We start from the raw sequence: 57671 nt of genomic DNA on the forward strand, positions 1-57671 counted from the left end.
GATTGGACTCATGAGCTTACTGGCACCTGGGGGGCGGTGCGGCTTGCTGCCGGTAAGCGGTTTTGTGAGGTTCGCCTTGGCGGCGAGATGGGGGCTTATATTTTTGCTGACCTGCTTGGGGCTGAGGTGCAACGCCATGATGGTCTATGGCAGGTCGCTTTGACGGTCAAGGACGCTAAGCATCAGGTTTGGGTTTTGCCCATGCTGGGCGAGCGGCAGGCTAAGCAGTGGCGGAGGATTTTTTTGCTTGCTGTTGGGCAGAGGCTTTAAGGGTCGTTTTTTGCCTTTTGCGGCGGCATTTTCCTTGTTCTGGCTTTGGTGCCTCTCCTTGCATTGTTAGTGGTCTATTAGCGTTCCCCCTGTGCGGGGGGGCACCTACTTTTCTTTGCCGGCTGCAAAGAAAAGTAGGCAAAAGAAAGCAGCTCAAACCGCTAATGCTAAGTGGGCACCGTGGTCTGCTGCGGGTAGTGGTGCGACTGGAATCTGTGTTCGTGCACCGGCATATGCTTGTGACAAGGGCGTCATACTTCCGGCGGCGCTGCGCGCGCCGATGAGCCGTTCATAAAACCACTCGCTACGTTTTGACGTTCACGCCTCGCGAGAGGGTCGTGGCTCGTCTTTGCTCCGCCACCGCCACCGCCACCGCCACAGCCACAGCCACAGCCACAGCCACAGCCACCGCAGCCACCGCAGCCACCGCAGCCGAGCCACCACAGCCGAGACCGAGACCGAGACCGAGACCGAGACCGAGACCGAGACCGAGACCGAGACCGAGACCGAGACCGAGACCGAGACCGAGACCGAGACCGTGCTTGCGGGGCACCGACAAATCAATTGAGGTGGGGGTTCCCGGGTGAATGCCGGAGCGCGTCGCCGGGGCGAAGCCGACGGCTCCCACAGACCTGAACCGAAGCCCGTGGTTTCCCATGCAGACCCGTCCGCGACGCACGCAGTGCGGAGTGGGAGCTGATGAATCCTTTGTCACTAGCGCCGAATGTGCGAGAGCACGAATTCCAGTCGCACCACTACCCGCAGCAGACCACGGTGCCCACTTAGCATTAGCGGTTTGAGCCGCTTTCTTTTGCCTACTTTTCTTTGCGGCAAGCAAAGAAAAGTAGGTGCCCCCCCCGCACAGGGGGAACGCTAATAGACCACTAACAATGCAAGGAAAGGCACGAAAGCCAGAACAAGGAAAGGCCCCAGGAACACGGCCAAATGCCGCCGCAAAAGGCAAAAAGCAAAAAGCAACCACATCAAGAAGCGGCCACCCCAGCCCGCCGCCCCTTCCGCCCCTCCCACCGCACCCGAATCCGATCCATATAAAGATAAACCACGGGAGTGGTATACAGAGTCAGCATCTGACTAACAATCAACCCACCCACAATAGCAATCCCCAGCGGAGCCCGAAGCTCCGCCCCTTCACCACTTCCAAAGGCCAGCGGCAAGGCCCCAAGAAGAGCAGCGCAAGTAGTCATCATGATCGGCCGAAACCGCAACATACAAGCCTGAAAAATCGCATCCTGCGACGACAACCCCTGCCGGGAGGCCTCAATAGCAAAGTCCACCATCATGATCGCGTTCTTCTTCACGATGCCGATCAGCAAGATCACCCCGATCAACGCAATGATGCTGAACTCCGTCTTGAACAGCAGCAAAGCCAGCAACGCCCCCACGCCCGCGGAGGGCAGGGTCGACAAAATCGTCAGCGGGTGGATATAGCTCTCGTACAACATCCCCAGCACGATATACACCGCCGCCAACGCGGCCAGAATCAGGATCGGCTGGTCGGACATCGATTGCTGGAACGCCTGGGCTGTCCCCTGGAAGCTGCCGTGGATCGTTCCCGGCATGCCGATCTGCGCCATCGTGTCGTAGATCGCCTGCGTCGCGGTCGATAAGGACACGCCCGGCGGCAGATTGAACGAAATCGTCGAGGCCACGAACTGGCTCTGGTGATTCACCGACAACGGTGTATTCCCCGGCCCGAAGCTCGCGATTGCCGACAACGGCACCATCGTTTCCTTCGACGTCGACACGGCCGACCCCGACGAAGCACTCGACTTGCCGCTCGCCGCAATCGAATTGATCGCCTGGTTGCGCGCGGAGTCGGCAGCGATGCTCGCCACGCTCGACGCCGTCGTGCCTGCCGTGCCGCCAGTCGTCGCGCTCGTGCTCGCCGTAGTCGTTGCCTGCGCGGTCACCGTGCCGGCCGGCGCGTTGGTGGTCTGCGCGCCGCTCGCGCTGCCGCCCGAGGTGCTGACGTAAATCTGTTTCAGCATGTCCGGGCTCTGCCAGTACTTCGGCGCGACTTCCATCACGACGTGATACTGGTTCAGCGGGTTGTAAATCGTCGAGACCTGGCGCTGGCCGAATGCGTCGTACAAGGTGTTGTCGATCTGCGCCGGCTTGATGCCGAGGCGCGCGGCAGTCGCGCGGTCGATCGTCACCATCGCCTCGAGGCCGCCTTGCTGCTGGTCGGAATTCACGTCGGCGAGTTCGGGGCGCGCCTGCAGCGCTTCGGTGAGCTTCGGTCCCCACAGATACAGGTCAGGCGTCGAATCGGCCAGCAGCGTGAACTGATACTGCGCGTTCGATTGCCGGCCGCCTACGCGAATGTCCTGCACTGCTTGCAGGAAAGTCCGAGCGCCGGCCACGTCGCCGAGCGGGGCGCGCAGTTGCTGGATCACCTGGTCGGCGGAGAGCTTGCGCTCGCTTTTCGGCTTCAGCGAAACGAACATGAACCCGGAGTTCGTTTGACGGCCGCCGGTGAAACCCGCCACGCTGTCCACGGCGGGATTCTTGCCGACGATCGCCATCATCTCCGCGAACTTGCCCTTCATCGCCTGGAACGACGTGCTCTGGTCGGCCTGAATGCCGCCGATCAGACGGCCCGTGTCCTGCTGCGGAAAGAAGCCCTTCGGCACGATGATGTACAGCCAGATGTTCAGTCCGATGGTCGCGAGCAGAATCATCACGATCAGGCGCGGATGCCGCAGCGCCCAACCAAGCGTGCGCTCATAACCGCGATGCATCGACATGAAGCCGCGTTCGAGCCAGAGGCCGAAACGTCCTTCTTCCTCTTTCTCGTGTGGCTCGCGCAGGAGGCGCGAACACATCATCGGCGTCAAGGTGAGCGAGACGATCAGCGACACGCCGATCGCAAGCGACAGCGTCAGCGCGAACTCGCGGAACAGCCGCCCGACAATGCCGCCCATCAGCAGAATCGGCAGGAACACGGCGACGAGCGAGATACTGATCGACAGCACCGTAAAGCCGACTTCGCGCGCGCCGAGGAAGGCAGCCTTCATGCGTGGCACGCCATTCTCGATATGCCGTGAGATGTTCTCGAGCACCACGATCGCATCGTCGACCACGAAGCCGGTCGCGATCGTCAACGCCATGAGCGAGAGGTTGTCGATCGAAAAGCCCAGCATATACATCGCGCCGAACGTGCCGATGATCGAGATCGGCACGGCCACGCTCGGAATCAGCGTGGCGCGCCAGTTGCGCAGGAACAGGAACACCACCATCACCACCAGCGCCACCGCGATCATCAGCGTGCGCTCGGTGTCTTTGAGCGACGCGCGGATCGTCGTGGAGCGGTCGGCGGCCGGCGCGATGTCGACGTCGGCGGGCAGCGACGCGTGCAACTGCGGCAGCATGCCCATCACTCGGTCGATGGTGTCGATGATGTTCGCGCCAGGCTGGCGGTACAGGATCACCAGCACCGAGCGCTTGCCGTTGAAGAGGCCCAGGTTGCGCAGGTCTTCGACCGAGTCGACCACTTCCGCGACGTCGGACAGTTTCACCGCCGCGCCATTACGGTACGCGATGACCAGATCCTTATACTGCGACGCCTTGCTCGCCTGGTCGTTGGTATAGATCTGCACGCGGTTCGGGCCGAATTCGATCGAGCCTTTCGGGCTGTTCGCGTTGGCCGCGGCGAGCGCCGCGCGCACGTCTTCGAGACCGATGCCGTAGTGGGAGAGGGCATTCGGTTCCAGTTCGACACGCACAGCCGGATTGGCCGAGCCGCTCACATCCACTTCGCCGACGCCATCCACCTGGGAGAGCGACTGTTGCAACACGGTGGCCGCCGAGTCGTACAACTGGCCGGCGGTCAGCGTTTTCGACGTGAGCGCGAGAATCAGGATCGGCGCGTCGGCCGGATTCACCTTGTGGTACGTCGGGTTGCTGCGCAAGCTCGCCGGCAGATCGGCGCGCGCGGCATTGATGGCCGCTTGCACGTCGCGCGCGGCGCCGTCGATGTCGCGGTTCAGGCCGAACTGCAGCGTAATGCGTGTCGAGCCGACCGAGCTCTGCGAGGTCATTTCGGTGACGTCGGCGATCGAGCCGAGATGCCGCTCGAGCGGACTCGCCACGCTGGTCGCAACCGTGTCCGGGCTCGCGCCCGGCAGCGTCGCCTGCACCGAAATGGTCGGGAAATCGACCTGTGGCAGCGGCGCGACCGGCAGCTTGGTGAACGCGAAAATACCGGACAGCGCGATGCCGATCGCCAGCAGCGTGGTGGCGACCGGGCGGGAGATAAACGGACGCGACAGGTTCATCGCTTAAGTCCCTGCATCGGTGGCGGGCGGTACAGGCTTGCCGCGATTGAAGCGCTCACGCGCACGGCGGGCGAGTGAGTCGAAGCCGAGATAGATCACTGGCGTGGTGAACAGCGTGAGCAACTGGCTGACGATCAAACCGCCGGCAATCGCGATACCGAGCGGGCGGCGCAATTCCGAACCGGCGCCGGTGCCGAGCATCAGCGGCAGGGCGCCGAGGAGGGCGGCGAGCGTCGTCATCAGGATCGGGCGGAAGCGCAGCAGACACGCCTGATAGATGGCCTCGCGCGGCGGCTTGCCTTCCTCGCGCTCGGCGTAGAGCGCGAAGTCGATCATCATGATGGCGTTCTTCTTCACGATACCGATCAGCAGCACGATACCGATGATGCCGATGATGTCGAGATCGTGCCCGGTGATCAGCAGGGCGAGCAGCGCGCCGACGCCGGCCGACGGCAGCGTCGACAGAATCGTGATCGGGTGGATGAAGCTCTCGTACAACACGCCGAGCACGATATACATCGTGACGATTGCCGCCAGAATCAGGAACAGTTCGTTCGACAGCGACGCCTGGAACGCCAGCGCCGCGCCCTGGAAGCGCGTCTGGAACGACGCCGGCAGCCCGATATCCTTCTCCGCCTGATCGATCGCTTTGACTGCCGCGCCGAGCGACGAGCCGGGCGCGAGGTTGAACGAAACGGTGGTGGCCGGGAACTGGCTCAAGTGCGTGACGAGCAGCGGCGCGGGTTTCTCGATGAACTTCGCGATCGACGACAGCGGCACCTGGCCGCCCGACGAGGTGGAAGAGGGCAGGTAGATCGATTTCAGCGACTCGGTGTAGTGCTGCATCTGCGGCTGCGCTTCCAGAATCACGCGGTACTGGTTCGATTGCGTGAAGATGGTCGAGATGATGCGCTGGCCGAACGCGTCATACAGCGCGCTATCTACAGTAGCCGGCGTGATGCCGTAACGCGACGCCGTGGCGCGGTCGATTTCGATGTAGACCGACTGGCCGTTGTCCTGCAGGTCGGTGGCTACGTCCGCGAGTTCCGGCGATTGCTTGAGCCGCTCCACCAGCTTCGGCACCCATGTGGTGAATTCGCTGATGTTCGGGTCGGTCAGCATGAACTGATACTGCGTCGGGCTGACGGTGGAATCGATCGTCAGATCCTGCACTGGCTGCATGTACAGCGAGGCGCCCGGAATATGCGCAACGTCCTGCTGCAACTGGCGGATCACGTCGCTCGCGGTGTGGCTGCGGTCGTCGCGCGGTTTCAGGTTGATCAGCATGCGGCCGCTGTTCAACGTGATGTTGCTGCCGTCCACGCCGATGAACGAGGTGAGGCTTTCCACGTCCGGGTTCTTCAGGATCTGCGCGGCGAGTTCCTGCTGACGCTCAGCCATCGACGCATACGACACCGACTGCGGCGCCTGCGTGATCGCCTGGATCACGCCGGTGTCCTGCACGGGGAAGAAGCCTTTCGGAATGAACACGTATAGCACGCCGGTCAGCACCAGCGTGAGCACCGCGACGAACAGCGTGGCGCGTTGCCGGTTCAACACCCAGGTAAGCGCGACCGCATAGCGGGCGATCACCCAGTCGATGAACTGGTGGGCCTTCGCTTCGAAACGATGGCTTTCATGCGGCGGCGTGTGGCGCAGGAGTTTGGCGCACATCATCGGCACGAGCGTGAGCGAGACGACCGCCGAAATCACGATCGTCACGGCCAGCGTGATCGCGAATTCGTGGAACAGGCGTCCCACCACATCGCCCATGAAGAGCAGCGGAATCAGCACGGCGATCAGCGAAACCGTCAGCGAAATAATCGTGAAGCCGATCTGTTTCGAGCCTTTTAGCGCGGCTTCCAGCGGCGACTCGCCTTCTTCGACATAGCGCGCGATGTTCTCGATCATCACGATTGCATCGTCCACCACGAAGCCGGTCGCGATGGTCAACGCCATCAGCGACAGGTTATCCAGCGAGAATCCGCACAGATACATCACCGCGAGCGTGCCGATCAGCGAAAGCGGCACCGACAGGCTCGGAATGATGGTTGCGTAGACGTTGGCGAGGAACAGGTACATCACCAGCACCACCAGCACGACCGACATCAGCAATTCGAACTGCACGTCGCGCACGGAAGCACGGATCGTGGTGGTGCGGTCGGTGACGATCTCCACGTCGAGCGCGGCGGGCAGCGACTGTTGCAACTGCGGCAGCAGAGCCTTGATGCTGTCGACCACCTGGATCACGTTCGCGCCCGGCTGGCGCTGCACGTTCAGGATGATCGCCGGCGTGTTGTTGACCCATGCGCCGAGCTTGGTGTTCTCCGCGCCCTGCACGATGTTGGCGACGTCCGTCAGCATGACCGGACGGCCGCCTTTGTATGCGACCACGGCGCTCTTGTACGCGTCGGCGTCGGTCAGCTGATCGTTCGCGTTGATCGTGTAGTTGCGCGTCGGGCCGTCGAAGTTACCCTTCGGCGTGTTGACGTTCAGGTTCGAAATCGTGGTGCGCAAGTCGTCCAGATTCAGACCGTATGCGGCGAGCGCGCGCGGGTTCGCCTGAATCCGCACGGCCGGGCGTTGGCCGCCGGACAGGCTCACCAGACCCACACCCGCAACCTGCGAGATCTTCTGCGCGAGACGCGTGTCGGCCAGATCCTGCACCTGCGTGAGCGGCATCGTCTTCGAGGTGATCGCGAGCGTGATGATCGGCGCGTCGGCGGGGTTGACCTTCGCGTAGATCGGCGGCGCGGGCAGGTCGGACGGCAGCAGGTTGCCCGCGGCGTTGATCGCCGCCTGGACTTCCTGCTCGGCGATGTCGAGCGGCAGATCGAGGCTGAACTGCAGCGTGATGATCGAGGAGCCGGCCGAGCTTTGCGACGACATCTGATTCAACGACGGCATCTGCCCGAACTGGCGTTCGAGCGGCGCGGTGACCGACGAGGTCATCACGTCCGGGCTCGCGCCCGGATAGAAGGTCTGCACCTGGATCGTCGGATAGTCGACCTCGGGCAGCGCGGAGAGCGGCAGAAAGCGCAGCGCGACGAGGCCGACCAGCATGATCGCCGCCATCAGCAGCGCGGTGCCGACGGGGCGCAGAATAAAGGCGCGGGATGGATTCATGCGATAGTTGCCGTGCCTTTATTGCGAAGCTTGCGCCGCGTGTTTGCCGTGATGTGCGTGTGCACCCGATGCGCCGGAGGCAGCCGCCGCGCCGCTCGCGCCTCGTGCGCCCGAGGCTCCGCGCGGCCTGTCGGCCGGAATCGTGATTTTGGCGCCTTCCTTCAGCCGGTCCGAACCGTCGATCACGACGCGCTCGCCGACCTGCAGGCCGGATTTGATGCTGGTGCGTTCGCCGTCCACTGGACCGATCTTGACCGGACGCACCGTCACCGTGTTGTCCGGCTTCACGACATACACGAACTGACCCATCGAGCCGTTCAGCACGGCCGGCGTGGGCACAATCACGGCATCCTTGATCGTGTCCACGAGCAGGCGCGTATTCACGAACTGATTCGGGAACAGCACGTTCTTCTCGTTCTGGAAGACCGCGCGCAGTTTGACCGTGCCGGTCGTGGTGTCGATCTGGTTATCCAGGGTTTCGAGCGAGCCGCCTTCGAGCGAGGTGGTGTTGCTGCGGTCGTACGCGGTGACCGAGAGCTTCGCGCCCGTTTGGGTCTGCTGGAGGATCTGCTGCAGGTTGTCTTCAGAGGTCGTGAAGATCACGCTGATCGGCTGCAACTGCGTAATCACGACGATGCCGTTGGTCAGGCTCGGCGTCACGTAGTTGCCCGGGTCGACCTGGCGCAAACCGACGCGCCCTGACACCGGTGCCGTGATGCGCGCATAGACGAGGTCGAGCTTGAAGGTATCGATGTTCGCCTGATCGGACTTCACCGTGCCTTCATACTGCCGCACGAGCGAAGCCTGCGTATCGACCTGCTGGCTGGCGATCGAGTCTTGCGAGAGCAGTGTCTGATAACGCTTCAGGTCGAGGCGGGCGGTTTGCAGCAACGCCTGGTCGCGCGCGAGTGTGCCTTGCGCGTTCTCCAGCGAGATCTGATAGGGGCGTGGGTCGATCTGGGCGAGCACGTCGCCCTTCTTGACCATTTGACCTTCCTTGAAATACACGTCCTGCAGCACGCCGCTCAATTGCGGCAGCACGGTGACGTTGGCGAGCGGCGTGACCGTGCCGAGCGCGGTCAGCACGACCGGCATCTCACCTTGTGTGGCGCTCGCCACGTGAACAGGCTGCGGCATGTTGGCGAGGCCACCCGCGCCGCCACGGCCCGCGCGGCCACCGCTCGCGCCGCTTGCACCGGCAGCTCCGCTCGCGCCGCCGCCGGGCCCGCCCCACGGATGCCAGCGCCACAACACGATCCCGAGGACGACCAGCGCCGCAACGATCAGCGCGATGTTGCGTCCGCGATGGCTTTTTGCTGAGACCGGTAAGTTGCCCGGACCGCCGATGGGCTTCCCGGTGCTGGACGGTTGCGAACCGGGTTGAGAAGCCGGGGCGGCAGGGCGTGAAGTTTCCGAATGCTTTTGTTGTTCGTCCATCGGTTCGGTCTGGTGGCTGGCTTTGGTGTGAGCCGCTCGTGCGCTTGTACCGCTTCAGGAGTTCAGCGGACCGGCACGCAGGCGGCATGACAGGCGGTTTCGACAGCGGACGCGCCGCAAATGTTCAGCGCGATGCTACCCGAGGCGCGGGACAAAGATGTTAACGCATTGCGCCATCATGACAGGTCGGCGGGACGTTATCGAAGGGCAATAGCGGCAAGCCGGGCAAGCGCCCGCGACGGGAATGCGTGATCCTACGTCGCGGGCTCTGTAACAGTCCACCCGCGTATTTTTCTTTTGATTACGAAGGTTACAGTACGAGCGGAGGGCGGCAACACAATGTAATGGCCGGCGAGCGCCCGCGCGTTTCAGTTGTCGAGGCGGCGCCCGGGTGTGCCGCCGATCTCGAGAACGATCTTGCTGATGCATTCGAGCAAGGCCGGCGCCGCGCGCGAGATCAGCCAATCGCGCGGACATTGATCCGCGGAGCCGCCGCAATTGACTGCATAGCGCTCGCCCGAGGGGCCGATAAATCCCGATGCGATGGCGTTCAGACCGTCGTACCATTCGCCCGTGGCGATCGCGAAGCCTTGCTCCGCGGTTTCCCGTAGCGCGCTTGTCAGGCGGTTGCTGACGTGGCCCCAGTCGTCACCTTCGGCGGCCTGCAGGCCGATCAGCAATTTTTCCCGCTCCGGTTCGGCAAGCGCCGACAGATAGGCGCGGCCGACTGCCGTGCGACTGAGGTTCATGCGCGAGCCGATTTCGAGGCGAGATACGAGCACCGCCGAGCGCGGCCGGATCGCGTCGATCACTACCATGTCGAGGCGGTCGCGTACGGCCAGATGCACGGATAATGCGGTGCGTTCGGCGAGTTCGATGAGGAAGGGACGCGCCCGGGCCCGGATGTCGAAGTTGCGCAAAAAGCCGTTGCTCAACTCCAGCACCGACGAAGTCAGCACGAATCGCTCGCTGTCGGGCAAGCGGAACAGGAAGCCCGTGCCGACGAGCGTAGCGGTAATGCGCGAGACGGTGGGCTTCGGGATGCCGGTCAGCTCGGTCAACTCGCGGTTGCTGAGCGGCGCATCGGCGGCGGCGATCGAGCGCAGCACGGTCAAACCGCGCGCCAGCGCGGTGACTTCATCGCCCGAGCCGTCTTTCTCTTTGGCTGAGCCTGCGGCAGTTCGGGAGGACGTGGGTCGAGTCATATCGTTTTTCTGGAACTATATTTCAATATTCTGTTCGTTTGCCTTTTAGCAACCGTTCCGCAAAGATGCGGCAGAAGCCCCAAAATGGGGCATGAATTCCATTTTTCCTCAGAAGATTCATTGTATCGGAATATTTTGCCGAGACGAATGAGGCCTCTTTAGATTTTGCTTGACTTAGTCAGCATAACCATAAAAAATGGAATCTCATTTCGAAAGACGGTTTCAGGTTCTGCATTTTGAAATTCTGAACCAACCGTGGTCCGCGGAGTGTCTGGTTCGAGTACCTCTAACAGTCTCCCGTAGCTGTCCACGCAGTGTCTGTCTCGAGTCCGGCGTTCAATATCGCGCGTCCGTCCAACTTTCGAATACCGTCTCTCAGGTTCTAGCACGGCCCTCGGAATGGCTAGAACTTTTTAAGGCGTCACGGAAACGTGACGCCTTTTTTTTTCGTCTTATGGGCGCGCAACAAAGTATGGGGCATTCATAAAATGCCCCTGCGGGTGCAACAGAGTCTGCAGCTTTCGGATTTTTGCCGCTGTGTCGCAGCAATCATGGGTCTATTGCCGTCACCCTGCCGCGTCTACTCGAAGCGAATGCGAGAAATCGGGTTGCGCGGCTGCCGGCTTCCGCTTGTTGGCAGCTTGCGGGAACACGTACCAACTGCCGTCATCATGTTTGAAGAAGAACAGCGTGCGCGTTCCCGATTGCGACGCGCTTTCGACGCACACGTATCGTCGGCCAGTCAATCTGGTGCGACTGAAAGCGGTCACACGAACTGGCGTCGCGACCGTCGGCGCGAGCCATTTTTCGACCTGACAACGCAGGGATTGCCCACTCGTGTTCTTCATGTCGCCCTCCAGCAAGTCTGAAGGCCACCAAAGTCAGATAGAACGCAGACCACCCACGCCAGCGCCGGCCCGACATAGGGCCCGTCGCCGGCGTTAGCGATAGGCGTTATTGTCCGATTTGCCGGCTCACGTGGTTTTCCTGCTGGTTCAACGCGTAGTCTTCGCGCCGGGTAATGTGGCTGCCGTTCTGGCTCGCCATGTCGCGCTCTTCCTGGCGAATCTGATGGTCATCGCGATGCAGTCTCGCCGCCTCGGCGTGCGACATCTCACCCTCCCGTACTTCCTGGTGAATGCGACGGTCCTGATTCGCGAGGCGATGGTTGACCTCGGCGCGGCGCGGGTGCGTGGCATCCCAGTTTGTTTGCGCCGATGCGGTGCCCACGAATGACAGGGCGAGTGCCGCGGCAGCAGCGATTTTGTAGGCAGCGTTGTGCATGATCGTCTCCGATTCAGTTGAAGGGACGGTTTCTGGCCGTTCAACTGCTTAACGTTCCGGACGACCACGATGCTGACCGCGCAGTTGTGAGTTCTGAAACCGAATATTTCGTGACGTCCGGGCTGCGGAAAATCGTGCGAACGCAGGGAGATGTTTCAATCTACACGTCTCGTTACACACAAAAACACCGGTAATTTGCCGGCTCAATATAGTTCGCTCACAACTGACAAGTGAGGCGTGTATGAAAAGAGTTTTTGTGCTGATGCTGATGGCCGTATGTCTTGGTAGCGCGTTGGGCGGCTGCATTGTTGTGCCTGCAGGCGGCTACTATCACCGCTATTAAATCGCAGGCAAAGCGGGCGGCGCAGGAACATAAGGCAGATGCGCCGCCAGCAATCCTGAACGGTCTTATTGAACAGTCTTTGTTGGCATGCTGCTGTCTTCGGGGTGCATAGCGGACATGTCCATGCCGCTCGTGGTGGCCGCAGTCTTGCTCATGTCTCCGGGAACCCGGTTCCACGGGCTCGATACGGGCTCGCCGTGATACGTCATCCCTGCCGTCGCGGCACCGTGAGCGCCGCCGCTGCCGTTTCCGCCGTTGCCATTCCCGCCGGCTTGCGCAAACGTTGCGGCGCACGCGCAAAGCGACGCAACAGCTATGCGCGCGAACAGCGCGTTCATCGTCAACTTTTCCATGGTATTTCTCCTGTGATGTCGGCACGCGTTTGCAGCGCCGAAGTCTCATAGGCCGCTCAAGGCTGACTGATTGCGTAGCGGCGACGCGCAAGCAGCTACCCGCATCTGAACAGAGCAGCTATTTGCTGCGCTCCGATGTGAGGCATGTGGTTCAGTCGTGGTTCGACGCCGAAAATGACAGCGCTGCACCAGGTTCAAGCTCCTGACAGTGCACGCAGCCCCGGCTACTTTGGCATCAGCACCTTATCTACAACCATGATGACGCCGTTGCTCTGAATGACGTCGTAGGTCGATATGTCAGCAGTGTGGCCATTGACATCCGCTACTACGATATTGTGCGGACCGTTCTCTGTGAGCGTCAGCGTCTCTCCGTTGACTGTTTTCAGTTCCGCCTTGCCGCCACCGGCCTTGATGGCCTGGTCTAGCTTGCGGAAGTCATATCGGCCTGGGACGACGTGGTACGTCAGGATGCTGGTCAGCATCGCCTTGTTCTCAGGTTTGACGAGCGTGTCGACCGTGCCCGCGGGAAGCGCTGCGAATGCTTCGTTCGTCGGCGCAAACACGGTGAACGGGCCGGGGCTTTTTAACGTATCGACGAGACCCGCGGCTTTGACCGCGGCAACGAGCGTGGTGTGATCGGCCGAGTTGACCGCGTTATCCACAATGTCTTTGTTCGGGTACATGGCCTGGCCGCCGACCATGACCGTGTCGCTAGCGGCAAAGGCGCCTGAGACAACTGCCGACAGTGCGGCAGCGACAAACATAGTCTTGTACTTCATGGTGTACTCCCCCTGAGTCGCCATGCGTAATTGCGTGGCCTTGACTGCATATACGGGGAATACTTGCGCCTGGATTCAAAAATGAGCTGCGTCGCGACGGTGTGGCCTGATGTGACCCTGTTGGACGACGGGCTGCGGGATTGTGGTCTCCGACAATTGCAATGCACCGCATGTCAGTTTCGGGCGCAGAAGTGCTACGGCATCGAGCGTTGAGCATGTCGTGCTTTCGCCTGACACTGCCAGCAGCCCATCTTTCGGATTACCGAAGATTCCAGATTCCCCAGATTGCAATCAGCAGTGCCGCGCTAAAGCCACAACCTAACAGGATGTAGGTATCCATTTTCAACCCTCGAAATTTGGTAGGCGTACGAGTCAGCGCGCTAGCGCGCTGACATTGGCGATGTACCTGGTTGCTCGACTATGTAAGGTCATTGATGGGAATGGCATGTCTGCCGACGGTACAAGTCACGCTACAAGCAATCGCCGAATACTACCTTCGCTTCCTTTCAGAAAGCATGACTGATCGAAGGTCCTGGCTTTCGTTCTTACGTCGGGTACGCTCTTTGCGCGCTGCGAATGGAAACGTCATTTCAGGGAGTGTCTTATGATGAAATTCATTGGCTGTGTCCTCTTCGCTTTGAGCATCGCCGCCGTTGGCAACGCAGAGGCCGCCGGCTGCGCGAAGGGTGCCGTGGTTGGCGGTGTTGCGGGGCACGTTGCAGGCAAGCACGGCGTGGCGGGGGCGACCGCTGGATGTGCCATTGGGCACCATGAGGCGGGCAAAAAGGCAAAGGCTGCAAGTCAGGCTGCTGCTGCGAGCTCAGCCTCTGCAAAGTAACGCTTGCAATTGGAATGTTCCGGCTCGGGTCTGGAGAGACGTCACCAGTTAGCGTGGTTCTTCGCCGTCGCGCCTGGCGGCAGACCGCATCTTTATCGCTGAATCAAACGAGGCGCGAGCAGACCTGGAACCGTTCCGGGTCTGCCTCTGTATGAACAACAGCATGCCAGCAAGTGACGAGCTACTGAACTGCGGTAGAAAGACAGGACGCGCTAAAACTTCTCCACCCAAGGTCGCAGTTCAACCTCCCATGTCCACGCACTACGATGCTGGCGATGGATATGGAGGTATTCCCTCGCGATGGCGTCAGGGTCCAACCATTTGTCCTCATGGCCGGCGTCGTCCGCTTGAGAACGGCTGCTCGCAATGCCGCCGTCGATCACGAAATGCGCGACATGGATATTTTTCGGCGCGAGTTCTCGCGCCATGGATTGGGCCATCCCACGCAACGCGAATTTGCCCATCGCAAATGGCGTTGAACCTGGTAGCCCTTTCACACTCGCCGTAGCGCCAGTCAGAAGGATGGTGCCGCTGCCACGCGCCTGCATTCGAATGGCAGCGGCCTGGGCTACGAGAAAGCCACCGATGGCGGTCACTTTCAGCGCATCTTCAAGCTTCTCCGGGTCGATGTCTTCGACTGCCGCGCGGTAGCGGCCACTCGCGTTGTACACAACGAGATCGGGCGTACCGAATGCGTCCTCTACGCGGTTAAAAAGTGCGGAGACGTCGTCCGATTGACTGGCGTCGCAACGTACGGGCAGAGCGCCCGTCTCGTCGACGAGCTCCGTCAGCTTGCTGGTATCGCGAGCCGCAAGTGCAACCTGCATGCCCTCTGCCGCGAACAGTCGCGCGAGCGAAGCACTCAATCCTTTTCCTGCGCCCACAATCAAAGCGGTCTCAGTTCGACTCACAATTCCTCCAGATTCAGCAGGGACTGGAACTGCTACGTAGGAGCTAAGTTAGCAATTCCAGCGTGTGTGTGACTGCATTCGTATTCGTACACCCTGACCTTTTAGCGGGCTGGGTTGCGGGATCCACGCTTCGTCATATTGTCTGCCGGCAACATGCCCGGCAACGCCTCAACAAAGAAATCCGCTTGCAATGCTGCGCCGGTCTGCACGTCGTACTGTGCGAAGTCGCGCACACCGGCGGCCAGCAGAACTTCGTCGTCGAGGAAGAAGTTTCCTGTGCACGCTTTGGACGGTCGCGTCAGGATGTAGTGGGCCGCATCGGCGACGATCTCAGGCGTGCGACACGCTGCAATCATGTCCTTGCCGCCAATTTCATTTTGCACGGCAGCGGTCGCGATGGCTGTTCGAGGCCATAGCGAATTGACGGCGACACCCCGGTCTCTGAACTCTCCGGCAAGCGCGAGTGTGAACAGGCTCATCGTGTATTTGGCAATGGTGTATGCCGGAAAATCGCTAAACCATTTCGCGTCCTGGACCAACGGAGGTGACAGCGTGAGGATGTGCGGGTTCGGCGCATTGAGGAGGTGCGGCAGGCACGCTTGCGCACATACGAACGTGCCTCTGCCGTTGACCCCGTGCATCAGGTCGTATCGTTTGACGGGTGTATCCAGCGTGCCAGTCAGTCGAATCGCGCTGGCATTGTTCACGAGGATGTCGATGCCGCCGAACAGAGCAACGGCCTCGGCGACGGCCGCTTTCACGCGCTCTTCGTCGCGAATATCCACAACGAGCGGGAGTGCCTTGCCGCCGGCAGCTTCAACAGCTGCAGCCGCCGTATGAATCGTGCCCTCGAGACGCGGGTCTGGCTCCGCAGTTTTGGCGCAAATCACGATATTCGCGCCGTCGCGTGCGGCTCTGAGTGCGATCGCGAGTCCGATGCCGCGACTGCCACCGGACATGAATAGTGTCTTGCCAGCAAGGCTCATGGTTGTCTCCTGATGATTTACAGCAGCATACGCTTCCGCCGTTTTTGGCGCGTAGGGAGGCGCTGCACCTTACGCGCCGCAAACCTCCTTCGGCATAGGGATTCCCGCGAACCCGCGAAGGGCGGGAGCGAGCCATTGTCTGGCATTTTGCAATTGTGATTTCACGCTATCGGTCTAGAAAAAAGATAGGTCAGATCTAAACTGCTATCGAGACTGTAGTGAGGTGAAGAAATGATGAAGCTTATGGAAGGTGCGGTGTTTCTGGGTGCGCTGATGCTGTACCTGGTGCCCGCAATGATTGCAGACGCTAGAGACCGCGAAGACGCCTTTGCGGTGACCATGGTGAACATCCTGCTCGGATGGACCGTTATCGGCTGGTTCGCGGCGCTAATATGGGCGCGGCATCCGGTCAGCGATCGCCGTCTGAAGCATTTCGCGAAGCGCGCACAACGCGCGGTTGCACGAGTCACTATCGATGCAATAGTTGCTCGCGCTGAAGGCCGCGCTGGGTCAATTCCGTTGTTCAACCCGCGGTTGGTGCCGGTAGTGGCGCGCATCGCAGCAAGCAGCCGTTACCAGCACAGAAGTTAGTCGGTGCCGTGGGCCGAGCGCGAATGGACGGTCCTGACACTCGGGAGACGGACGCTTTATTGCGCCTTGCTTTCAGACTTGCTTGTTGATCGACCGGGGCGTCAACGCTCTAGCCAATTGAAGTAATTTTTCTGGAGATTGAAATGGATATGCCTGTTACCGAAGAGCAAGTTGGTGCGCTTGCGTTCTATCTGTGGGAGAAAGAGGGGAGTCCCGAGGGACGTTCCCAGGAATATTGGGCAAAGGCACGCCAACAGCTAGGCGCAGATCGCGCACTCGCAGAATCGGATTGAGACGTTAGTTTGGTGTGACTTGGCAATTGCGTTCCTCGACGCAGGATTTTTCGTTGTGTGCAAAAATCGGCGCGCGCGACTTAAGGTCCATGCGGTTTTACGGCCAACAACAAGGACAGTTGGCCGTATCTAGCATCTATAAAGGTGACGAGGAGTAGACAATTGATTCAGCGTATCTCCGCTTTTTTCACTCAGGTGGTGCATCGGGTGTTGCCCGATCCCCTGATTTTCGCGATTTTGCTGACCGGCGTCACCTTCGCACTCGCGCTTGGTTTGACGCCGAAGGCGCCTGCCGACCTCGTGATGCTGTGGGGCTCCGGATTCTGGAACCTGCTCGCATTCTCGATGCAGATGGCGATGATTCTTGTAACGGGTCATGCGCTGGCTAGCTCGGCACCCGTCAAGCGAGTGCTTGTCGCGCTAGCGAGCTCTGCCCGCACGCCAGGTCAAGGTGTGATGCTGGTGGCGTTTGTGGGCGCCGTTGCCTGCGCCATCAATTGGGGATTCGGTCTCGTTCTGGGCGCGATGCTTGCACGCGAGGTTGCACGACGCGTCAAGGGAACCGACTATCGGCTGCTCGTGGCGAGTGCTTACATGGGTTTTCTGACCTGGCATGGTGGCTTGTCTGGCTCTGTGCCGCTCGTCGCCGCCACCAAGGGCAATCCGATGGAGAAGACCGTCGGTCTGATTCCGGTTTCGCACACCATCTTTACGGGCTACAACGCGTTTATCACCATCGGCCTCATTATTCTTTTGCCCATTCTGGCAAGGCTCATGATGCCGAAACCCCAAGACGTGGTCACGGTAGACCCGGCTCTATTGCAAGACCCGCCGAGTGTAGAGCGCAAGCTTGCTCCCGACGCGACGTTAGCTGAGCGAATGGAAGAAAGCCGTGTATTGGCGATCCTCGTCGCAGCACTCTGCGCCGTGTTCCTCGTCATCCGGTTCATCAACAAAGGGTTCGTGCTGGATATCGACACCGTCAACCTGGTGTTCCTCGCAGCGGGCATCGTTCTTCACAAGACCCCTATGGCGTATGCGCGTGCGGTAGCGGCGGCAGCGAAGGGCGCGTCCGGCATCATGATTCAGTTTCCGTTTTATGCCGGTATCCAGGCGTTGATGGACCACTCGGGCCTGGCGGGTGTCATTACGAAGTGGTTTGTCGATATCGCCAACGTCCACACGTTCCCGCTGCTCGCGTTCCTCAGCTCGGCACTGATCAACTTTGCCGTGCCATCCGGTGGCGGTCATTGGGTTGTGCAGGGCCCGTTTGTTATGCCGGCCGCGCAAGCGCTCGGCGCGGATCTCGGCAAATCTGCGATGGCGATTGCTTACGGTGAGGCCTGGACAAATATGGCGCAACCGTTCTGGGCGCTTCCGGCGCTTGCTATTGCAGGGTTGGGCGTGCGCGACATCATGGGCTACTGCGTCACGGCGCTTCTGTTCTCGGGCGTCATTTTTGTGGCCGGCATGTACCTGTTCTAACTTCCAGGAAACGGCGGTCCGTCCCGACGTGAGGGCGACCGCCACGCCCTACGTCTAACCGTGGCTATCGACCCACGCTCGGGCCCAGTCAAGTCCAGCGTGCTGGGCTTGCTCTTCGGTATCGAAATAGCCAAGGACGCCGGATGCTTCAACGAGCTTGTTGTTTCGCGTGATCGTGCCGCTTGCTGCGTACCGCTCCGGCTGGAGAACACCTTCCTGCTGCAGGATGGCGTGCCCCCACACGCTATAGCCGTTGTAGCTCGCCAATTCCATCAGCGGGTGACCTCAGCCGACATGCCACGAGAATCGACCCGAAGCACGTTTCCCTCGGGCGTGAACTGGCGCGGAATCGCCGACATATCGGGCTCGTCTGTCGGCGCGATCTTCTGCGCGTGGCTTTGCTTCGCGAGGAGCCTGGGTGCTGATGTCGGCGTGCGCCGCGCATGCACATTCACCGCGTGAGCAACTACAGGCCGATGAACCGCGAGCTTGTGTGCAGCGCCGACCCTGTGGGGAGCGGTTGCACGGGCCTCCGGCGGATTCCAGACTTCAGTGTAGCCAGCCGCGTACACGGCTGGCGTGAGCGTCGCCAACAGTACGGCTAATCCAATACGTTTCACGCTTTCTCCTTGCCTGCTTTCCGATGCAGCCATTCTTTGCAACCCACCCCTTGCCCGACGCAGCCGCCATCGCAGCCGGGACAATAATGCCGGTTCCGTATGTCAGCGTCGACGCGCCAGACATTGTCGTTCACTGGACTTGCTGTGCCCACTGCATTGCCGTTTTCGCAGGCATAGAAGGCCGGCTCCCCAGATTGTCCGCGGCTGACTGCATCGTCAATCGCCTTGTCGCCAAAGGCTGAGCGCAATTCAGCGATGAAGACGGCCATCTCAGGCATGGGATGGCTGGACCTGCGTACGTGTGCATCCATGGGCTATCCCGATTAAAAGTGCCAGTTCGTTGCTGTGAAACTGCGCCTGCAATACTGTATAAATATACAGGTTTTTCGTGCGGCGTGTCCATCGTTACTGCTCTGTGGCACCTGCGCAAATTGGGTTACCTTCCCATGTGCTGCCGGAGCGGGCTGAAAGGCCGGGATTGGCTCGCGAGTTTGAGGTCAAGCAACCGAACTGAGCAATGTGTTCAGTCATCTCACGAACGACGATGAATAAACAAAGCAATCACCGTATTAGCCATCACTTGCGCCTCGCGCTGCTGGTTGCTATCGCTGTCGGCTCGCTACCCGCTTCAGCGGCGAGCTTCGACTGCAATCGCGCGCGTCTGCCGGACGAAAAGGCGATATGCGCATCCCGGCAATTGAGCGAACTGGACGTCGAGATGTCGGTGCGCTACCAGATGCTGACGGGTCTTGTTGCCATGGGTACGCGCGGCGACATGGGGGACGAGCAACAGTCGTGGTTGAGCGCGAGGAAGAAATGCGGCGCGAACCAGGTTTGCCTGCTTGGCGCATATCGGCAGCGAATCCAGACGCTAAAGGACGAGTACGCCCGCCTGGCTAGCCGTGGGCCATTCTAGAAGCAGCGTGCTGCGTTATACTCACCTGATGGAAACGAATCCGACCTCGCTGAATCTGTATTGTTGGTGGCACGCCTGACCCAGGCGGCCCGTTTTCACACGTACATCTACAACGTGATGCCGCCAGTCCTGGCGGCATTTTTGTTTTTGCGCGCATGACTGGTGGTGTCCCCAAACACTGAGCTCACCATGCCGCAGGCGAAACAACCCGTTATCCTCACCGGCGACCGCACAACCGGTCCCTTGCACCTCGGTCACTACATCGGCTCGCTGCGCACCCGCGTGCAGCTCCAAAACGAAGCGCAGCAGTTTTTGCTTCTCGCCGATGCGCAGGCGATGACAGACAATGTCGGCCGCCACCAGAAGGTGACCGATAACGTCATCGAAGTCGCGCTGGACTATCTGGCTGTCGGTATCGACCCAGCCAAATCAACTATCGTCATCCAGTCGCAGGTGCCGGAGCTCGCGGAACTGACGCAGTATCTGCTCAATCTCGTGACCGTTGCGCGCCTCGAACGCAACCCGACCATCAAGGCGGAAATCGTGCTCCGCGGGTTCGAGCGGGATATCCCCGCCGGCTTCCTGACGTATCCGGTCAGTCAGGCCGCCGACATCACTGCGTTCAAGGCGACGCGCGTGCCTGTTGGTGACGATCAGTTGCCGATGATCGAACAAACCAACGAACTGGTGCGCCGTTTCAACAGCACGGTCGACAGGCAGGTGCTGGTCGAATGCGAAGCGGTGCTCTCGCACGTTGCGCGGCTGCCGGGCATCGATGGAAAGACCAAAATGAGCAAGTCGCTAGGCAACGCTATTACGCTTGGCGCGAGCCCGGACGAAATCACCAAGGCCGTGAACAACATGTACACCGACCCTAACCACCTGCGCGTCAGCGACCCGGGCCAGGTTGAAGGCAACGTCGTGTTCGCGTTTCTGGATGCGTTCGAACCGGACGTGCCGATGGTCGACGAACTCAAAGCACATTACCGCCGTGGCGGTCTGGGCGACAGCGTGGTCAAACGCGCGCTCAACGATCGGCTGCAGGCGATGCTCGCACCCATCCGGGAACGCCGCCAGGCGTTGGCGACCGACCGCGCGGAAGTGCTGAACGTTCTGCGTCGCGGGACCCTGCGCGCTCGGGAAGTGGCGGGTGCGACGGTGTCGGAGGTGAAGGGTGCGCTTGGTTTGAATTACTTCCAGAACTCACAGTAAAAGATCGGCAAGCCGCGCGGCTGCAAACCCGGCGCAGGCCGGGCGTCGCGCGGTCGCGCCAGCCCAGTCGCAGCTTTGGCGGGCAACGTGATGTATTGTCACAATCAGTTGATATACAGGACGGGCAATCCTCGAAGGAGATTGATTTGACCGTTCGAAAATCAACGTTGTACGTCGAGAATGCAACAAAGCATCCGTTTGAGAGCTGCTTCGTCGACCTTGGTGGGCACTCCGCAGAGCGGGCCCTCACTGTGCTCACTGCCGCAGTGCACGCGGCTCAACGTGAAATGAATGCTTTTGACTGGATTGCGGACGCGCTTCCCGGCGCGACGCTCAAACCGGCGCTGGCATTCGGCACCGTTGGCGAACTGTATCGGTCATACACGAGACCTGCCGAGCTGGGACGCCTGAAAGGGATATTGCGGTCCTGAGCAGGGCATTCCAATATGTCCCGCATTCCAACATAGGCGTCTATAGTGGAGTCATCGTCCCGCCAGGGGCGAGCTTACTTTTCTGGACCGACGCATTTGATGGGGGACGGCAATATGCCTGCTGATTCTGGTTTGGCTTACGAGCCGCAGGGACAAACACCCGGGTCATTGCTGACACTGGCTGGATATCTCGAACTCTCGCTCGACGAGGGAAAATGCCTTGTCATGATGCGCCACGGTACAGACGTCTGTGCTGTCTACATCGGCAACCCGGGGGACGAGGACAACCCGTTGACGGGTCACGGAACGATCGCAGCGGGTGTGGCTGACGAGATTCTCGAACTGACTCACGCCGGCTTGAACCGGATGACGGTCGGCGACCAGACATACCGGTTCGTTCGAAGCTTCACTCACATCGCAGACGTTGGAGCAGTGATATTTGCGCCAGCGTAGGCTTGTGAACATCTTTTCCTGCCGTTGCGGCGTCGCGCGCCGGTTCTGCCAACGCGTCCGTTTTCGTCTCCAGAAGCCCGGTGCCGAACCACTCCATTGTCTTCTGGAGGTGGGCGGCATACGAACGCATCTCTCGCGGCATGGTCTCACCTGTCAACGGTGAATGTTCCGCCGCAAATCAATCTGAATCAGGCCTCGATGCGTTCTACTTTTACTAAATGGCTATTCATTGTCTACGTTCTCGGTAGCGGGACACTGTATTCAATGGTCATCCTGCTCCTGTTCCCTTTCGTCGGCAGGGCTGGACGATACTGGCTGGCAAAACAATGGTGTCGTGCACTGGTGGCGGTGATGCGCTGGCTGCCGGGCGTCTCATGTTCGATAGAAGGGCTTGAACATCTTCCTGAAGGACCGGCGATATTGCTGTGCCGTCACGAATCGACCTGGGAGACGCTCGCATTTCTCGCGCTCTTTCCACGGCGCATCAGTTTTGTTTTCAAGGAAGAACTTCTTCGCATTCCGTTTTTTGGCTGGGTGCTGCGTGGTCTTGACATGGTCAGCCTGAACCGCGGCTCCGCCCGGCAGGCTCATCAGGCGGTGACGCAGGAAAGTGCGGAGAAGCTGGCGAAGGGGGATGTCATCGTCATTTTCCCGGAGGGCACGCGGGTGCCGCACGATGCCCCGTTGAGAATGACATCGGGAGGCGTTCGCCTGGCTTGCGCGACTGGCGTGCCTGCTGTTCCGGTGGTTCTCAACGCGGGCAAAGTCTGGCCGGCGAAAGGCTGGCCCAGCGGCCGTGGACAAATTCGTGTGGTTGTCGGCCCGGCATTCTCTCCTCGCGATCTGTCGCAGCAGGAACTGGGGCGAGCCGTCCACGAGTGGATGAAAGACGAACTGCTGCGGCTTTGATACCGTTCCGTCTGACTGACTGCAGGTTCGTTGTGTCGTGCTTCTTTACTTATCTTTGGCCCCATCCCCAGACCCCATCCGAAACACCGAGATCCCCTCCATAGGATCCAGTGTTTCGCGCCAGGGTGCACGCTCCAGCAAGCGGATCGTGTCTTCATAACCCACGGCCCAGCGTCGCTCGATGCCGCTCGACGAAAAATCGATATCCCTGTTCAAATCGTCGTTATCGAATGCTGGCGCGTCGAGTTCCAATACCTGCATTGTCGTGCCGCAGCCCCAGCCGAGGAGCGCCTGAACTTCCGGTGTATCGCGTTTCTCTTCAGGCACGTGCTGACTGAGTTCGCGAATCACGTGCCGCAGCCGGTGAATCTGCTTCTGTCGATCGAGATGGCTTTCCGCGCGACTCGAATACTGAATGTCGCGCTGCCGGCTCATGACCTGCAGGATGGACTCAGGCTCCGGACCGCTTGACGGCCACAACTGCACCGAAAAAATCACCGAGCTGCAGCGTGGCCGATCGTCGAGCACGGCTTCAAGCGGCGTGTTCGAATAGATGCCGCCGTCCCAGTACGATTCGCCTTCCAGTCGTACGGAAGGGAATCCGGGTGGAAAAGCGGCGGATGCCATCACATGCTCGACGTCCATTGGCGCGTCGCGATTAGTGAAATACCGCATACGTCCGCTGCAAACATTGACCGTGCCCACCGTCAGCCGCGTCGCTTTCTGATTCAGGTAATCGAAATCGATCAGTGAAGCCAGGGTTTCACGCAGAGGCTCGGTCGAATAGAACGCCGCCCGTTCCGGTCCAACGCGCGCCTGAATATTCGCCCATGACCCGGGTTGGGGAGTGAAGAACGACGGCACGCCTTGCGTGACGATCGCGAGATCGCGCGACCAGTTGGTGAGCCCGGGAAACAGCCAGCTTGCCGCATCGATGCCACGGCGCGCCACGCCGTTCCAGAACTGGGTTAATCGCGCAATGCGGTTCTCGGGCAGATTGCCTGCGATGATCGCGCCGTTTATCGCACCGATCGACGTGCCGATTACCCAGTCGGGTTTGACCTTGCGGTCATGCATCGCCTGATAGACACCGGCCTGGTACGCGCCGAGGGCGCCGCCTCCCTGAAACACGAGAACAACCTGTCCGGGAATGTCCGGAGCGGCCTCAGACTGGCCTGCCGCGTTAGCGTTGCGTTTGCCGTGCGTCTTGTTGCCCATTGCAGGTCTCCCGGACCAATGCCGCGGTGCCGGTGATTTTGCCACGGGTGGGGTTGACCTGACGCTGCGGTTTTCCCTTGTTACTGCTGCGGGGAGCTTGCGGGGGTTTCAGGACTCTGCTGCATGAAAGGCATCTAGCTTTACTGTCGGGGCGTGAAGGACTGGACCCGATTGCGTCCTGCACGTTTCGCGTCGTAGAGCGCCGCGTCCGCCGTCTGAACGAGTGCGTTGGGCGTGCTCAGTGTGCTCAACGTGTTCTGCCCGTTCGTCGCGCACCCGGCGCTGATGGTGACCTGGCCGCCAGGAATTGGCGCCGTCAGGCCCAACTGCACGATGGCGAGCCGGGCCTGCTCGGCAATGACCGATGCTTCGTCCGATCCCGTGTTGGGTAACACCACGGCGAACTCTTCGCCACCGTAACGGGCGACGAAATCGCCCGGCCGGCGTGCTGTTCCTGCGAGCGCTTTCGCAATCTCGCTCAGGCAGGCGTCGCCGCGAAGATGGCCGAAGGCGTCGTTGTAATCCTTGAAATTGTCGACATCGATCATGACGAGCGAAAGCGGCTGACCGTTGCGCGTGGCACGGTCGAATTCCCTGCGAAACTGGTCGTCAAAATAGCTACGGTTATAGACGCGTGTCAGGGCGTCGCGTGTGGACGTATGCAAAAGTGAAGCGTGCGCCTCGGACAATTCGCGGTAGAGCGCGGTCACTTCCCAGACCAGCAAACATACCAGCACGCCGGGCGCCAGCATGCTGAAAACCCGGGCGACATACCAGCCAAGGGTGAACTGAACCATGCTCAACAGATTCAGGCTGGCGTCCGCAAGCGAGGCGAGCAGGGCAATCGTGACCCATAGATCGAGCACGGTCCGCAGGCGCCCTTTGAGCAGAACCACGGCGATCGCGAGCGCGTCAAGCGAGCAGATGACGAGTCCGATGCGGCCGCCTGAAACGGCGTTTGTCTCGGAAGCCGCATGAAAAGGCGCGGACAGGTTCGCATGAATGGCGAAGACACCAAGCGCTGCGGCAAGCGCAGTGGGAACACCGATTAACGCCCAGGTCCAGACATCGATGCGAGGCAGCCCGATCGGCTTGCTCGGGAGGCGGTCGCGTATGAGTGCCGCCAGAATAACGAGCAGCGGAAATCCTGCATGCCAGAAGACCCACATCCACGCCGCGCTCTGAGGCCCGGCGCCGAACAGGCCGGTGCGCGTGAAAACGCCAGGGAACATCAGCAGTTGCAATGCGACGGTAATCGCCGTGAATGCGTATGCACCGCCCAGTGCGCCGAGCATGGGTTGTTGCGTCACGCTGAAGCGGGCGCCGAGAAGAAACGCGGCGATTCCCGACGTGGTGAACACCGTCAGCGCACACATCGGCATGAAAGGCGTGATTGCCGGCAACGGCTGGTGCGCACGCTGACCGGCAATCGCGAATGTGAGCAGAACGAGCAACGCACATGTACCTGCAAAAACGGCCTGTTTGCGTGTTGCGGGCCCTATAAGCAAGCTGTCCATTCTGACCTGTCTGGTTGGTGTTCTGGTCGTCTCAGTGCATTCGTGTCGCCAAAGGCACGACGCATATGCCGTGCCTGACGATAATATCGCGGAGCCTTCCATGGACCACGTTGATGCTTTACCAGCAAGACGTGATGGAGCGTCGCAGCCGGTCGCAACCTATTGTCCTACAGATCGGCCCCGATAATCGAGTTGTCAGCGTTTGCGATAGTGCTCGGCCATATGGTCGACGAAAGCTCGCACCTTGGGCGCGACATACCGCGTTTGCGGGTAGAGCGCGTAGTAGTGGCGCGCGCCGAGAGAGTAGCCGGGCAGGAGGTGGACGAGGTGGCCGCGAGCCAGATCGGTCTGAACGGTATGTCGCGTGAAAGCGGCGATGCCCGCACCGGCGAGCGCAGCGGAGTAAAGCGCGGTGATCGCGTCGAAAGTCAGGCGGCCGTTCAGTTCAACGTGAGCCGGTGCGCCTCGCCCGGAGGTCAACACCCAGTGGTCCGCGGCATGGGTGCCGGAAAAGGTCAACAACTCGTGTTTGGCGAGTTGCTGGGGTGTGCGCGGCAACCCGTGTTGTGCCACATAGGCGGGTGACGCGACGAGGACGATGTCCGATACCGCCAGCGTCCGGGCAACCAGGCTGGTGTCGGCCAATGGCCCGCTGATCCGCAGCGCAACATCGAAACCCTCGGCCACGAGATCGACAAACTGATCGCTGCAAGACAGCTCGAGTTGGAGGTCAGGGTAATGTTTCTGGAACGCCGGAAGCCAATCCGCCAGTTCAAGCGTGCCAATGGCAAGCGGCACGCTGACGCGCAACCGGCCGGCCACCGTTTGATGCTCACCGGCCATCGCCTCGGTTGCCGCATCGACACGCTCCAGAATGTCGACGCTGGCCGCGAAGTAACGCTCGCCCGCAGCGGTGAGCGCAAATTGCCGCGTGTTACGGTTGATCAACTGGACACCGAGCGTGGCTTCGAGCTGTTTCAGTTGGCGTGATACGGTCGAATGAGAAGTGCCGAGCCGTTCGGCCGCAGCGGAAAACCCTTTGGCATCCACGATGCTGCGGAAGACCCGCATGGCGAGCAGTTGATCCATGAATCGAGCCCGTTGTCGAAGCATCGGATGCTATCACGACGCTGCAGCCGAACCGGATGGCGTTGCGCCGCACACTTCGGCTGCAAGAGGCGCGTTATGAAGTCAGCGACAGTACATCCCGCGTATTCACCACGGAGCCAAAGGTATCCGCGATCTCGGCTAACGCGGACAGGTGCAACACGTCGTGCGGGACGCCATACGTGTCGTTGAACTCGATGTCGCGGGTCGCGCACGCGTCGGCCACCACCACAACTTCAAAGCCCGCAGGCGCGGCATCACGCGCAGCGCCGGCAACACAGGCGTGTGTCATCAGACCGCACAACACGAGGTGAGTCACGCCATCGGCTTTCAGCGTCTGCGCGAGATCGGTGCTGGCAAACACACTCACGGAAGTCTTGTTGATCAGCAGATGGCTCGGTCCTGGTTGGATATCGGAACAGATTTCAGCATTCCGGCTATTAGCGGCAAACAACGGCGACTCCGCCGGCGCGATGTGCTGCACGTGCACGACTTTCCAGCCATGACGATCGGCGTAATCGACGAGGGCACGCGCATTCTGCAGCGCATTCATGCCGTTGGGAATCGGCAACGAACCTGTGAAATATGCGTTCTGGAAGTCAATCACCAGCAACGCGGTGGTGCGGGCCGGCAACGAATCTGGCGTATCCGCGCCGAGGATGCTACGCAGTGTGCGCTTCGACATGATGAGGTTCCTTTCGATGGACTGGAAAGGAACGAAGTCTAGGGACCGCAGCCTGTCGCTACAACGCCGTGCGCGTCACAAGTTCTGTGCATGACGTGCACAGGTCATACGCCGTCAAGGTCCGGCCAGAGCAACAGGAATGCATTCGCCGACCTGTTCGCGTCATGAAATCCGGCAGCACGCCTTACGCGTATGCCGCATGCATTTACGTGTCTTGCTGGGGTTCGGTTGTCACGACCAGCCCCGCCTCGTAGGCGAAGCGAAACAGATCGGCATCGCGTTCAATGCCGAGCTTGCGCATCGCGCTCATCTTCTGTGAGCTGATCGTCTGCTTGGTGCGATGCAACTGGCTCGCGATTTCGTTGATCGACAGGCCCGACACATAGAGCCGAACGACTTCCGCCTCGCGCTTGGTCAATTGCCGCACGCTTGTTTCGCTCATCCGGCCATGGGCGGTGGCAGCATCCTGCGTCTGGGTGGTCGGAGAAAAATAGGCTGAGCCCGCATACACCGTGTGAATGGCCGAAATCAGATGACCCACGTCGTCTATCTTGTTGAGCACCGAGCGGATGCCGAGCTTCGACATCTCCTGCACCATTGCAGGGTTGCTGATCGTGGTGAAAACGATGATCTTGAGGTCGGGGTAGCGGCGCCGCAGAAATGACAGCAAGGTTATGCCGTCACCGAACTCGCCGCCCGGCATGGCGTAGTCGGTGACGAGAATGTCACACGGCACGCGCGATAACAGCTCGACGATTTCGGTCGAATTGCGCGCGGTACCCGCCACATTGAGCGTGTGAATGCCGGACAGTTCGTGTTTAATGCCGGCGATTAGCGCGGGGTGGTCGTCTGCCAGCACAAGATTGATTTTCATGGGTGACGTGGCCGGGTGGCGTTGGGCGACGGTTTACCGTCAGCAGTCGGGAACATAGGCAGAATTTAGCCGATCCTGTTGCGCTGCGATGTCTGACCCGTCTGTAGTGATGCGTTATTTACATCAGACTAGTCATATATTACGCAATCTGGCGCTTGTCCGGTCTGCTTCCCTGTCGGCCGGCTCCCGTTTGGGCAGCGAGTCGATACATAATCCGGTCAAACGCAGCCGCGTGCGTCGCCATGTCGCCGCGTACTCCATCCACCGTCAACGGAGTTTCGTGCACCTATGCCCCAAACCCTCCAGCGTGGTGTGCTTGGCCGGCTGCGGCGCTACCAGCGCCTGCTGATGTTCGGTGGCGGCATGGTCATCACGGCGGTCGTTCTGCTCGCAGCCGTTCTTGATACCGTGTCGACCGTGCGTGCGCACATTGTCAATGAGCGGCAGGCGTTTCTCGTCGACAGAAGCCTCGTGATGAACGAGATCCAGGCAAGCGAAGGCTCGTTCCGCAACGGCCTGATCAACGCTGAACTGATCTGGAGCGAGCCGCCCTCGGTCGATTCCGCGCTCGTCGAGCGCTTTCACGCGGGTGGCGATGAGATGGTGCTCCAGCCGTTTCCCACGCTGCGCTCACAACTCATATTCGGCGCGCCGGGCAATCCACCGTCCTATTCGGAAATCGACCGCTTTCTTGGCCTGGCCACGCAGCTCGCGCGCAGCAGCACGGCGAATTCGCTGCAGCGCGGACGGCAGCTCAGCGGCTACTACTACAACGTGAAGCGCGATCTGGCCGCGCTGATTCCAGCGCCTTCGCCGCGCGACGCGCGCATGGCCGCGGTACTGACGGACCGCCGCAAGCTGATGGATGCATTGACCAACGATCTCGGCGAGCTGATGAACAATCCGGTCGACGACTCGCTCACCCAGCGCCGCCCCGTGCGCTGGATGCCGCCGTCGATCAATCCGCTCACCGGCACCGTTTCGGTACGGCTTGCTGCACCTGCGTTCGATCACGGCAAGCCGTTCGCCGTGCTGGTCACCGAATACGAACCACAGGCGCTGACCGCGCCGCTTTCGGTAGACCGCTTCGACGGCACTTTTCTGATCGTGTCGGCCGAGGGCCAGCTGATTGCGACTGCGGCGCAGCATGAACCGGAGCAGGCGTTGATCGATAGCGTGCTTAAGTCGAGCGTCTCGCAGAAGACGGGCAGTTCCCCCCGCGAGTCCTACCGCGGCGGCATCTTCACGATCCGTGACCAGTTGGGCGACACGGGGTGGACGCTGGTCTACGCGTTTTCGTGGCGCAACATTGCGTCCGGTGTCGCGGTCCAGATCGGTACGGCCGCCAGCACCACCGTCGCGATTCTCGTCGTGCTGTGGGTGTTGCTTTTCATGTTCAACCGGCGCGTCTTCGTGCCGGTGTTCGAACGTTCGCGGCGCGTATTCGAGAGCGAACATCTGAGCCGCACGCTGATCGAGACAGCGCCCGTCGGGCTCGGCTTGATCTCGACCGGCACGGGTGTGCCGCTCCTGCGCAGCCCGGTGATGGTGGCGATGGCATCGCGTGTCGTAGTGGATGCCCCAACGCTGTCGGCGGAACTCGTGCGCCGTCACGCACTCCGTGCGCAAGAGGGTGTGTCGCACACAGAGCGTGACGTTGTCCATGACGATATCGCGTTGCCGACGCGCGAAGGCGGCCAGGTGGACCTGGCAGTCAGTCTTGCCCCCGCACGTTACCAGGGCGAGGACGTGCTCGTGACCGCGTTCACGGACATCACGGCAAAGAAGCTGCTCGAACAGCAATTGCGTGACGCGAAGCGCGCAGCGGATTCGGCGAATGTCGCGAAGTCCGCATTTCTGGCGGCGATGAGCCATGAGATCCGCACGCCGCTCAACGCGATTCTCGGCAATCTCGAACTGCTCGCGCATTCGCCGCTCAACGCGGTGCAAAAGGACCGGCTGACGACGATCCGCACGTCGTCGGACGGGTTGCTGGCAATCATCAGCGACGTTCTCGACTTCTCGAAGATCGAAGCAGGGGAGATGCTGCTTGAGCAGATCGAATTCGACGTCGTCGAAGTCGCCGGGCGCGCGCTGACGATTTTCGCGCCGCTCGCGCATGCCAAAGGTGTACAGCTCTACGGTGTGTTCGACACGGCGAGCGCACAGCCCATGCGAGGGGACCCGGTTCGCCTCGGGCAGGTCCTGCACAACCTGCTCAGCAACGCGATCAAATTCACGCGTGTGGGCAAGGTGACGTTGAGGGTGTCCGTAGAGGAGCAACACAGCGATGCGGCGGCCGTCGTCGTGGCGATCGAAGATACCGGCATCGGTATGTCGCCCGAACAGCAGCGCGGGCTCTTCCAGGCGTTCTCGCAAGCCGATACGTCGATCAACCGGCGCTTCGGCGGCACGGGGCTCGGCCTCGCACTCTGCCGCCGTCTGCTTGACGCGATGGGTGGCACCATCGAGGTCGCGAGCGAACCGCACGTCGGCAGCCGCTTCACGGTGCGGCTGCCGCTTGACGATCACTATCCAGCCGCCCCTCAACCGGCGATGTTTGCGGGCGAGCTGCTCATTTTCCTGTCGTCCACTGACGAATGGCGGGCGTTCGCGGAGCCGCATTTCGCTGCATGGGGGCTGCGCGTTCAGGCGTATCGACACCCGGCACTCGTCGACGAGGCAACGCTGGATGCCGCCCGGGCGCTGATTATCTGCGGCGAGCACGATACGTGGCATCCCGTCGAGGAAAACCGCCTGGTGGAAGGTGCGGCGTGGGTGGTCGATTGTCATCGCGACGGTCCCGCTCAACCGGTGCGCACGGGGCGGATCGTGAGCGTCTCGTGTTATTCGCTGAAGGGTCTTGAAGCGGCACTGCGTCTGGCTTTACGCGGCGAGGCACCGGCTGTGCCTCGCCGCGCCGATGCGCGAGCAACCGACGGCGCGCCGCCGACCATGCCACGCCGGCTGCGCGTGCTGGTAGCCGAAGACAATGCAGTCAACCAGCAACTCTTCGCCGAACAGTTGGCGATGCTTGGTTGCGAGGCGCGTGTCGTGGATCGTGGGGCGGTTGCACTCGACGTGCTGTCTGAGGGCCACTGGGATGTCCTGCTCACCGATCTCAGCATGCCGGAGATGAGCGGCTACGAACTGGCGGAGACCGTCCACGCGCGCTGGCCGATGCTGCCGATCATGGCGGTTACCGCGCATGTCACCATCGAGGAGCGTGCGCGCTGTGAGGCAGCCGGTATGCAGCAGGTGCTGACCAAGCCTCTTTCGCTCGGGCAACTGGCTGACGTCCTGCTCGTTGTTGCCGGCACGGTGCAAGCGAGTGTTGCGGAACCCGTCGAGGACCGGCAGTCGATGCTCGGCGGCAAGCCGATTCCCGCGCATCTGCGTGAGACCTTCACGGAATCGTGTGCGGCATCGCTCGCGGCGATCCGCGCGGCTCAGATGAACGAAGATGTCACGGGCGTGCTCGCTGAACTGCATTCGCTCAAAGGCGCGCTGGGCGTGTTCGGACAGAAGCCGCTTGCGCTGCGGTGCGGGGAGATCGAGCTACGAGTCAAACAGGACGGAATCGCCGGTCTGGGCGAAACGTTTGCACAGTTTGAGGCGGCTGTGGGGACCTTGATCTCGAACTAGGCGGGGCGTGCAAACGCGTACGAGCAATTGCAAGCGCTCGCAAACGCATACAAGCGCGTGCCTCGCGCCGGCATCTGCACAAGACGCCGCGGCACGCCTGTGTCAGCAATGTTCAGCCGTGCGGGAATCGCCTGCGGCCGGATGCTCGTCGTCACGTTCCCACTGTTCGATCATTTGCCGGCGATGTTTCGGCGATGCGAGCAGGAACTCGTTCATCGACGAGATGAAACGTTGCTGGTTAAATTCGTCCAACCCAGCGAATACCAGCAACGCATGATTCGCAACGGATTTTTTCTGCTTTGTCACGGGTGCCCTCGAAATGGCGTATGCGCAGAACGATTCGTCTGCACACTCGCGTCAGATTTTCCAACCTTCGCATGATGGCTCAGCGCGCGCGACGAGTTCTCCTGAAACCCGTCTGAACGCGTGCGAATCCAGTGTAGCCCCTGCTTGATCAAAGCAGAATGTGACGAATACTAAAAGCAGCGAATCATAAAGTAGTGTTCCTAAGCACAGCTTGCCGGCGCCGGAAAGCTGTGCTTTTTTGTTTGGCAGGCGTGTGCTGTTCGCTTGTCATATTGCCCCTCTTAACCCTCTGCGGTTGTGAAGATAGGGAAGGCTGCGCCCGGGAAATTCCAGACCAGTCAGATGGTTTGTCAGGACATGTTTGACGACAATGTGCTTGCCGTTTGCGTGCTGATCCGCCAACTGAAATTCAGGAAGCGTCATCCGGAAATCACGCGGCGGCGCGACGGGCATCGCTTTGTATGCCCGGGCGCTTTATCAGCAATCAACGTCAATACGGAAATTCCATGAAGAAGGCCATCATCGGCTCCGCTGTCCTTGCAGCACTGTCGTCCTCTGTTTTTGCCGCAGCTCCGCAAGTCGGCTCGGGTAACCCTGGTGTCATCACGTTCACGGGCGAAATCGTCGCGGGCGCGTGCGGTATCGACAGCAACTCGCTCGACCAGACTGTCTCGCTCGGCCAGGTGCCGGCACACGACTTCGCCAAGACCGGCGACCGCTCGCCCGCACAGAACTTCGACATCGTGCTGACCGACTGCGATACCACCACGTCCGCCAACGCGTACTTCACGTTCACCGGCACGGCCGACACGATCGTCCCGGGCCTGTTCGCGACGACGGGTGGCGCGGGCAACGTCGGTATCCGTCTGCAAACGGCAGCGGGTGAGTACCTCGACAACGGCACGGAGCAGAAGGCGCCGGTCGTGCTGTCGAACGGCAACAACACGGTGCGTTTCGGCGCGATGTACGAATCGACCGCAGCGACGGTGACGCCGGGTGAAGCGGACTCGGTTGCGAACTTCACGGTTCGCTATCAGTAAGCCTCGCAGGTTTGGCAAAGGGGGCGCGTAGCGCCCCTTTTGCTTTTTTAGTCCATCGTCGGTTCATCGGAAGACACGAGTCGTGCGTATCAGGAACTCACTGTTGTGTATGTCCGCGCTGGCAGTTTGCGGCCACGCGCAGGCGACCGAATTCAATTCGTCGTTCCTGAGCATCGACGGCGAAAGCGCCCTCAATCTCGCCCAGTTTTCTCATGCCGACTACACGATGCCAGGCACGTATCTGCTCGACGTGTCGGTCAACGATCAGTACTTCGGTCGTCTTTCGATCGATTTCGTTGCCGGTGACGAACCCGATACCAGCTACGCATGCCTGCCGGAAGCGCTCGTTTCGCAATTCGGCCTCAAGCCGAAGCTTTTCGAAACGCTGCCGCGTACCCGGGACAACACGTGCGTCAATATTGAATCGATTGAAGGCGCGAAGATCACCTATGTGAAAAGTAGCGCGCGACTGAAGATCAGCATCCCGCAGGTTGCCTTCGAATACGACGATCCGAATTACATTCCGCGCGAACGCTGGAGCGACGGCATCGACGGCGCCATGCTCGACTACCGCGTGATCGCCAATACGAACCGTCAACTGGGCACCGGTTACGCCGGCGCGCAGACCAACTCGCTGCAAACCTACGGCACCGTCGGCGCGAATTGGGGCGCATGGCGCTTTCGCGGCGACTATCAGGCGCAGACGAGCTCCGGCGGTAACGCCACCTATGGCGGCGCCGATCGCAACTTCCAGTTCAACCGGCTGTACGCGTTTCGCGCGTTGCCGTCGATTCGTTCGACGGTCGCGCTCGGCGACAACTACCTGAACTCGGATATCTTCGACACCTTCGCGCTCACCGGCGTCACGATGCAGAGCGACGACCGGATGCTGCCGCCTTCGATGCGCGGTTACGCGCCGTTGATTACCGGTGTGGCGCGCACCTCGGCGACGGTCACCGTCTCGCAGCAAGGGCGCGTGCTTTACGCCACCAAAGTCTCGCCGGGCGCTTTTGCATTGCAGGACATCAGTGCGAATGTGCAGGGCACGCTCGACGTTACCGTGCAGGAAGAAGACGGCAGCGAGCAGAAGTTTACGGTGACGAGCGCGGCGGTGCCGTTCCTCGCGCGCCGGGGTGAGATCCGCTATAAGGCGGCCGTCGGACGGCCGCGTCTGTTCGGCGGCGCGGGTATTACGCCGCTCTTCGGTTTTGCGGAGGCGGCCTATGGCCTGCCGATGGATGTGACGGCATACGGCGGCACGATCGCGGCCTCCGGTTATATGTCGCTTGCCGGCGGGATCGGCAAAGACCTCGGCGAACTCGGCGCAGTGTCGGTCGACGTGACGACGTCGCGCGCGTCGCTCTGGTGGAACGGCAAGACCCAGAGCGGCCAGTCGTACCGCTTCAACTACTCGAAGCACTTCGATACGCTCGACACCGACCTGCGCTTCTTCGGCTACCGCTTTTCCGACCGCACCTACACGACGTTTTCGCAATTCAGCGGCGATCCCACCTCGTATGGTCTCGCGGGCGGCAAGCAGCGTTATTCGATGACGCTCGCGAAACGCTTCTGGGGCGTGTCCACGTATCTGTCCTACGACCATTCGAGCTATTGGGACCGTGAGGCGGACGACCGCTTCGGCCTCACGCTCGCGCGTACGGTGTCGGTCGGCACGCTGAAGAACGTCAGCCTGAACTTCTCCGCTTTCCGGAACCAAAGCGTGACGGGCAGCGGCAATCAGGTCTTCGTCTCCGCGACGATCCCGCTCGGCAAGCGGCAGACCGCCGCGGCGAACGTCACGTCGAGCAGTACGGGCGGTGTGAACGTCAATGCGGGCTTCATGGGCGACAACGGCGACGGACTCAGCTATTCGGTGTATGGCGGCACCTCCGACGGCAGGCCGTCCGCCAACGCGAACGCGCGTCTGCGGACCTCCTCGTATCAGGTCAGCCTGCAGGCGGCCACGGTAGTGAATACGTTCGCGGCGGCTTCGCTCGAAGTCGACGGTTCGGTCGTGGCGACGCGTCACGGCATCACGCCGCATGCGAACGGCGCAAACGGCGACACGCGCCTGCTGGTTTCCACCGACGGCGTACCGAATGTCGCCTTGTCGGGCAGCCAGGCGCGCACGAATTCGGCGGGCTATGCGGTGATTGGCTCGGTATCGCCATTCGACGCATTCGATGCACGCGTGAACGTCAACAAGCTTGCGCTGGATACCCAGGTGACGAATCCGGTGCAACGCCTCGTGTTGACCGATGGCTCGATCGGCTACGTGCATTTCGAGGCCGCGCGCGGCCGCAATCTGCTTGTCGCACTCACGCAGAGCGGCGGCCGCGTAGTGCCGTTCGGCGCCTCGGTGCAGGACGCGAAGACCGGCAAGGAAGTCGGCATTGTCGGCGAACGTGGCGTCACCTATCTCACGCAGGTGCAGAAGAACAGCGAACTGACGGTGCACGTGGGCGACACGCTCCTGTGCCGGCTCGGCGCGCTGCCGGACGACCTGCAGCTCGAAGGGGCGGCTACGCCCATCACATGCAACCCGGAGGCGCCGATCGCCGGCGGCTCCTGATCAAGGACGACTTCTCATCATGAACACTGGTTTCTTGCGTTCCACCTCGCTGCGGCTCTGCACCGCGTTCCTGCTGATGGGCCCGCTGTTTGCGCATGGCGCGATCGTTCCGGACCGCACGCGGGTCGTCTACGACGAAGGCGTGCAGTCGGCGAGCATCACCATCGCTAACAAGAGTCCGAAGTATCCGTATCTCGTCCAGTCGTGGATCGAGGACAAGGACGGCAATAAGGTCTCTTCGCCGTTCATGGTGCTGCCGCCGCTGCAACGCGTCGAACCGAACGACCGCAACATTCTGCGTATCGTCATGCTGCCGGGCAGCGCCTTGCCGGCCGATCGCGAATCGGTGTTCTACCTGAATATCCGCGAGATTCCACCGAAGACCGACGCAGTCAACGCCTTGCAGATCGCCCTGCATTCGAAGCTCAAGCTGTTCTATCGGCCCAAGGGCGTACAGCCCGCGCGCGGCGAAGACCCCACGCTGCCGATGACTATGCGGATCGACACGGCCGCGCACAAACTGGTGTTCGATAACCCGACGCCGTATCACGTCACCGTGGTCGAACTGAAAAGCGGCGAGAAGAAAACGCCGGTGCCGCTCGAGGCCGTGATGGTCTCTCCGATGAGCCAGCGCGAAGTGCCGTTCAATGAAACCGCGCCGACTACGCTGTACGTCGCGCATATGAACGACTACGGCGGTCAGACGGAAGTTCAGTACACGTGCAATGCGGGTGCCTGCACGAGCGTGAAGCCATGAAGAGTCTGTGCTCATTCGCAAGATGCAGCGGACGGATGGTCGGGTTTGCGCTGCTGCTCGTCCTCTGTCTGCAGGCACATTCGGCGTGGGCCATGCGCTGTGTGACGAGCGCGGGCGCCGACAAGTTCATCGAGCCGATCGGCTCGGTGCAGAGCTATCCGGTCAACGTGCCCGACGGCTACATCATCTGGATCTCGCCGACCCGCACCACCACCGGCTACTGCTACAAGGACCTCAGCGGGCCGGGCAGTCTGCCGTTTGACGATCCCGTCTCGTTCTATGCGAACCCGGCAAACATCGATCCGGCCGTATGGGGACTCGAGATTGGCATCCGCTATCAGGGCGTTGACTACTTTGGCGCGGGCAGCGCGCCGGGGCAGGGCGTGCCGACAGGCAACGTGGTTCCCGCATGCACACAGGACAATTTCAACGCCGGGCTGTGCCCGAAGATCCCGGTGAGCATCACGTATCAGGTTGTCGTGAGGAAGCGTGGCGCATGGGTGGGGATCCCGCAGGATACCTATACGGTGTTCCAGTTCGACGGCAAGTTCGGAATCAACTGCTGCAATACGAGCTTTCAATACATCCTGAGCGGACTGGAAAACCTGAAGCCGACGCCATGTACCGTCGACGTCACCGTCAATCCCGAGCCTGGCGTCATCGACTTCGGCCAGGTGCAGAGAACGCCAACCGGATTTGCGCCAGTCAAACCGACAAGGTCGTTCTCACTCGCGCTGGACAAGACATGCAACGAGTCGGTCCAGATAGGGGGTTACTTCGAGACATCCAACCCGGTGCAGAACAATCTGATTTTGCCGGAGCAGGATAGCCAGTTCGGCATCGGCATTCAGGACCGCAACGGGCAGCAGATAGCGGTGGGAGAGCCGTTTCCTCTGGCGACCTTCACCGCGGCTCAGGCCCATATCGAAGTGCCGATGACAGCCACACTGCAGCCGCTCGGCACACCCAAAATCGGTCCGTTCAATGCTGTGGTGACGGTGCGGGTGTTGTACGACTGAGCGTTGCCGCCGCGCCGTTGCGTGTCCCGGACGGCGTAATGGAGCGAGGGAGTGCATATAGGACCCGTCCTATATGGCTGCTCCAAATGTCGTACCGGTCAAATAGATGGCGTCGCCGCGAAAAGAGAACATGGGGGCACTTCTTTTTCGCGCATGTGAGACGACACCATGAACCACGCCTATCTTGTAATCTGGAACGCGGCAACCTCGACGTGGTGCGCCGTATCTGAGACCGCTGTTCGCCGCAAGAAAGGCGCACGTCGTCTCACGCCGCTTTGCGCGAGCCTGCTGCTGATTGGCTTCGGCGCGTCCCTTGGCCAGGCTCACGCCGACACCATTGCGTTCCCTGCAAACTCGACTGTCGACATTGGCAGTGCGACCGAAACCGTCGATAGTCTCACCATTAGCAACGGCGTCACCGGCACGATCATTGGGGCAGACGGTACGCTCGTCTATTCGGGCGGTGATTTCCGTCTGGGAGGCACCCTCAACGGCACGACGCAAACACTTGACATGTCCGGCCTCACCAATTTCGCGTCCGACAATCCCGCCAGGGTGTTCAGCGTTGGCGGGCAGATAGGCGCCGGGGCAGCCGTAACGGGTACGACCAACGGTACGCTCACGTTGGCTGCGGGCAACAATACCATCACGGCTCAAACGTTTGGTGTTGCCAATAGAGCCCGCAGCGTGTCCTCATTGGCGAGCAATACCGGCACGGTATTGCTCGGCCAGAACAACACGATCAACGCGGACGTGATTGCCATTGGCGCGAATCAGAGCAATGGCACGCTGACTTTTCAGAGCGGGATTACCGATGGCAGGGTCGTGCTGCGGGGAACCGATGGTACCAGCGCGGTCAGTACCTGGGATATCGGTGTCGGTTCAAACAGCAATTACACGGGCGGCTCCGGCACGGTGAACTTGAGCCAGGGCACGCTGGATGCGAAGGTCGACAACCTGACGATCGGCTCGGCGATATATGGCTCGCAGACTGCGACCGGCTCTCTGGTCATGGGCGATGGCCTGCTCGATGCGAACTCGATCACGGTGGGTCAGCGCACCAGCACCAGTGGTGCTGGTGGTGCTTCCGGCACCTTGACAATCGGCAATGGCACAGTACGCACGCGGACCCTGACGATCGGCGACCGTTCCGGCACAACTGGATCGGCTACCGGTGTTGTCAATCTGAACGGCGGCGGTTCGCTGCTCGCGCAAACCATCCACTCCGGCGCAGGCGCGGCGACGCGAACCATCAACTGGAACAACGGCACCATCGGTAACTACGCCGATGGCGCAGACATGACGATTTCCGGCGCCAACATCGTGCTGGCCGGAACCGGAACGCACACGTTCCAGATCGACGGCGCCGATGCAGTCGGTACGGTGAATTCGACGCTGAGCAACGCGAGCGGCCAGAACGGCACGCTTGTCAAAGCAGGCTCGGGCACACTCGCGCTCACCGCGAACAACACCTACAGCGGCGGCACCACGGTGAAAGGCGGGCTGGTCAACTTCCGCACACTGTCTAACCTCGGCACGGGCAAAGTCACACTCGACGGCGGCGGTTTGCAATGGGCCACGGGTAACACCGTGGATGTTTCGTCGCGTCTGAACGCACTGGGTCAGAACGGCGCATTCCTCGACACCAACGGCAATAACGTGACGCTGGCCCAGAATCTGTCTGGCGACGCTGGCGTGCTGGTCAAGCAGGGTGCGGGCACGCTGACCCTGACCGGCAACAACACGTACGATGGTGGCACCCAGATCGACGCCGGCACCTTGCAGATCGGCAACGGCGGCGCGGTAGGCAGCATCCAGGGTGACGTGCTGAACAACAGCGCACTCGTGGTCAATCGCTCCGATGCGGTAACGCTGTCGGGCGCGATCTCCGGCACAGGCACCCTGACGCAGGCAGGACCGGGCACCACCATCCTGACGGGCGACAGCACGTTCACCGGCACAACCACGATCGACGCAGGCGTGCTGCAACTTGGCGATGGCGGCACCAGCGGCAGCATGACGGGCCCGATTGTGAACAATGCGGTGCTCGCCATTGACCGTGCCGATACGGCGGTCCTGCCAGGCGTGATTTCCGGCACGGGCTCGCTCACGCAAATGGGCGCGGGGACGACGGTGCTCGCAGGCGAGAACACGTACTCCGGCGGCACGACGATCGACGCCGGCACGTTGCAGATCGGTAACGGCGGCACCACCGGCAGCATCATTGGCGATGTCACCAACAATGGCACGCTTGCGTTCAATCGCGCCGACACGGTGACGTTTTCCAATCTGATCAGCGGTACGGGCGGTCTGGTGCAAGCGGGCCCGGGTACCCTCAATCTCGAAGGCGACCAGACCTACAGCGGACCAACCACCGTGCAAGGCGGCATGCTGGCGGTGAACGGCTCCATCCAGTCGGCGACCAAAGTCGCGGCCGGCGGCACGCTTGGCGGCTACGGCACCATCATTGGTGACGTGCAGAATGCGGGCGTAGTCGCACCTGGCAGCGCCGGCACGCCGGGTGACGCGTTCGGCGACCTGACGATCCGCGGCAACTACGCGGGTGACGGCGGCAAGCTGGTGCTCAACACAGTGCTGGGCGACGACAGCTCGGCAACCGACCGGCTGGTGATCGACGGCTCTGCGTCGAGTGCGGCTCGCGCCGTTGAAAGCGCGTCGGCGTCGGGCGATACCGCGCTGGTGATCAGGAAGGCGGGCGGCACGGGTGCGCAGACGAACGTCGGCATCCAGTTGGTGTCGGCGGTCAATGGCGCGACGACCGAGGCGGGTGCGTTCAAGCTTGACTCGGCGTCGGATGGCTATCGCAAGGGCTTTGGCACAGTGTCGGCCGGCGGCTATGACTACATGCTCGAACGTGGCGGCAACGGCGGCAACGCGCAGGACTGGTACCTGGTGTCCGCGGCTCAGCCCGTTGATCCGGTCGATCCTGTGAAACCGGTCGCCCCAATCGACCCGGTGGCGCCGGTTACACCGACCAATCCAGGCGAGCAGGAAGACAACGCCGGCACGACGCCCGTCACGCCCACGCCGTCCGCACAGCTCGTTACGCCGGAACCCGACGCGTACCTCGGCAACGCATGGGCCGCGACGATGATGCCCATCCACACGCTGCACCAGCGTCAGGGCCAGGCAGGCGGCAACGTCGACGACGGTACCGGCGTTGACGGCGCGGCATGGGTGCGCGTCGAAGGCCAGAGCATGTCAATGACCAGTAACGGCCGTGACATATCCGGCAACAACCGTACGATCCATGCAGGCAGCGACGTGTTGCGCTTCAAGGACGGCGGCGACGGCAGCTTCCGGGTCGGCGTGATGGGCATGTACGGCAGTGCGACGAACTGGTCGACGCGCGAACTGTGGAACCCGCTTGCCAATAGCTATCAGCCGGCTACCGCACGCGGCAGTGTCGAGGGCTACAACGTCGGTCTCTATGGCACGTGGTATGGCAATCGCGACATCCTGTCGGGTCCATACGTCGATACGTGGCTGATGTACGGCGCGTACAGCAACACGGTCGGCGGCAGCCTTGCAACCGACTCGTACCGTTCGAGCACCGTCACCGGTTCGCTCGAAGGGGGCTACTCGATTCCGGTGTACCAGCGGGGCGACACGCGCGTGTTCGTCGAGCCGCAGGCTCAGGTGATCTACTCGCATTACAGTGCGGATGAGCATGCCGCACCAGCCGGCCTGATCGGCGGCCAGAGCGACAACAGCGTGCTGACGCGTCTGGGCGTGCGGCTGCATGGCACGACGCCGGTCGGTAACGGTGGTGCGCAACTGCGTCCGTTCGTCGAGGCAAACTGGTGGCATGGCCCGACCTCGCAGTCGGTGACGGTGGACGGCAACGCGTTCAACCTGGCCATGCCCGCCAACCGGATGGAACTGAAGACCGGGCTGCAAGGGCAGGTGACGAAGAACCTGTCGGTGACAGGTACAGTCGGCGTGGAGACCAACCTCGGTGGATACAGCGTCGTGAAGGGCCAACTGGCTGCGAAATACAGCTGGAAGTAAGGCCACACCCTACCGAAGCCCCAGCGCCAACTCCACAAACTGCATCGCCCGGGCGTTGGCGTCACCACGACGATGAACGATGTACAGCGTGGTGATAGTGTCCGTTTCGTCCAGCTCTCTGAACACTACCCCCGGCACTGCGATGGTCTGCAGTGTCGAGGGCACGAGCGCAATACCGAGCCCGGTGGCGGTCAGCCCGATCAGCGTGGAAGCCTGCTGGGCCTCCTGCACCACCTGAGGTTCGAAGCCACGCTTTGCGCACAACGCGATAATCTTTTCGTGGACCGCGACCCCCGCTTGCCGCGGATAGGCAATGAACGGCTCATCGCGCAGATCCTTCACCTTGATCGATGAAGCTTTGGCAAGCCGATGCCGCGCATGCATGGCGAGCACCAGCGGCTCTTCCATCAGCGGCGTGAAGACCAGATCGGTAGGGGGCACGCTTTCGGGCATCCGCAACAAACCGACGTCGATTTCGCGCTGCTCGATCGCCTCGATCTGCCGCGACGACGACAACTCCAGCAGCGTGATGTTGACCTTCGGGCGCTGCGTCCGGTACGCATGAATCAGCTTGGGGAAAAACGGTGACAACGTCGAAGCATTGGTAAAGCCGACGCGCAAACGTCCAACGTCGCCGCTCACGGTTTCCCAGACGCTTTCCTTCGCGTGTTCGATTCGCGCGAGGATCGCCCGTGCGTCGTCCAGCAACGCCAGCCCCGCCTCGGTCAGCGCGACCGAGCGGCGCGTGCGGTGAAAGAGCCGCGCGCCGAGTTCCGTCTCCAGCGACTGGATCGCGAGGCTCAGCGGCGCCTGCGTAATGCCCAGCCGCTCGGCGCTGCGGCGGAAATGCAGCTCCTGCGCCAGCACCACGAAAAATTCCAGATGACGGATATTCATTGATTTTCTCTGTAAATCAATAACCTTGATTTGGAGAATAAATCAAAACTGTTTCCCGGGCGATACTGTTTTCCACTTACTCAAACGACGGAGACAGCATGAACGGTGCGGAACTGGTCGAACGCCTGCGAGCGCGACACAAGATCATTGCGCTGGGAATTCGCGCCTCGCGCACAACGGATGCGGTCCGCTGGGCCAAAGCAGCCGGCTACGACACGATCTGGGTGGATATGGAACACAGCTCGCTGCCGGTCGATACCGTGTCGCAACTGTGCTCATGCGCGGTCGACCTCGGCCTGATGCCGTGGGTGCGCGTGCCGGAACGTGATTACGGCACGATCAACCGCGTGCTGGACGGCGGCGCGCTCGGCATCATCGTGCCGCGTGTGGAGACCGCCGAGCAGGCGCGCGACGCGGTGATCGCCACGCGCTTTCCGCCGCTCGGCCAGCGTTCGCAACTCGCGACGCTGCCCTACGTCAACTTCGAAAAACTTCCCGCTCGCGAACTCAACCGGCGTCTGAACGACGCGACCGTGCTCAAGGTGTTGATCGAAAGCCGCGCCGGCGTCGAAGCGGCCGATGCGATTGCGGCGATCGAAGGCGTCGATGTGCTCGCGCTCGGTTGCAACGATCTCTCTGCCGATCTGGGTCACACCGGCGAATCGGCGCATCCCGAGGTCGTGGCCGCGTGCCGCAAGGTGATCGCAGCTGCACAGCGTCACGGCAAGGTGGTGATCGTAGGCGGCATGCCCGAGTGCGAGGCGCTCAATGAGTTGCGCCGCGAGGGCGCGGCACCGTTTGTGTTTGCCGGCATCGACAGCGATGTTTATCTGGCGGCGCTGCGTGAGCGCGTCGAACAGGCACGTCAACTTTAATTCGAACCTCCAATTTCAGATCATGGCAGAAACCCCGCTGATTTCCACGCCGATGCGTGACTACGAAACCCTGTCGCGCCCGTCGTTCACGATGCCGCCGCTCGCCTGCGACGCGCACATGCACGTGTTCGGCTCCGAAGACAAATATCCGAAGGTCGAGCATCCGCATTACACGCTGCCGGACGGCAAGCTCGCACACTATCTGCAGATGATGAGCGTGCTGCACCTGAAGCGTTTCGTGATCGTGCAGCCGAGTTTTTACGGCACGGACAACCGCTGCCTGATCGACGCGCTGCATGTGGCGGGCTCGATCGCGCGCGGTGTCGTGATGATCGAGGAGGGCACGGACGCGGCCACGCTGGATAGCTTCCATCAGTCCGGCGTTCGTGCGGTGCGTCTTGATCTGTTCGCACGTTCCGGCCTGCCGACCGTCGAGATCCAGCAGTACATCACGCGGATGGCGCGCCTGTGCGCGAGCCTCGGCTGGCACGTGCAGTTCTATGCGCCGGGCTGGGTCGTGCGCAATCTGATTCCGTTTCTCGCCGATGTGCAGACGGATTTCGTCATCGATCACATGGGCTACATGCTCGAAGAAGACGGCCTCACGCAGGCGGATTTCGACCGTCTCCTCAGTTTGCTGAAAGACGGCAACTGCTGGCTTAAACTCAGTGCGCCGTACCGGATCGCTAAACATCGCGGCTATGAAGCCGTGGCGCCGATGGCCGAAGCGATCATCAAGGCTGCACCGCAAAAAGTGATCTGGGGTTCGGACTGGCCGCACATTCCCGATTCGACGCGCGACACCGGCGAATTGCTGAATCTGCTCGGCGCATGGACTGATGATCCGGTGGTGCACAAGATGATTCTGTCCGACAATCCCGCACGCCTGTTCGACTACTGAGGCAATCCACACCCACTATGTCTTATCAACCCAACGCAGCGTTTGCCGGTCTCTTTCGCGCGTTCACGTCGGACCCGCAGAGCATTGGCATACATCTGACGCAGCAGATGGCGCGGCAACAGGCGGACGATCCCATGCTGGTGTCGACTGGCAGCGATATCGTGCTGTTTCCCGGCGCGGGGCGCGCGCCGTCGATCGAGAGTTTTCGCAAATCGACGCGTGGCTTCATCGAGTTGACGGCGGTATCGCATTTGCCGCTGGCGCTGGCTTATCTTGCGCGAATGCGTGAACTGTCGCCGCACGACGGCGCGTGGCAACGCGACGCGTCGAACCTGCGTCGTCATGCCGAGGCAACTCGCGCGGCGAACTCGCTGGAATTGTGGCGCGATCAGGTAGCGGTCGCCAGCTTCGCGGGCCACGAGCAGAAGATCGCCGATCTCGTCGACTACACCTGCGGCGTGACGATCGATCTGCTTGATCGGATCGAGAAAGATCATTCGCTGCTGAGCTTCGAATGTCTGAACGAAGCGTACTTCGCGGCGCCGTCAACGAGCGCATTGCCAGTGCCGATGAACGACGTGATGTTCGCGACCTTCGGGCTGGCGTTTCTCGACATCGTGTACCGCATCGGCAACTGGTTGCGCGCTCAAGCAATCGACTGGAACCGTCTGATGTTCCTCGTCAGCGGACAGTCGGGCCGGCCGACCGCCGGGGTGAGCTGGGCCTCGAACAACATTTGCTATCTGGTGTGGTGCGCGTCGGATCGCGTGCTGTTGCCGGAACGTGTGCTCATCGCACCGCATGCGCCGTCGTTCTCGGTCGCCGAATTGCCGGACGCCGCGGGTATGGCGGAACTGGAGCGCACGTATCGGGCGTTGTGGCTCAACACCCGCTTGAGTATCGATGTCGCGCGCTTGCTATTTCCCGGGCAGCGTCCGTTTCACTTCGATCCGGTGCCGGCCGGCGGCATGCCACCCATCAGCTCGATCGACGACCGCGATGCGACTACAGCGCGCCTGCGCCGCATCATGGAAGACCCGACGCAACTGTTGTCGAACTGCGTTGCCGATTACATCGTCGATCAGTTGTACAGCAATGGCAATCAGCCGCAAAAGGTTGCGATTCCTGGTTTCACGAATGTGACTTTCCCGAGCGCCGCGCAGTCGTAACGACGGACGCCGGACCGATACCCATACCCGCGCGTAAGGGCAGCCGCGCGGGCCATAACAAAATGCCCTTGATGAAGGAGACAGGCTTCATGAATTCACTTGCACAAGAGCCGTCGGCGGGTCCACCGGTCAGCCACGTGCTGCGTATCACGCTGGTGTGCTTCGCGGTGTCGATGATCGACGGCTTCGATACGCTGATGTTGTCGTTCGTCGCGCCCTTGCTGGCGAAGTCCTTGCAGATCGATCACGCCACACTGGGCCGCGTGTTCGGCGCCGGTTTCATCGGCACGGTGCTCGGCTCGCTGATCGTCGGCCCGCTGGCGGACCGTTTCGGGCGACGGCCGATGCTGCTGCTGGCGCTCGCCGTAACCGGCATTTTCACGCTGGGCTGTGCCTTTGCCACGTCGGCAACGATGCTGGCCGCGCTGCGGTTTATCGGCGGCCTCGGCATGGGCGGCGCCATTCCGCCGGTTGCGGCGATTACGGCAGAAAGCGGTTCGCCGCAACGCCGCTCTTCGCTGGTGATTCTCATGTTCATCGGTTTTCCGCTCGGCGCGGTGGTGGGCGGCGCGATCACCGCGGCGTTGATGGTGCGCTTCGGCTGGCCGTTCGTGTTCCTGATGGGCGGCACGTTTGCCTTGCTCGCAATGATTCCGGTGCTTCTCGTGATTCCGGCACAAACCGTGAGCCGCGCCGAACGGGTGGCCGCGCGGCTGCACGCGGCGCGCGGGTTGAACGTGATCGGCGGCGTGTTCGCCGGTGGCCGGCTCCCGGCAACGCTGGCGCTCTGGTTCGGCGTGTTGTCGAGCATGATCCTGTCGGGCTTCCTGGTCAGCTTCATGCCGACCATTCTCAATATGAACGGCGTCGAACCGGGACGCGCGGCGCTTGGGTCGGTCGTGCTCAATTTCGGCGCGATCGGTGGAGCGCTGGTGATTTCCACCCTGGTCGGCAAGCGCGGGCCGTTCGTGCCGGTGGCGATTTCTTTCCTGGGCGGCGCGGTGTTGACGGTGGCGTTGGGCCAGATCATCGGTGCGGGCAATGTCGCACTTGCGATGCTGTTTGCCGTCGGCGGATTTCTGGTCGGCGGGCAATTGACGTTTCCGGCGATAGCCAGCTACCTCTTTCCCGCTAACGTGCGGGCGGCCGGTGTCGGCTGGACGCTGGCAATCGGACGCATCGGCTCGATCGTCGGGCCGGTGGTCGGCGGCATCCTGCTGTCGCAGCATCTGTCGTTCGAATCACTTTTCATGCTGGCGGCGATCCTCGCCGTAGGCGCGGCGCTCGGCATTATTCTCGCCAATGTGCTGCGGCCGCGTGAAACAGAGAGTGGCGCAGTCACGCCGACCGCGTCTTTTGCGATCACGGGTTCGGAGTTGGGGGAAGCGGGTCATGGCAAGAACTGAATTGGGCGCGGGTCTGCTCACCAGATTGCAGGCGCTGCCGACCAGCGGCGCGCGCGCAGTCGAAGTCTTTACGACGGACGAGGGCACCTTTCTCGGCGTACCGCAACTCGCGCGCGATGTACCGGGTGAGGCGCCTTATATGAACGGCGGCGACAGCGACATCGAAGCACCGATCTACCGTTGGCAGGACGGCCGTTTCGTCGAGCACGAAGCCCTGCCGCTGCCCGGTGGCGAAGACCTCGAATACTTCGAAATCGACGGCCGGCGCTTCCTCGCGGTGGCGGGCATTCGAACCGGCAAGGGGCCGTACGATCTCGATACCGACGCAGTGCTGTATGAACGCATTGCCGGCGCATGGGTGCCACTGCAGAGCTTTCCGGTATTCGGGGCGAAGCAGTGGACGGCTTTCTCGTTCGACTCGCGTCATTTCCTCGGTTTGTCGCAAGGCGTGGTGGTCGACGGTGTCGAGCCGAAACATCCACGCGAATCGTGCCTGTTCGAATGGAATGGCGAGCGCTTCGTGCCGTTCCAGACTTTCAACGGAAAGTGGGGCTACAACTTCGCTTTCGTGTCGTTCGGTGGCGAGCACTATCTCGCGTATGCGGACCACGTTAGCGGGTCGTCGGTGAATCGCTGGAACGGCGAGAAGTTTATCCCGCTGCAAACGTTCGAGGAAAACGGCGGACGCGCGTTCCGGTTCTTCGAAGCCGACGGCGCGCTCTGGATGCTGCACGCGAACCTGCTCAAACACACTACGCTGTATCGATTCGACGGTGCCCAATTTGTCGGGACGCAGATGCTGGGCGGCCCAGGCGGGCGCGAACTGTGCCTGATCGACGGCAAGGAAGGGCGCTATCTGGTGCGCGTGTGCTTTATCACCGGCACGCCGAAAGCACCGGTTGTCGTGCCGCAATCGGAGATTTTCCGCTGGCGCGATGGGTGCTTCGAACTGGTGGGCGATTTCGCGACATCCGCTGCGACCGACGCCGCCAGTTTCGTCGATGACGGTCAACGCTATCTGGTAGTCAGCAACAGCCTGAGCGAAGAGATCCGCTTTCGCACTGATTCGACGCTATACCGGTTCAACGGTTAGCGCCTAAACCACATCCCCAGCGCCCGGCCGCCCGCCGGGCATTCCCGACAGGGAACAGATATCCCTCCAGCGAGGGAGGGCACCGTTTTGCCTTTTAAAAATAAAACCACTGGAGACGAGCAATGAAAAAGTTTGCCTTGAGCTTAAGCGCATCCGCTGTACTGGCATTGAGCGTGAGCAGCCAGGTTGCGCACGCACAAAGCAGCGTGACGCTGTACGGCATTATCGATGCGGGCATTACCTATTTCAGCAATGTGAACGGCCATTCGAACTTCGTCGCCAACGACGGTTCGATCCAATCGAATCGCTGGGGCCTGCGCGGTGTGGAAGATATCGGTGGCGGCACGCGCGTCGTCTTCGTGCTGGAAAACGGCTTCAATCTCTACTCGGGCACGATGGTGCAATCGGGCGTGCTGTTTAGCCGTCAGGCGTGGTTGGGTATCGAAAATTCAACGTACGGCCGGTTCACGCTCGGCAAGCAGTACGACTTCTTCTGGGACAACCTCACGCAGTTCGCGATGGGGCAGGTTGCCGGTCAGTACTCGTGGCACCCGGGCGACTTCGATCACCTTGCGGGCACGCTGCACATCAATAACGCAATCAAGTACACGTCGCCGAACTACCTGGGATTGCAGGCAGGCGCGTTATACGCATTTCCTTCGCAATCCGTATCAGCGGGAACGGGGCGCGTGATTGCGTTTGGACTGCGTTATTCGAATGGTCCGTTGAACCTCGGCGCTGCGTACACCGATACGCATGATCTCGGCCTGAATGGACCGAGTCAGGCCGGCACTACGTTCTTCCCCAATCTGCCTGCTACACCTGTGCTGGCGAGCAGTGTGAGCAGCTTCGGCGTGGGCGGCAGCTATCGCTTCGGCAGGAGCCTGACGCGGCTGCTGTTCACCGATACGCACTTCCGCATCGGCCACGACAACGGTTCGATGCCGACCTATGAAGTGAACGAGGTGTTCCAGCTCACTCCCGCCACCACGCTGATGGGCGGCTACTGGTACAGCAAGCTCGGCTCGCAGAAGTGGCAGAACGGCACGCTCCTGCTCGATTACGCGTTGTCGAAGCGCACCGATGTCTATACGAGCGCGACCTATCTGCGCGCATCAGGCGGCGCTGCGCCGGTGTTCCTCGGCGGTGGTGCGGCTCCGGTGTTTGCCAATGGCGTGTATGTCGGCACAGGTCAGTCGTCGACCGCGGTGCGGGTGGGGCTGCGCACGTTGTTCTAGACCTGTTGCGTCAGTAGCGAAGGCGCGGCGTATTGCCCGTGGTTCATTTCAAACCGCCGGTTGGACCCGATCCGGAGTAAGCGCCAGGCGGTGGTGTTCTCCGGAGATCAGGAGACAAGCATGAATACCTGTCACCAGCGCGTCATTCGATGGCTCATTGCAATGACGATTCCACTGATCATTCTGGGGTGCGGCGGTAGTGTTCACGACACGGCGCCCGCCGACCCCACTGTCGTCAAGACCCAGCAAGGACAGATCAAAGGCGTCACCGTCAACGGCGTGCGTGAGTTTCTCGGCATGCGGTATGCGGCGCCGCCAACCGGCGCGTTGCGTTGGAAACCGCCTGCACCTGCCGCTGCCTACACGACGAGCATGTACGACGCGTCGCACCTCGGCTCGTCATGTGTCCAGGGAACGGCGACGGCCCCGACTGGCAGCGAGGACTGTCTCTTCATCAACGTCTACGTTCCTGGCGCCACCGCAAGCACCACGCCGTTGCCTGTGCTGTTCTGGATTCACGGTGGCGGTTTCATCGTCGGCTCCGGTTCCGCGACGGATGGCAGCGCGCTTGCCCAGAAGGCGAACGCGATCGTGGTGACGATCAACTACCGTCTCAATGCGCTAGGCTTCCTGGCTCATCCCGCGCTAGCCGCAGAAGACCCCAACGGCGCTTCGGGCGACTACGGCATCATGGACCAGACCGCCGCGCTTGCCTGGGTGCAGAAAAATATCGCGGCGTTCGGCGGCGATCCCGGCAACGTGACGATCTTCGGCGATTCGGCGGGCGGCCATTCGGTGTACGTGCAACTTGCTTCGCCGGGCGCGGCCGGTCTGTTTGCGAAGGCGGTTGCCATGAGCGGTGGCTTCAGCCGGCAGCAGGAGAGCTTGCAGCAGGCCGAAACGGACGGCATCGGCTACGCCAGAACGTGGGGCTGCACGGACACCACCAGCGCCGCGTGCCTGCGCAATCTGCCGGCGTCCGCACTGCTGCAAGGCAACCCCGTGGCCTGGTATGCGACGATCGACGGCAAGGTACTACCGAGCTCGACGAGCGCGGCTTTTGCCAGTGGCCAGTACAACCGGGTGCCGGTGATATCCGGTTTCACCGAGGACGAAGGAACCTACTTCGTCGCGGCTGCATTCGACGCGCAGGGCAATCCCGTCACATCCGCGGGCTACGAAACGGCGATCCAGAATTTCCTCGGCGTGCCCGGCGCCGCCACCGCGGCGCTCTATCCGGCGAGCCAGTTCAGCTCGCCGAGCCAGGCGTTGGCCAAAGCCGCCGGCGACTACCTGTTCACCTGCAGCGAAATGCAGGACGCCGACAACCTCGCGAAGTATTCGCCAGCGGCTTACATGTACCGCTTTTCGGATCCCGCGCCCTACAGCGTACATAGCCTGATTTCATTGCTGCCCCCCACCACCATGAATTACGGCGCCTTTCACTCATCGGATCTCGATTACTGGTGGCAATTGATCCCGAGTCCGACGGCCAACCAGGCAAGCCTGTCCACAGCGATGACGACCGCGCTTGCAGGTTTCGCGCATACGAGTAATCCGAATTCGGGCAGCACGGTGGCGAACTGGCCGTTGTACACCTCGGCGACCCGGCAAACGCTCGACTTCGGTTATCCGGTCTCGAACACTTACGACGCGTACACCGCGCATCAGTGCAGCTACTGGTACGGCGAGGCGCCGTCGCACGGTCTGTAGCGTAGTCAGGACCCGGCAGGGAAGAGCGCTGCCCGTGATGCATCATGGGCAGCGCAAAACACTGCTTACTGTTTGATCGGTTCTCCGAAAACCATTCCACAAAAGCTTGTTTGCGATTCCGTATCCAGGTCGCTAGATTCATTCGTATCGCAATGAATCGACGGAGGCCGTATGGCCGCACTTTCAGCGACGCTCATCTGGGGCGGACTTCGGCATCCTGTGCGAAGCCTGCAGAAGCAATTGTCAAAACGCGCAGCCGTCACGTCTGAGCAATCCGCAGACGAGACGGCTGCCGCGTCCTATACCTCTCCCTCGCCCGAACAGCTCGAACGCATTGCGGCTTACGCGCGCTGCGGCTATTTCCATATGGAATACACCGCGGGCATGTTTGTCGTGCCGCTCGAGATCCCACGGGAATAACGCGCGTGGCGGCGGTGGCGTGGCCGATCCGCGGCGAACGGGCAAAGCAGGGTCGCTGCTAGCCGGAGCATCCGAACCGATGCTTCTTTAGAAATGACAATTAATTGGTTCGGCTTCGGCTGACTCTCTTTCATAGTGTCTTCTGATGGCTATAGGCGGTTGCATTCGCAGATGGCTTAGACCCGCGCGTACTGATTCGCGCGATATCGACGGAGACATCATGACGCTTGAACTCGCAGAACGCCCCACGCTTGCACTGCTCGAAGCCGCCCGTGCCAAGGCCGCGGAAGCCGGCTTGCCCTATGCCGGCGGCCTGTCGCCACAGGATGCGTGGGCGCTCGTCCAGGCCGGCGACGCCGTGCTGGTGGACGTGCGCACCGCCGAAGAACGCAAATTCGTCGGACTCGTGCCGGACAGCCTGCACGTTGCGTGGGCGACGGGCACGAGCCTGACGCGCAATCCGCGCTTCGTGCGTGAACTGGAAGCGAAAACCGGCAAGGACGCCGTCGTGCTGCTGCTGTGCCGCAGCGGCAACCGCTCGGCACTGGCCGCCGAGGCTGCGGCGAAAGCCGGCTTCACGCAGGTATTCAATGTCCTGGAAGGCTTTGAAGGGGAGCTGGACGGCGCGCAACGGCGCGGCGCCAGCAATGGTTGGCGCTTTCATGGGCTGCCGTGGATTCAGGACTGACAGCCTGATCGTTCATGCTGCACTTTACGGGGAGTAACCGCTGTGGCTGTGTTTGATGTCGATGAAATTGTTCACGCGCTTCAGACGGTCCGCCAGCAATGGCGCGAAGTGCAGAAGCGCTCGCTCGAGCCAGGCGGGCGCGAATTGCCGGGGCGCGAAGCGCTCTCGGAGGTCATCGACACGCTGAAGGGCGTGCTCTTTCCGATGCGGCTCGGACCGCCCGACCTTCGTCAGGAAAGCGAAAACTTCTATGTCGGGCACGCGCTCGACGCCGCGCTGCATGCGTTGCTGAGTCAGGCGCGTCTGGAGCTTCACTACCGCAGCCGCCATCAACCGCCGCCCGCCGCCACGATCGAGGCGCAGGCAGGTATCGCCGTGCGCGCTTTCGCGGCGCGTTTGCCGGCGATTCGCAGCTTGCTCGATAGCGACGTACTAGCCGCGTTTCACGGCGACCCGGCGGCCGGCAGCGTGGATGAAGTCCTGCTGTGCTACCCCGGCGTGCTGGCGATGATCCACCACCGGCTCGCTCATGAACTGTACGGGTTGGGGCTGCCGCTGCTGGCGCGCATCATCGCCGAACTCGCGCATGCGCAGACCGGTATCGACATTCATCCAGGCGCGCGGATCGGCGCGGGGTTCTTCATCGATCATGGGACGGGTGTGGTGATCGGCGAAACGGCCATCATCGGCGAACGCGTGCGGCTCTATCAGGCCGTTACGCTGGGCGCGAAGCGTTTTCCGCGCGACGCGCAGGGACATCTGGAAAAGGGCCATGCGCGTCATCCGATCGTCGAGGACGACGTCGTGATTTACGCGGGCGCCACCATTCTTGGACGCGTCACGCTCGGGCAGGGCGCGGTGATCGGCGGCAACGTGTGGGTCACGCAGGATGTCGCGCCCGGTTCGCACGTGACGCAGGCCGTGTCTCGCAACGAAGGCACCGGCGCCGCGACCGCGGCAGTCCGCGAACGGCCGCCGCGCGATCAGGAGGCAGTCGCGGAGCCCGCCACGGCCGGGGCGGCTCGATGAGCGTGCTCGTCAGAGACTTCGGCGCCGCGGTGCGGCGCTTTCGTGAGGCGTCCGGCTGGTCGCAGGAGCAATTGGCCGAGCACGCCGGACTCAACCGGTCTTATGTCGGCGAGATCGAACGCGGTTCTGCGATCGCGTCGATTGTCACGCTCGACAAGCTTGCCCGTGCTTTCAACGTGCCGGTTGAACGCCTGCTCAGTCATTCGTCCGATGGCGTGAGCGTTGCCGCGCGCCCACATTCCACACGCGTCGATCCTGCATCTGCCCGTTAGGCCGCTGCTTTGCCGTCTATAGCATGTTGAACGGCCAGGGGCGTCTTCCCATAATCAGATTCGTTCATAAGCTTTCCCGTTTTTCTTCTATCAATCCTGGAGCAACAGATGACAGCAACAGTCGGCGGCCTGACGGCGCTCGGCGATACCGCAGCACGGCAACTAGCCAATGCCACCAAAACCGTTCCGCAACTCGCCACGATCACGCCGCGCTGGCTCACTCATCTGCTGCAATGGCTGCCGGTCGAGGCGGGCATCTATCGTCTGAACCAGGTGAAGAATCCTGAAGCCGTCAAGGCGGCCTGCACCGCGCGTGAAGATGAAAGCATTCTGCCGCGCACCTTCGTGCCGTACGAAGAGCAACCGCGTGAGTACTTCCTGAATGCGGTGAGCACCGTGCTCGACGTGCATACGCGAATCTCGGATCTGTACAGCAGCCCGCACGATCAGATCAAGGAACAACTGCGCCTTACGATCGAAACGATCAAGGAGTTGCAGGAAAGCCAGCTCATCAACAATCCGGACTACGGCCTGCTCGCGAACGTGGCCGAAGAACAGCGCGTGTTTCCGCTGACCGGTGCGCCGACGCCCGACGATCTCGACGAATTGCTGACCAAGGTCTGGAAAGAGCCGGCGTTCTTCCTGACGCATCCGCTCGCGATTGCCGCCTTCGGCCGTGAATGCACGCGCCGTGGCGTGCCGCCGCCGACGGTCAGCCTGTTCGGCTCGCAGTTCCTGACGTGGCGTGGCATTCCGCTGATTCCGTCGGACAAGGTGCCGGTTGCCGACGGCAAGACCAAGATCCTGCTGCTGCGCGTGGGCGACAAGCGCCAGGGCGTGGTCGGTCTGTTCCAGCCGGGCGTGGCCGGCGAACAGGGCCCGGGTCTGTCGGTCCGCTTCATGGGCATCAACAATCATGCGATCGCGTCGTATCTGATCTCGCTCTATTGCTCGCTCGCGGTGCATTCGCCGGACGCGCTGGCAGTTCTCGATGACGTGGAGATCGGCAAGTACCATGACTACCCAGACACCTACAAGTAAGCCCATGGATAGCGTCCTGCCGCACGATGTGCCGACGGGTCCGCCCGCGGGTTTGCCTGATCCGGCGACATTGGCGTCGCTCGCCAATGCGTTCTTCTCGGCGCTGCCGGGCAACGCGCCGCAAGTAGGCGGTGCGCCCGACGTGGCCGCCACGCTGCCGTTCACGGCGCCCGTGACCAGCGAGATCAGCAATCCGGCTCCGGCCGGTTCCCCGCTTGCGGGCCCCGGCGGCGCGGGCACGGGCGTGCCTGGTGCAGCGTTGCCGCAGGGGCAGGTGCCGGGGGGCAACCTGTTGCCGTCAGCACCTACGCATGTGCTGTCGTTGGGGAATCGCGCGCCTGCGTTGGCGCCTCATGGTGTTGCGCAGAACGGCTTGCCGGATAGCGCGGTGACCGTTGCGCCGGCGCTCGATCCGCGCTTTGGCGGGGCGGCGCTGGGTGTGCCTGAAGCACACGGTGCGCAGCGTCCGTCAGCGAGTGGTGCAGCGCCTGCGTCGCCTTATTATTTCCTGGGCGAAACGGCGCAAGCCCGGACATCGACGGTCGCGTCGCCGGATATCGTCGTGCCGGGTTGGAACGAAGTCAGCGCGCAATCGCTCGGACTCCCTGGTGTCGATCAGCCGCTCGCCGAGCAGCGTTTCCCGTACGACAGGCCGGCAGCATCGCAAGCGGCTCCAAACGTCGCACCGGCGCAGCACACCGGCGGCTCGCATTATTTCCTGAATCTGAATGAGGGATCGCAGTTTCCCGGGCACACTTCCACCACAACGGACAGCGTGCCGCATGCCGGGCCGTCAGCGCATCCTCCGTTCGATGTGAATGCAATTCGCCGGGACTTTCCGATTCTGCAGGAACGCGTGAACGGCCGTCAGTTGGTGTGGTTCGACAATGCCGCGACCACGCACAAACCGCAGGCGGTGATCGATCGGCTCGCATATTTTTACGCGCATGAAAACTCGAACATCCATCGGGCTGCCCATGCACTGGCCGGCCGCGCCACGGATGCGTACGAAGCCGCACGCAGCAAGGTGCAGCGTTTCATCGGCGCGGCCTCGCCGGAGGAAATCATCTTCGTGCGCGGCACCACCGAAGCGATCAACCTGGTCGCGAAGACGTGGGGCGTGAAGCATGTCGGCGAGGGGGACGAGATCATCGTCTCGCATCTGGAGCATCACGCCAACATCGTGCCGTGGCAGCAGCTTGCCGCGCAAACCGGCGCCAAACTGCGCGTGATTCCGGTCGACGACAGTGGCCAGGTTTTGCTCGACGAATATCGTCGGCTGCTCAATGACCGGACGAAGATTGTGTCGGTCACGCAGGTGTCGAACGCGTTGGGCACCGTGGTGCCGGTCAAGGAGATCGTCGAGTTGGCGCATCGTGCTGGTGCGAAGGCGTTGGTTGACGGTGCTCAGTCTGTGTCGCATATGCGGGTAGACGTGCAGGCGCTTGACGCGGATTTCTTCGTGTTCTCGGGGCACAAGGTGTTCGGTCCAACGGGCATCGGCGTGGTCTACGGCAAGCGCGCGATTCTGGAAGATATGCCGCCCTGGCAGGGCGGCGGCAACATGATCGCGGATGTCACCTTCGAGCGCACCGTATTCCAGCCTCCGCCGAATCGCTTTGAAGCGGGCACGGGCAATATCGCCGATGCAGTAGGGCTGGGAGCCGCGATCGACTACGTTCAGCGCGTGGGCATCGAGAATATCGCGCGCTATGAACACGATCTGCTGGCCTATGCGACGAGCGTGCTGCAGCCCGTGCCTGGTGTGCGCCTGATTGGCACGGCGCGCGACAAGGCCAGTGTATTGTCCTTTGTGTTGAAGGGCTACGAGACCGAGGAAGTCGGGCAGGCGCTGAACGAAGAGGGCATCGCCGTGCGCTCGGGACATCATTGCGCGCAGCCGATTTTGCGGCGCTTTGGCGTGGAGGCGACGGTGAGGCCGTCGCTTGCGTTCTACAACACCTGCGATGAAGTCGATGCGCTGGTGTCGGTCGTGCGTCGGCTGTCTTCGCGACGTTAGTGAAATGCGGCGGCCGTTAATTACGTTCGCCGCTTTCCTACGCCTTCATTCAGGCAATCCCCGCCAGATAATCCCACGGATAGATCCCCTGCGCGTGTCCGTCACTGAACGCAATCTGCACGCCGTAGCCCATCGGCTGCATGTCGACAATCGCGAGGTGCGGCTCGATTCGCGCAGCCTTGCCCGAATGCGTCAAGCGACGGCATGTCGAGCAAGGGCATCGCTCTCGCAGCGTGGCGTTGTCGATCCACTGCGTCTGGCCATCACGCCACGTCAGGGACAGTCGCTCTGTCGCGGCATGAATCGTCACGTGTTCGGGTGCGTTCATTAGTTTGCCGTTTCAATCTGTGCTAACGCTATCCGTGCGGCCTTGCGTACTTCCGGATCGGGATCGGTCGCGGCTGCGTGCAAGGCCGGCAACGATGCTGTGTCGCCCAGTTCTCCGAGCGACAAGGCCGCTTCCTTGCGCAGATTGCTGATCGCATGTGTGAGCACCGTGGCGACCGCCGTGCTCGCGGTGGCGGTTGCGGTTGCGCTTGTGTTTGCGTTTGCATCGCCGAGTTTGCCCAACGCGCGGACTGCCTGTAAACGGACTTGCCAGTAGTCGTCGTTGAGCGCTGCGATCAACGCACCCTGTGCGCCCGAAGCGCGCAGTTTGCCGAGCGTGGCCGCCGCTTCTTCCCGAACCTGCCACGCGGCATCGCGCAACGCACTCAGCAACGCGGCGATGGTTTCGTCCGTCGCTGCTGCGCCGATGCCCAACGCGCCGATTGCCGCGCGCCGCACGGCGGCGCTCGGGTCCTGCGCGGCAATGGCGGTAAGAGGGCCAAGCGCTCGCCCGCTTTTCAACCAGCCGAGCACGCTTACGGCTTCGAGCCGCACACCGTCCTCGTTCGCGCTCAGCGCGGCTAGTGCGGGTTCCAACGCGCCTTCATAACGTAGTTCGCGTAGACCGCGAAGCGCAGCCTGACGCACGAACGGATCGTCATGCGTGGTCCACGGCGCGAGCAGTGGTCCGGATTGCGGGTCCTTCAGATTGGACAGACTCTGCGCGGCTGCGTCGCGGACATCTTCCGCATGATCCGCCAGCGCTTCGCATAGCGCCTCAACCGCATCGGCGCGCTCCCATGCACCGAGCACCTCGGCGGCCTGAGCCCGAACGTCCGATGAGGTGTCGGTGCGTAACGCGGCGACAATCGGTCCGAGTACGGCTTCGTCTTCGAGGTCGGCGAGCGCAAGGAGGGCGATGCGGCGCACGGCGGCATCCGCGGACGCGAGGCGCGGCAGGATTTCGGCGGCTTCCGGATCGAGGGAATCGGGGTCGAACGTCAGCGGAAGCGAAATATCGGTCATGAGTTGAGTGGTGTCTTGAGGGTTCGCTACTAGCGCAGCAGATA

At 61.6% G+C, this 57671-nt stretch carries 53 protein-coding genes (2 of these 53 cut by a window edge); 29 read left to right on the forward strand and 24 right to left on the reverse strand.

All coding sequences use genetic code 11. The annotated features are described in order from the left end of the window. A protein-coding gene (locus R8871_RS27625; protein ID WP_175053313.1) for a hypothetical protein crosses the window boundary here: on the forward strand, positions 1-270 show its 3' portion. Its footprint begins 195 nt before the window's first position; 270 of the gene's 465 nt are visible here — the last part of the coding sequence; its start codon lies off the left edge, out of view; it ends in the stop codon at positions 268-270. A gap of 304 nt (positions 271-574) precedes the next feature. Here R8871_RS27625 and R8871_RS27630 read toward each other — a convergent pair whose 3' ends face one another. From R8871_RS27630 to R8871_RS27670, 9 genes are all read right to left on the reverse strand, one after another. Next, positions 575-823 (reverse strand): hypothetical protein, encoded by a 249-nt coding sequence (locus tag R8871_RS27630; RefSeq protein WP_175053314.1) that lies wholly within the window; start codon positions 821-823, stop codon positions 575-577. Between the two features lie 430 nt (positions 824-1253). Then, entirely contained in the window at positions 1254-4568 is a 3315-nt protein-coding gene (locus tag R8871_RS27635) for an efflux RND transporter permease subunit (RefSeq protein ID WP_175053315.1), read from the reverse strand. 3 nt (positions 4569-4571) lie between these two features. After that, positions 4572-7694 carry an MdtB/MuxB family multidrug efflux RND transporter permease subunit gene (locus tag R8871_RS27640; RefSeq protein WP_175053316.1) on the reverse strand — a complete coding sequence of 1041 codons (3123 nt, stop codon included), beginning with the start codon at positions 7692-7694 and terminating at the stop codon, positions 4572-4574. Positions 7695-7712: 18 nt separating this feature from the next. After that, entirely contained in the window at positions 7713-9131 is a 1419-nt protein-coding gene (locus R8871_RS27645) for an MdtA/MuxA family multidrug efflux RND transporter periplasmic adaptor subunit (protein WP_175053317.1), read from the reverse strand. Positions 9132-9499: 368 nt separating this feature from the next. Next, positions 9500-10336, reverse strand: a complete 837-nt coding sequence (locus R8871_RS27650; RefSeq protein ID WP_175053318.1) for an IclR family transcriptional regulator — start codon at positions 10334-10336, stop codon at positions 9500-9502. A gap of 566 nt (positions 10337-10902) precedes the next feature. Continuing rightward, positions 10903-11184, reverse strand: a complete 282-nt coding sequence (locus R8871_RS27655) for a hypothetical protein (protein ID WP_175053319.1) — start codon at positions 11182-11184, stop codon at positions 10903-10905. Between the two features lie 106 nt (positions 11185-11290). After that, positions 11291-11620 carry a hypothetical protein gene (locus R8871_RS27660; protein ID WP_175053320.1) on the reverse strand — a complete coding sequence of 110 codons (330 nt, stop codon included), beginning with the start codon at positions 11618-11620 and terminating at the stop codon, positions 11291-11293. 408 nt (positions 11621-12028) lie between these two features. Next, positions 12029-12316, reverse strand: coding sequence for a hypothetical protein (locus tag R8871_RS27665; protein WP_175053321.1), 288 nt, complete (start codon positions 12314-12316; stop codon positions 12029-12031). A gap of 224 nt (positions 12317-12540) precedes the next feature. Next, on the reverse strand, positions 12541-13095 hold the full coding sequence (locus R8871_RS27670) for a fasciclin domain-containing protein (protein WP_175053322.1): 555 nt from the start codon (positions 13093-13095) through the stop codon (positions 12541-12543). A 604-nt stretch (positions 13096-13699) separates the two neighbouring features. Between R8871_RS27670 and R8871_RS38535 the strand changes: the two genes are divergently transcribed. After that, on the forward strand, positions 13700-13933 hold the full coding sequence (locus tag R8871_RS38535) for a hypothetical protein (RefSeq protein ID WP_246287779.1): 234 nt from the start codon (positions 13700-13702) through the stop codon (positions 13931-13933). A gap of 212 nt (positions 13934-14145) precedes the next feature. Here R8871_RS38535 and R8871_RS27675 read toward each other — a convergent pair whose 3' ends face one another. Both R8871_RS27675 and R8871_RS27680 read right to left on the reverse strand, forming a co-directional pair. Further along, the gene (locus tag R8871_RS27675; protein ID WP_217468918.1) at positions 14146-14844 is read right to left on the reverse strand and encodes an SDR family NAD(P)-dependent oxidoreductase; all 699 of its coding nucleotides are present in this window, start codon (positions 14842-14844) and stop codon (positions 14146-14148) included. Positions 14845-14945: 101 nt separating this feature from the next. After that, positions 14946-15830, reverse strand: a complete 885-nt coding sequence (locus R8871_RS27680) for an SDR family oxidoreductase (protein WP_175053323.1) — start codon at positions 15828-15830, stop codon at positions 14946-14948. A 231-nt stretch (positions 15831-16061) separates the two neighbouring features. Between R8871_RS27680 and R8871_RS27685 the strand changes: the two genes are divergently transcribed. The 3 genes from R8871_RS27685 (at position 16062) to R8871_RS27695 (ending at position 18199) form a co-directional block, all read left to right on the forward strand. Next, positions 16062-16421 carry a superinfection immunity protein gene (locus R8871_RS27685; RefSeq protein ID WP_175053324.1) on the forward strand — a complete coding sequence of 120 codons (360 nt, stop codon included), beginning with the start codon at positions 16062-16064 and terminating at the stop codon, positions 16419-16421. Positions 16422-16570: 149 nt separating this feature from the next. Beyond that, complete coding sequence (locus R8871_RS27690) at positions 16571-16714, forward strand: DUF2934 domain-containing protein (RefSeq protein WP_246287805.1); 144 nt, start codon at positions 16571-16573, stop codon at positions 16712-16714. A 162-nt stretch (positions 16715-16876) separates the two neighbouring features. Next, a complete protein-coding gene (locus tag R8871_RS27695) occupies positions 16877-18199 on the forward strand; it encodes a TIGR00366 family protein (protein ID WP_175053326.1) in 1323 nt (440 codons plus the stop codon). A gap of 54 nt (positions 18200-18253) precedes the next feature. Here the strand turns inward: R8871_RS27695 and R8871_RS27700 are convergent, their stop codons facing one another. The 3 genes from R8871_RS27700 to R8871_RS27710 are packed head-to-tail and all read right to left on the reverse strand — an operon-like array spanning position 18254 to position 19130. Next, positions 18254-18472: a hypothetical protein gene (locus R8871_RS27700; RefSeq protein WP_175053327.1), complete on the reverse strand. Its 219-nt coding sequence runs from the start codon at positions 18470-18472 to the stop codon at positions 18254-18256. Beyond that, on the reverse strand, positions 18472-18819 hold the full coding sequence (locus tag R8871_RS27705) for a hypothetical protein (protein WP_175053328.1): 348 nt from the start codon (positions 18817-18819) through the stop codon (positions 18472-18474). Before R8871_RS27705 ends, R8871_RS27700 begins: the two co-directional genes overlap by 1 nt. After that, the gene (locus tag R8871_RS27710; RefSeq protein ID WP_175053329.1) at positions 18816-19130 is read right to left on the reverse strand and encodes a hypothetical protein; all 315 of its coding nucleotides are present in this window, start codon (positions 19128-19130) and stop codon (positions 18816-18818) included. Before R8871_RS27710 ends, R8871_RS27705 begins: the two co-directional genes overlap by 4 nt. A gap of 233 nt (positions 19131-19363) precedes the next feature. Here R8871_RS27710 and R8871_RS27715 point away from each other — a divergent pair, with 233 nt between their 5' ends. The 5 genes from R8871_RS27715 (at position 19364) to R8871_RS27735 (ending at position 22740) form a co-directional block, all read left to right on the forward strand. After that, a complete protein-coding gene (locus tag R8871_RS27715; RefSeq protein ID WP_175053330.1) occupies positions 19364-19735 on the forward strand; it encodes a lysozyme inhibitor LprI family protein in 372 nt (123 codons plus the stop codon). A gap of 189 nt (positions 19736-19924) precedes the next feature. Continuing rightward, a complete protein-coding gene (gene trpS, locus R8871_RS27720) occupies positions 19925-20947 on the forward strand; it encodes a tryptophan--tRNA ligase (protein WP_175053331.1) in 1023 nt (340 codons plus the stop codon). A 146-nt stretch (positions 20948-21093) separates the two neighbouring features. Further along, positions 21094-21378: a hypothetical protein gene (locus R8871_RS27725; RefSeq protein WP_175053332.1), complete on the forward strand. Its 285-nt coding sequence runs from the start codon at positions 21094-21096 to the stop codon at positions 21376-21378. 114 nt (positions 21379-21492) lie between these two features. Beyond that, positions 21493-21831, forward strand: coding sequence for a hypothetical protein (locus R8871_RS27730; RefSeq protein WP_175053333.1), 339 nt, complete (start codon positions 21493-21495; stop codon positions 21829-21831). 198 nt (positions 21832-22029) lie between these two features. Continuing rightward, positions 22030-22740: a lysophospholipid acyltransferase family protein gene (locus R8871_RS27735; RefSeq protein WP_054039977.1), complete on the forward strand. Its 711-nt coding sequence runs from the start codon at positions 22030-22032 to the stop codon at positions 22738-22740. A 45-nt stretch (positions 22741-22785) separates the two neighbouring features. Here the strand turns inward: R8871_RS27735 and R8871_RS27740 are convergent, their stop codons facing one another. The 5 genes from R8871_RS27740 to R8871_RS27760 form a co-directional block, all read right to left on the reverse strand. After that, entirely contained in the window at positions 22786-23958 is a 1173-nt protein-coding gene (locus tag R8871_RS27740) for a patatin-like phospholipase family protein (protein WP_175053334.1), read from the reverse strand. A 140-nt stretch (positions 23959-24098) separates the two neighbouring features. Beyond that, positions 24099-25475, reverse strand: coding sequence for a sensor domain-containing diguanylate cyclase (locus R8871_RS27745; RefSeq protein WP_175053335.1), 1377 nt, complete (start codon positions 25473-25475; stop codon positions 24099-24101). A 195-nt stretch (positions 25476-25670) separates the two neighbouring features. After that, a complete protein-coding gene (locus tag R8871_RS27750) occupies positions 25671-26564 on the reverse strand; it encodes a LysR family transcriptional regulator (RefSeq protein ID WP_175053336.1) in 894 nt (297 codons plus the stop codon). A gap of 94 nt (positions 26565-26658) precedes the next feature. Then, positions 26659-27267, reverse strand: coding sequence for an isochorismatase family protein (locus R8871_RS27755; RefSeq protein ID WP_175053337.1), 609 nt, complete (start codon positions 27265-27267; stop codon positions 26659-26661). A 205-nt stretch (positions 27268-27472) separates the two neighbouring features. After that, positions 27473-28141: a response regulator transcription factor gene (locus R8871_RS27760; protein WP_175053338.1), complete on the reverse strand. Its 669-nt coding sequence runs from the start codon at positions 28139-28141 to the stop codon at positions 27473-27475. Positions 28142-28429: 288 nt separating this feature from the next. Between R8871_RS27760 and R8871_RS27765 the strand changes: the two genes are divergently transcribed. Further along, a complete protein-coding gene (locus R8871_RS27765; protein WP_175053339.1) occupies positions 28430-31786 on the forward strand; it encodes a hybrid sensor histidine kinase/response regulator in 3357 nt (1118 codons plus the stop codon). Between the two features lie 102 nt (positions 31787-31888). On the opposite strand, the gene R8871_RS27770 is transcribed toward R8871_RS27765, so the two are convergent. Beyond that, positions 31889-32092, reverse strand: a complete 204-nt coding sequence (locus R8871_RS27770) for a hypothetical protein (protein ID WP_175053340.1) — start codon at positions 32090-32092, stop codon at positions 31889-31891. A gap of 506 nt (positions 32093-32598) precedes the next feature. Between R8871_RS27770 and R8871_RS27775 the strand changes: the two genes are divergently transcribed. From R8871_RS27775 to R8871_RS27795, 5 genes are all read left to right on the forward strand, one after another. After that, positions 32599-33132 (forward strand): fimbrial protein, encoded by a 534-nt coding sequence (locus R8871_RS27775; protein ID WP_175053341.1) that lies wholly within the window; start codon positions 32599-32601, stop codon positions 33130-33132. Between the two features lie 82 nt (positions 33133-33214). Further along, positions 33215-35704, forward strand: coding sequence for a fimbria/pilus outer membrane usher protein (locus R8871_RS27780; protein ID WP_175053342.1), 2490 nt, complete (start codon positions 33215-33217; stop codon positions 35702-35704). A 76-nt stretch (positions 35705-35780) separates the two neighbouring features. Further along, the gene (locus R8871_RS27785) at positions 35781-36461 is read left to right on the forward strand and encodes a fimbrial biogenesis chaperone (protein WP_246287807.1); all 681 of its coding nucleotides are present in this window, start codon (positions 35781-35783) and stop codon (positions 36459-36461) included. After that, entirely contained in the window at positions 36458-37480 is a 1023-nt protein-coding gene (locus R8871_RS27790) for a fimbrial protein (protein ID WP_175053344.1), read from the forward strand. The genes R8871_RS27785 and R8871_RS27790 overlap by 4 nt, the downstream gene beginning before the upstream one ends. A 168-nt stretch (positions 37481-37648) precedes the next feature. Beyond that, complete coding sequence (locus tag R8871_RS27795; RefSeq protein ID WP_175053345.1) at positions 37649-41512, forward strand: autotransporter outer membrane beta-barrel domain-containing protein; 3864 nt, start codon at positions 37649-37651, stop codon at positions 41510-41512. Between the two features lie 9 nt (positions 41513-41521). Here the strand turns inward: R8871_RS27795 and R8871_RS27800 are convergent, their stop codons facing one another. Further along, positions 41522-42409, reverse strand: coding sequence for a LysR family transcriptional regulator (locus R8871_RS27800; protein ID WP_175053346.1), 888 nt, complete (start codon positions 42407-42409; stop codon positions 41522-41524). A gap of 98 nt (positions 42410-42507) precedes the next feature. On the opposite strand from R8871_RS27800, the gene R8871_RS27805 reads away from it, so the two are divergent. The 13 genes from R8871_RS27805 (at position 42508) to R8871_RS27865 (ending at position 56274) form a co-directional block, all read left to right on the forward strand. Then, the gene (locus R8871_RS27805) at positions 42508-43284 is read left to right on the forward strand and encodes an HpcH/HpaI aldolase family protein (RefSeq protein ID WP_093632348.1); all 777 of its coding nucleotides are present in this window, start codon (positions 42508-42510) and stop codon (positions 43282-43284) included. Between the two features lie 22 nt (positions 43285-43306). Next, on the forward strand, positions 43307-44185 hold the full coding sequence (locus R8871_RS27810; protein ID WP_175053347.1) for an amidohydrolase family protein: 879 nt from the start codon (positions 43307-43309) through the stop codon (positions 44183-44185). Between the two features lie 17 nt (positions 44186-44202). Then, positions 44203-45354, forward strand: a complete 1152-nt coding sequence (locus tag R8871_RS27815) for a DUF5624 domain-containing protein (RefSeq protein ID WP_175053348.1) — start codon at positions 44203-44205, stop codon at positions 45352-45354. 89 nt (positions 45355-45443) lie between these two features. Beyond that, complete coding sequence (locus R8871_RS27820; protein WP_175053349.1) at positions 45444-46760, forward strand: MFS transporter; 1317 nt, start codon at positions 45444-45446, stop codon at positions 46758-46760. Next, positions 46747-47853 carry a hypothetical protein gene (locus R8871_RS27825; protein ID WP_175053350.1) on the forward strand — a complete coding sequence of 369 codons (1107 nt, stop codon included), beginning with the start codon at positions 46747-46749 and terminating at the stop codon, positions 47851-47853. The genes R8871_RS27820 and R8871_RS27825 overlap by 14 nt, the downstream gene beginning before the upstream one ends. 122 nt (positions 47854-47975) lie before the next feature. Beyond that, positions 47976-49091, forward strand: coding sequence for a porin (locus R8871_RS27830; protein ID WP_175053351.1), 1116 nt, complete (start codon positions 47976-47978; stop codon positions 49089-49091). A 120-nt stretch (positions 49092-49211) separates the two neighbouring features. After that, a complete protein-coding gene (locus R8871_RS27835; protein ID WP_175053352.1) occupies positions 49212-50804 on the forward strand; it encodes a carboxylesterase/lipase family protein in 1593 nt (530 codons plus the stop codon). Between the two features lie 171 nt (positions 50805-50975). After that, positions 50976-51224, forward strand: a complete 249-nt coding sequence (locus R8871_RS27840; protein ID WP_175053353.1) for a hypothetical protein — start codon at positions 50976-50978, stop codon at positions 51222-51224. A gap of 220 nt (positions 51225-51444) precedes the next feature. Further along, positions 51445-51912 carry a rhodanese-like domain-containing protein gene (locus R8871_RS27845; RefSeq protein WP_175053354.1) on the forward strand — a complete coding sequence of 156 codons (468 nt, stop codon included), beginning with the start codon at positions 51445-51447 and terminating at the stop codon, positions 51910-51912. A gap of 42 nt (positions 51913-51954) precedes the next feature. Beyond that, positions 51955-52941, forward strand: a complete 987-nt coding sequence (epsC, locus tag R8871_RS27850) for a serine O-acetyltransferase EpsC (protein WP_175053355.1) — start codon at positions 51955-51957, stop codon at positions 52939-52941. Further along, positions 52938-53213: a helix-turn-helix domain-containing protein gene (locus R8871_RS27855; protein WP_175053356.1), complete on the forward strand. Its 276-nt coding sequence runs from the start codon at positions 52938-52940 to the stop codon at positions 53211-53213. Before epsC ends, R8871_RS27855 begins: the two co-directional genes overlap by 4 nt. Positions 53214-53321: 108 nt before the next feature. After that, the gene (locus R8871_RS27860) at positions 53322-54254 is read left to right on the forward strand and encodes a family 2A encapsulin nanocompartment shell protein (protein WP_054040017.1); all 933 of its coding nucleotides are present in this window, start codon (positions 53322-53324) and stop codon (positions 54252-54254) included. Next, complete coding sequence (locus R8871_RS27865) at positions 54229-56274, forward strand: family 2A encapsulin nanocompartment cargo protein cysteine desulfurase (protein ID WP_175053357.1); 2046 nt, start codon at positions 54229-54231, stop codon at positions 56272-56274. Before R8871_RS27860 ends, R8871_RS27865 begins: the two co-directional genes overlap by 26 nt. Positions 56275-56323: 49 nt before the next feature. On the opposite strand, the gene R8871_RS27870 is transcribed toward R8871_RS27865, so the two are convergent. The 3 genes in view from R8871_RS27870 to R8871_RS27880 are tightly spaced (at most 29 nt apart) and all read right to left on the reverse strand, a layout consistent with a single transcriptional unit that may run on beyond the window. Then, the gene (locus R8871_RS27870; RefSeq protein ID WP_175053358.1) at positions 56324-56602 is read right to left on the reverse strand and encodes a DUF971 domain-containing protein; all 279 of its coding nucleotides are present in this window, start codon (positions 56600-56602) and stop codon (positions 56324-56326) included. Continuing rightward, positions 56602-57627, reverse strand: a complete 1026-nt coding sequence (locus R8871_RS27875) for a HEAT repeat domain-containing protein (protein ID WP_175053359.1) — start codon at positions 57625-57627, stop codon at positions 56602-56604. The genes R8871_RS27870 and R8871_RS27875 overlap by 1 nt, the downstream gene beginning before the upstream one ends. A 29-nt stretch (positions 57628-57656) precedes the next feature. After that, positions 57657-57671, reverse strand: the end of a protein-coding gene (locus tag R8871_RS27880; RefSeq protein ID WP_175053360.1) for a 4Fe-4S dicluster domain-containing protein. The gene runs 231 nt beyond the window's last position; the window shows 15 of its 246 coding nt (coding positions 232-246); its start codon lies beyond the right edge, outside the window — the gene reads right to left on this strand; the stop codon is at positions 57657-57659.

The organism is Paraburkholderia sediminicola (assembly GCF_902859805.1).
Classification (GTDB): Bacteria; Pseudomonadota; Gammaproteobacteria; order Burkholderiales; family Burkholderiaceae; genus Paraburkholderia; species Paraburkholderia sediminicola.

Bases quoted from the DNA above. Each gene is read 5' to 3' on its own strand.
- R8871_RS27710 (WP_175053329.1), bottom strand. From the start codon at position 19,130: ATGGATGCACACGTACGCAGGTCCAGCCATCCCATGCCTGAGATGGCC.
- R8871_RS27795 (WP_175053345.1), top strand. From the start codon at position 37,649: ATGAACCACGCCTATCTTGTAATCTGGAACGCGGCAACCTCGACGTGG.
- R8871_RS27685 (WP_175053324.1), top strand. From the start codon at position 16,062: ATGATGAAGCTTATGGAAGGTGCGGTGTTTCTGGGTGCGCTGATGCTG.
- R8871_RS27750 (WP_175053336.1), bottom strand. From the start codon at position 26,564: ATGGATCAACTGCTCGCCATGCGGGTCTTCCGCAGCATCGTGGATGCC.
- R8871_RS27745 (WP_175053335.1), bottom strand. From the start codon at position 25,475: ATGGACAGCTTGCTTATAGGGCCCGCAACACGCAAACAGGCCGTTTTT.
- R8871_RS27690 (WP_246287805.1), top strand. From the start codon at position 16,571: ATGCCTGTTACCGAAGAGCAAGTTGGTGCGCTTGCGTTCTATCTGTGG.
- R8871_RS27785 (WP_246287807.1), top strand. From the start codon at position 35,781: ATGGGCCCGCTGTTTGCGCATGGCGCGATCGTTCCGGACCGCACGCGG.
- R8871_RS27640 (WP_175053316.1), bottom strand. From the start codon at position 7,694: ATGAATCCATCCCGCGCCTTTATTCTGCGCCCCGTCGGCACCGCGCTG.
- R8871_RS27645 (WP_175053317.1), bottom strand. From the start codon at position 9,131: ATGGACGAACAACAAAAGCATTCGGAAACTTCACGCCCTGCCGCCCCG.
- R8871_RS27860 (WP_054040017.1), top strand. From the start codon at position 53,322: ATGACAGCAACAGTCGGCGGCCTGACGGCGCTCGGCGATACCGCAGCA.
- R8871_RS27835 (WP_175053352.1), top strand. From the start codon at position 49,212: ATGAATACCTGTCACCAGCGCGTCATTCGATGGCTCATTGCAATGACG.
- R8871_RS27820 (WP_175053349.1), top strand. From the start codon at position 45,444: ATGAATTCACTTGCACAAGAGCCGTCGGCGGGTCCACCGGTCAGCCAC.
- R8871_RS27875 (WP_175053359.1), bottom strand. From the start codon at position 57,627: ATGACCGATATTTCGCTTCCGCTGACGTTCGACCCCGATTCCCTCGAT.
- R8871_RS27670 (WP_175053322.1), bottom strand. From the start codon at position 13,095: ATGAAGTACAAGACTATGTTTGTCGCTGCCGCACTGTCGGCAGTTGTC.
- R8871_RS27815 (WP_175053348.1), top strand. From the start codon at position 44,203: ATGTCTTATCAACCCAACGCAGCGTTTGCCGGTCTCTTTCGCGCGTTC.
- R8871_RS27735 (WP_054039977.1), top strand. From the start codon at position 22,030: ATGCGTTCTACTTTTACTAAATGGCTATTCATTGTCTACGTTCTCGGT.
- R8871_RS27800 (WP_175053346.1), bottom strand. From the start codon at position 42,409: ATGAATATCCGTCATCTGGAATTTTTCGTGGTGCTGGCGCAGGAGCTG.
- R8871_RS27810 (WP_175053347.1), top strand. From the start codon at position 43,307: ATGGCAGAAACCCCGCTGATTTCCACGCCGATGCGTGACTACGAAACC.
- R8871_RS27865 (WP_175053357.1), top strand. From the start codon at position 54,229: ATGACTACCCAGACACCTACAAGTAAGCCCATGGATAGCGTCCTGCCG.
- R8871_RS27740 (WP_175053334.1), bottom strand. From the start codon at position 23,958: ATGGGCAACAAGACGCACGGCAAACGCAACGCTAACGCGGCAGGCCAG.
- R8871_RS27715 (WP_175053330.1), top strand. From the start codon at position 19,364: ATGAATAAACAAAGCAATCACCGTATTAGCCATCACTTGCGCCTCGCG.
- R8871_RS27635 (WP_175053315.1), bottom strand. From the start codon at position 4,568: ATGAACCTGTCGCGTCCGTTTATCTCCCGCCCGGTCGCCACCACGCTG.
- R8871_RS38535 (WP_246287779.1), top strand. From the start codon at position 13,700: ATGATGAAATTCATTGGCTGTGTCCTCTTCGCTTTGAGCATCGCCGCC.
- trpS (WP_175053331.1), top strand. From the start codon at position 19,925: ATGCCGCAGGCGAAACAACCCGTTATCCTCACCGGCGACCGCACAACC.
- R8871_RS27730 (WP_175053333.1), top strand. From the start codon at position 21,493: ATGCCTGCTGATTCTGGTTTGGCTTACGAGCCGCAGGGACAAACACCC.
- R8871_RS27655 (WP_175053319.1), bottom strand. From the start codon at position 11,184: ATGAAGAACACGAGTGGGCAATCCCTGCGTTGTCAGGTCGAAAAATGG.
- R8871_RS27825 (WP_175053350.1), top strand. From the start codon at position 46,747: ATGGCAAGAACTGAATTGGGCGCGGGTCTGCTCACCAGATTGCAGGCG.
- R8871_RS27650 (WP_175053318.1), bottom strand. From the start codon at position 10,336: ATGACTCGACCCACGTCCTCCCGAACTGCCGCAGGCTCAGCCAAAGAG.
- R8871_RS27755 (WP_175053337.1), bottom strand. From the start codon at position 27,267: ATGTCGAAGCGCACACTGCGTAGCATCCTCGGCGCGGATACGCCAGAT.
- R8871_RS27870 (WP_175053358.1), bottom strand. From the start codon at position 56,602: ATGAACGCACCCGAACACGTGACGATTCATGCCGCGACAGAGCGACTG.
- R8871_RS27805 (WP_093632348.1), top strand. From the start codon at position 42,508: ATGAACGGTGCGGAACTGGTCGAACGCCTGCGAGCGCGACACAAGATC.
- R8871_RS27700 (WP_175053327.1), bottom strand. From the start codon at position 18,472: ATGGAATTGGCGAGCTACAACGGCTATAGCGTGTGGGGGCACGCCATC.
- R8871_RS27830 (WP_175053351.1), top strand. From the start codon at position 47,976: ATGAAAAAGTTTGCCTTGAGCTTAAGCGCATCCGCTGTACTGGCATTG.
- R8871_RS27680 (WP_175053323.1), bottom strand. From the start codon at position 15,830: ATGAGCCTTGCTGGCAAGACACTATTCATGTCCGGTGGCAGTCGCGGC.
- R8871_RS27840 (WP_175053353.1), top strand. From the start codon at position 50,976: ATGGCCGCACTTTCAGCGACGCTCATCTGGGGCGGACTTCGGCATCCT.
- R8871_RS27790 (WP_175053344.1), top strand. From the start codon at position 36,458: ATGAAGAGTCTGTGCTCATTCGCAAGATGCAGCGGACGGATGGTCGGG.
- R8871_RS27775 (WP_175053341.1), top strand. From the start codon at position 32,599: ATGAAGAAGGCCATCATCGGCTCCGCTGTCCTTGCAGCACTGTCGTCC.
- R8871_RS27660 (WP_175053320.1), bottom strand. From the start codon at position 11,620: ATGCACAACGCTGCCTACAAAATCGCTGCTGCCGCGGCACTCGCCCTG.
- R8871_RS27855 (WP_175053356.1), top strand. From the start codon at position 52,938: ATGAGCGTGCTCGTCAGAGACTTCGGCGCCGCGGTGCGGCGCTTTCGT.
- R8871_RS27665 (WP_175053321.1), bottom strand. From the start codon at position 12,316: ATGGAAAAGTTGACGATGAACGCGCTGTTCGCGCGCATAGCTGTTGCG.
- R8871_RS27765 (WP_175053339.1), top strand. From the start codon at position 28,430: ATGCCCCAAACCCTCCAGCGTGGTGTGCTTGGCCGGCTGCGGCGCTAC.
- R8871_RS27845 (WP_175053354.1), top strand. From the start codon at position 51,445: ATGACGCTTGAACTCGCAGAACGCCCCACGCTTGCACTGCTCGAAGCC.
- R8871_RS27760 (WP_175053338.1), bottom strand. From the start codon at position 28,141: ATGAAAATCAATCTTGTGCTGGCAGACGACCACCCCGCGCTAATCGCC.